Origin of the sequence: Lysinibacillus sp. NPDC086135 (genome assembly GCF_044746345.1) — a bacterium.
GTDB lineage: Bacteria > Bacillota > Bacilli > Bacillales_A > Planococcaceae > Lysinibacillus.
In genome coordinates, this window is the sequence record NZ_JBIVCA010000014.1 from 1 (window position 1) to 50391 (window position 50391).

Sequence of the window (50391 nt, forward strand, 5' to 3'; positions counted from 1 at the left end):
GCCTCGCATTAATGGCCGTGAATTTAAGAAAATTCACAGCCATTAGCTAAAAGCTATCTGGAGACAACATAAAAGATAGAGAAATCCGACTTTGAGTGAATTCAAAGTCGGATTTCTCACTAATTGAAGCTAGTTATGTCCCAGCCTCCTTAAATAAGGTGATGTAAAGCTAAATTAGCTTTATGCATTATTCTCGCTATTTGTGATTGGTATTAACCAAGGCTCTATTGTTTAATACATGAAAGTTGCGCCGATAATAATTAAAAGAATAAATAGAACGACAATTAGAACGAAAGATGAGCCACCGGAGCCACCGCCGTAATAACCACCACCGTAATAGCAATTGTTATTGTAATTACCCATATTACCGTAGTATCCCATGTAATTCCCCTCCTTTCTATGTCTATTATATGTAAAATTAAAGAAAGCTAAGGAGGTATTCATCATATTGGTAGAATTAGGATGAGGTTATTTTTTTGTATAGTTAGCCGTCTAATAGATGATAGGTTAAAAACATGCTAACCACTGGTCATATCCAATAGGGTATGCTTTTTTTATGTAAAATGGGATAGCAATGTCTTAATAAAAGTAATGGGTGAGGTGAGAGTTTGCTATCCCAAACACATTGTATGTAAGGATACAAGAATACATAATAAGGAAATATTGTAGAATGAACAGATATGATAGTTGGAATGGAAAGGGTGTCCTTTAGTCATTTAGTTTACATAGTGCCAAGTGCCATTCAATTTGTTGTTCTCCAGTAACCCTATTTCTATCCATTCAGAACATAATGATTTTTGTAAACGAAACGTCTATTTTCGGGAAACCTAAATTTGATTAATTTGGTCTGAAGCAACTTATTTTTATACTCTAAAATTATTTAGTAATGGTAAAAAAGGTTGCTGTAGACCCACTCGATATTCGTCTGATATCATAGTTGAGGTATTAATTGACGGAAGAAGATTAAGGATATTTGAGGAGAATTTCTTCCTTTATTTTTATTTACAAAACCCTTAATCGGAGGAGAAATAAATGGTTAGTGAAAGAGAACAGATTAGCAAAAAAGTTGCATGGATTGTACTTGTATCCAACCTAATTCTAGGGAAGTGAGGCTGTATTTGCAGACGGAATTCACTCTGGTGCAGATGTAGTAGCTTCGATTGCTGTGCTAGCAGTCGTAGGTATCTCTAATAAGCCACCTGATAAGGATCATCCCTTTGGGCATGGTAAAGCAGAGGTTATTAGTGAAGCGATCGTTGGAATTATTTTGATATTAGTTTCACTCTATATATTAGTAGAAGCAATTTTAGCATTTTTTGAAAAACCCAGTGTACCGCAGTACAGTGCATTGATTGCAGCCATAATTTCTTATATAGCGAAAGAAATATTGTATAGATACTCCATAAAACAGGGGAAAAAGTGAAATAGTAAGGCTATTATAGCGATTGCACTAGATCATAAAGGTGATATTGTTGCTTCCCTTGCTGCATTTATTGGAGTCCTTTTAGCGATAATAGGAAATGCAATTGGATGGACATTTTTGTTATACGCGGACGCTATTGCAAGTGCTTTAGTAGCATATTTTGTTTTTAATATCGCAATGGAATTAGTTAAACCTTCTGTTGATGTATTAATGGAAAAAAGTGTGGATCAGGAACTTTTAGACGAGTATGAAGCTACTATTTATGAATTTAATCAAGTAAAACGAATAGACAAACTCCGTGCAAGAGAACACGGTCACTATTACTCAATCGAGTGGTTTATTTTTTGTAATTCTATACAATAAATCTTTATGTGAAGTACCAAAAAGAAAACAGCTCTAGAAAAAATTTTTGAATGAGTGGAAAATCTATTGCATTTATTATTTAACAAGCATAATATAAGTGTATAGTTATATATAAATTTAATCACCTGTAATTGGTTAGGTGATTTTATTTTAAATCATATATAAGTAAATGATTATATAAAGGGAGCATATAAATGGAAAATACACTAATTGAAAAACAATTAAAAGCAGCAGCTGACTTGAATCGCATTAAATTACTTGCATGTATGAAAAATGGGGAGGCATGTGTATGTGATTTTGTGGATGTTTTAGGCATTTCACAACCAGCAGTTAGTCAACATCTTCGAAAATTAAAGGAGGCAGGTATTATTACAGAGCGAAAAGTAGGAACTTGGAAACATTATCGTTTAGTGGAGGATCAAACGCCTTTGATGAAGGGTATTTTAGATCAGATTCAGCCTGTGACTGGATGTGATTGTAGCACCGACTGTTGCCACGTAGGGGGAAATGTAAATGAAGAATGAATCCTTAACTAAACAGCTCTCTTTTCTAGATCGCTACCTCACCCTTTGGATATTTGTTGCGATGGGTATCGGCGTTTTATTGAGTATAAAAATGCCCAACATTGGTGAAGCATTAGAATCAATGTCGGTTGGTACAACATCGATACCTATTGCCATAGGGCTAATTGTAATGATGTATCCACCGTTGGCAAAAGTAAAATATGAGGAAATGTGGCGTGTGTTTAAGGATTGGAAAGTTCTTTTACTGTCACTTTTCCAAAACTGGTTACTGGGTCCGTTCTTAATGTTCTTTTTAGCCATTATCTTTTTGCGAGATTATCCAGAGTATATGGCTGGTCTGATTATGATTGGTTTAGCTCGATGTATTGCAATGGTAATCGTGTGGAATGATTTAGCTCGTGGGGATCGAGAATATGTTGCTGGTCTAGTTGCATTTAACTCCATTTTTCAGATCTTAACATATTCGATTTTTGCTTACTTTTTCTTAAATGTCTTACCTGGTTGGTTTGGTTTAGAGAATTTTAATGTGTCCATTTCCATGTGGGAAATTACAAAAAGTGTTCTTATTTACTTAGGAATACCATTCGCTGCCGGATTCCTAACGAGATTGATAGGCATTAAAACAAAAGGAAAAGAGTGGTATGAAGAAAAGTTCTTACCAAAGATTTCACCACTTACTTTAATTGCACTTCTATTTACAATTGTGATGATGTTTGCATTAAAGGGCGAAAAATTAGTCGAACTACCACTCGATGTGGTACGAATCGCTATCCCATTATTCATTTACTTTGTTGTGATGTTTGCTGTTTCATTCTTTTCTTCTCGTAAAGCAGGTGCATCTTATCCTGTCACAGCAGCTCTTTCGTTTACAGCTGCTAGTAACAACTTTGAGTTAGCAATTGCTGTAGCTGTAGGTGTTTTTGGCCTTCATAGTGGAGTGGCATTTGCGGCTGTTATCGGTCCTCTTGTCGAAGTACCTGTACTCATTGGACTTGTATGGGTTGCCTTACGCTGGCAGAAAAAATATTTTAAAACCATTAAATTATAAGGAGCACTTACTATGACAAATACACTTTATTTCTTATGTACAGGGAACTCTTGCCGTAGTCAAATGGCTGAGGGGTGGGCAAGAAATTTATTGCCTACAGACTGGGCAGTCAAAAGTGCTGGTATTGAAGCACATGGAGTAAATCCGAATGCTATCAAAGCTATGACAGAGGTAGAAATTGATATTTCGAATCATACGTCGGACCTAATTGATATCGAGACATTAAATAATGCAACACTAGTTGTTACTCTTTGTGGAGATGCAGCAGATAAATGTCCGATGACGCCATCTCATGTACGTCGTGAGCATTGGGGATTTGAAGATCCAGCAAAGGCGTCAGGTACAGAAGAAGAGAAGTGGGAAGTTTTCCAAAACGTACGTGATGCTATTGGAAAACGTATTGAACAATTTGTAGCTGAGGAGTTGAAATAAAATGAAAAAAATTCATATTTATGAGCCAGCAATGTGCTGTTCTACGGGCTTATGTGGACCATCTATAGACCCAGAGCTTTTACGCATGTCATTCGTAATGAATAATTTAAAGAAAACAGATATAGAAGCTGAACGTTTTAATCTTACAAGCGAGCCGAATGCTTTTGTGGAAAATGAAGCAATCAATCAGCTTCTAATGTCAGAAGGTATGGATGCCCTGCCTGCAACGTTTGTAGATGGAGAATTACTTTGTAAAGGGAAATACCCTACTAATGAGCAATTTTCACAGTGGTCGGGACTTTCAGAAGAAGAACTATTACAAAAACCAAAAGTACGCTTCTCAATAAAAGGAGATGCGTAAAAATGGAACGCTTTACAAGAAGTCAATTTCCGGACACCCCTTTCCTCTTTTTTACAGGGAAAGGGGGCGTTGGAAAAACATCCGTTGCTTGTAGTTTATCAATAGCTATTGCGGTTGAGGGAAAAAAGGTGCTGTTAATTAGTACGGACCCAGCATCCAACTTACAGGATATATTCGATCAAACACTTTCTAATACGCCTACAAAAATTAAAGGGATAGACAATTTATTCGCATTAAATCTAGATCCTGAACAGGCGGCTCAACATTACAAAGAGCAGATGGTTGGCCCATACCGAGGGAAACTGCCTGATGTAGTTCTTCAAAACATGGAGGAACAACTTTCAGGTGCATGTACAGTTGAGATTGCAGCATTTAACGAATTTGCAACACTGTTAACGGATCGTTCAGTGATTGAAAATTTCGATACAATCGTGTTTGACACAGCTCCAACAGGGCATACATTACGTCTATTACAACTACCTTCAGCGTGGTCTACGTTCTTAGATGATAACACTACTGGTACATCTTGCTTAGGTCCATTAAAAGGATTAGAACCACAACGTGAAATCTACAAAGAGGCTGTAGAACGTTTAAAAAGCGCCAATCAAACGACATTAATGCTTGTGACACGTCCAGACGGAAACCCTTTAAAAGAGGCTGCACGTGCTTCTCATGAACTGTTTGAAATCGGTATTCAAAATCAGATCTTACTAGTTAATGGCTATATGAAAGAGCTTAATTCTAATGATGAAATAGAGAAGGAATTCATAGCACGCCAAACAGAAGCATTAGGGTTAATTCCTAAAGAGTTAAAACAATTTGAACAATACTATTTACCTTTTGTACCATACTCATTATCAAATATTGAGCGAATGCAAGCATGGATGACAGATACGGTTATCATACATGAAAATGAATCAGAAAAAGGTACGACAATACCAGAAGTAGAGGGAATGATTGCTCATTACTTAGAACAAAAACCGAAGCTTATTTTTACAATGGGCAAAGGTGGGGTTGGTAAAACAACAATTGCTTCGTATATTGCCCTACGATTAGCAGAAGAGGGCATGCATGTGCATTTAACTACGACAGATCCAGCAGCACATCTAAATTGGACATTCGGTGATGACAAAGTTAAAAATGTAACGGTAAATCGTATTGATCCGAAAGTAGAAGTTGCAAATTATGAGGCAGAGGTGCTTGCAAAAGCGAGCGAAACGATGAATGAAGAAGGCTTAGCATTTGTAAAAGAAGACTTGGCTTCACCTTGTACAGAGGAAATTGCAGTATTTCGAGCATTTGCCAATGTTGTAGAAAATCATCAAAATGAAGTAATTATTATTGATACGGCTCCAACAGGTCATACGTTGTTGTTACTAGATGCGACAGAAGCTTATCATCGTGAAATAAGCCGTTCGCAAGGTGAAATCCCTCCAGCTGTTTCAAATCTGTTACCACGTTTACGTGATGCTAGTTATACAAGTGTAGCCATTGTAACACTTCCTGAAGCAACACCTGTTTTTGAAGCAACACGTTTACAAAATGATTTACAGCGAGCTGGTTTGTCTGTTGATTGGTGGGTTGTCAATCAAACATTTTCATCTATTGAAACAACTAGTCCAACTTTAATACAAAAGCAACAAGCTGAAACAAAATGGTTAGAAGAAATCAAATCCATTAGTAATAATCAATTCGTGGCCATACCATGGGTAAAAACACCACCAGTTGGAACAAAAGGCTTACATGAACTTAAAGGAGAGAAAATCAAATGAAAATGAGTCCAGAAGGTAAAAATTATTTAGAGCAGGTATTAGCTGATTCTGAGGTGAAAACACTTCGTTTCTTTGGCATTCCAGGTTGCTGTGGAGTTAATTTAGGTGTGGGCTTAGAAGCACCAACGAATGAAGATGCTGTAGAGACAATCGAAGGTATCGAAGTTGCCATTCATCCAGATATCGCACCTCAATTAACAGAAGTCACAATTCATGCAGAAGAAGAGAATGGTGAACTAGGTTTAGTGTTAGTAGGATATTCACCAAAGTCTTGTTAAGGAGTTGCAGAAATGAAAAGAGAAGATGATATTCGTGCTAATGTACGCGAAAATTACGGGAAAGTAGCCTTGAAATTAAATAGCACACAAGGATGCTGTACTCCAGCTTCTAGCTGCTGCAATCCGAATGATAATCAAAATATTTCCATCGAAGAAATTTCGCAAAAAATGGGCTATACAAAAGAAGAACTCGCTTCTATTCCCGATGGAGCAAATATGGGACTTAGTTGTGGTAATCCACAAGCAATCGCAGATTTGAAGCCTGGAGAAATTGTTGTCGATTTAGGTTCTGGCGGTGGTTTCGATTGCTTCTTAGCTGCACCAAAGGTGGGGAAAGAAGGTCAGGTAATTGGCATTGATATGACACCTGAAATGATTTCTAAGGCACGTCGTAACGCAGAAAAGCCAGGTTTTGAAAATGTAGAGTTTCGATTAGGTGAAATTGAACACATGCCTGTTGCGGATCATACAGCTGATATTATCATTTCAAATTGTGTGATTAATCTTTCGCCAAACAAACAACAAGTATTCAAAGAAGCCTACCGTATTTTAAAAACGGGTGGACGTTTAGCGATTTCAGATGTTGTTTTAACGGCAGCCTTGCCAGAGAGTTATTTAACAGATATGAATTTATATTCTGGTTGTATTTCTGGTGCTGTTTCGATTGAAGAATATGAAGAATTTTTAAAGAATGCTGGCTTTACAAATATCTCAATCGTATCAAAAGACGAGTCAAAAGAATTTATCCGTGAATGGGAACCTAATTATGATTTAGAAAACTATATTGTCTCAGCTATTATTCAAGCTGTTAAATAAAAGGAAGAGAACAACGATGACTGTTAATCATGCAAGTGTGTTAACAAAAGAATATTTCATTTCTTATTTAACTCTAATTATGAAGAGTAGAGAATATACATTACCCCAAGCTGAATCATATGCCCTTGATTTCTTCTTTAAAGGAGATATTGAGCGCTACGAACCTTCAACATGGTGCCAATTCGAGAAAGCCATAATTGAAATTAAGAAATAATGATTGAATTTACGTCTAGCTTAATGCTAGACGTAAAAAATAAACTGTATATAAGAAAATGCTTATATTAAATATTTATAGAGGAGAAGGATTTTTTATGAAAACACTTAACATAATTAAACAAAATGGTTCTTGCTGTACTACTGTTAAAGATATCGAGGTACAAGAAACTTTTAATATTTTAAATAAGAATTTACCTATCGTAATAATTGGTGCTGGTCCAGTCGGTTTAGCTGCAGCTGCTCATTTAGTAGAACAAAATCAGTCCTTTATTTTACTAGAGGCTGGGAATGAAGTAGCTCATAATATTCGCACTTGGGGTCATGTTACATTATTTTCTCCATGGCGATATAACATCAATAAAGCTGCCAAAGCTTTACTTGAGGAATCGAATTGGCAAGAACCTAACTTAGAAACATTACCGACTGGGCATGAGTTAATTGATCTCTATTTAAAGCCTTTAGCAGAGTTAGCACAAATAAAACCTTTCATTCAATTAAACTCAAAAGTAGTGGGAGTTTCACGTCAATTTAATGATAAGATGAAATCAAAAAATCGCTTAAATCAGTCCTATAAGGTATATATTGAAACGGAAAACGACACACATGTCATTGAGGCTAAAGATGTTATTGATGCAACAGGTACATGGGGGAACCCAAACCCAGCAAACTCTACAGGTGTTTGGCTACAAACTGAAAAAGTATTAGCTGAACACATTGAGTATGGAATTCCAGATATAAAAATGAACACTTCAAGATATGCAAATAAGAAAATTGCTGTTATTGGCGGCGGTCATTCAGCTATCAATACCTTATTATCTTTGGCTGAATTACAAAAAGAGAGTCCTTCAACGAAACTTGTTTGGATTATGCGCAAGAAATCTGCTGAAGAAGTATATGGTGGGGAAGAAAAAGATGCCTTGAAAGCACGTGGTGCTCTAGGTATACGTATTCGTGAATTAGTAGATGCAGGTAAGATTGAAGTGATTACACCATTCTATATTTCAATGGTGAAGAAAGGTGAAAAAATAAATATTGTTGGTTCCTTAAATGGAGAACAAACGGTATTAAAAGGATTCGATGAACTCATTGTAAATGCAGGAAGTAGACCAGATTTTTCAATAAACAGCGAACTACGTCTTTCCATTGATAATGTAACAGAGAGTTTGGAAGCATTAACACCACTAATTGACCCTAACGTGCATAGCTGTGGAACAGTACGAGCACATGGAGAAGAAATATTAAGACAGCCAGAAGAAGGTTTCTATATTGTCGGCGCAAAAAGTTATGGACGTGCACCAACATTTTTAATGGCAACAGGTTATGAACAAGTCCGATCAATAACAGCTTATTTAGCAGGTGATGAGGAAGCTTCGCAACGTGTGGAATTAGATCTACCAGAAACAGGAGTATGCAGTAGTAATCTTTCTAGCCTATCAAATACATGTTGTTAATTGGAATGGGGGATATGTTTGTTTGATCAGCTATTTATAGTGGGAATATATTTGTTAATTATTTTAATACTTTCATATTTTACACTTGAATATCTGAAAAATAAAATTAGTAAGCAACATTTTCTAATATGGTTAATTGGTGTTTTTTTAACTGGACCTATAGCATTTATTATATATGTCATTTCGAATCAGAAAAAAGAAGCATAACTAGTACAAATATAAAATGAGGTAAGTCCGATGTGGAAAATCTATAACGTTTAATTACTTGACTGTTAGCGAAAGCTAGCAGTCCTTTTTGAACATAATAAGGGGGGAAATGAATGGACGCAGTATTCATTAATAATATGGAGCAAAAAGATTTAGCAGAGGTATTAAAGATTTATAAAGAAGGAATCGAAACAGGGATGGCAACCTTCGAAACAAATGGTCACGGCTTCAACCAATTATCTGGCATCATTGAAAGTGATGAGACTTTCTTTCGTGAATCTTTAAAAGGTCGTAGATTTACACATCGCAAACCAAAAAAACGAGGAGAAAAGGATGAAAAACGAGGCATTTCAAATCAAAAAATTGCTGTAGTTGTAGCACAAGATCGAAATAACAATATTATTGCGAGGATGGCGGGGAGAGGTCGTGTAAAAGCAGAAGAAATTGATATGGTTATCGGGGGTTATATAGCCCATTCTTCTTTGTTATGCACGGATACAGCTACCAATTATAAAAAATTTGCAGCAGCAAAAAATCTTAAACACGAAACAATTAATCTTAATCAAAATCAACGAGTAAAAAAGGGGATATTCCACATACAACACGTTAATAACTTCCATCGCCGTTTGAAAGGGTGGATGGAACGTTTTCAAGGTGTTGGTACGTATTATTTGGATAGTTACCTCTACTGGTATCGTTGGCTTGAGATACATAAAAACTTGGCATTTGAAAATCGCGTAGAGCAAATGCTTATTTCAGCTTGTCAAAAATCTAACTATTTTACAGTTGAAGCATTAAGACAAAACAAAAAGCATCTTTATTCAGATGCTTTTTAAGCAGATTTCAGAGGTTTCATCGCTATGATGAATGAATATCTGAAAGAAAATGTGCAGTAGAGTTATTTATCTTTTAGGGGTTTTACAAAGAATGAAATGAAAATAACAGAAAGCCCTATAGCAAAGAATATTATTGCAATAGATTTATTTGAAATAAATGAATTGTATTCTAGGGTACCAGTTAATCTCGATAATCCGATTGAAAGCGAAAAGATGCCTAAAACATATATGATATATCCAATTTTAGAATGTGTTTTCATTTCATAACAACTCCTAATATTTAGGTTAATAACTTTTATAAGGATAACATGATTAGGTAATATTTGAAAATATGGATTGATTCATTTACTGCACAATATGAGTAAAATAATAAATAAGGTAATCCACTACTTATTACGAATTATCCAAGAATTTATGAGAAATCATATTTAAACCATCTGAATGCTTTAGTTAAAAATTCGGTTTGCGAAATATCAAAACTAAAAGATAAAGTACATTCCCTACACATTTTGTAGAATTAATCTGTCTTTATGTTGCCTTTAGAAAACAGCTAAAAAATAATAAGAAAATCAAAATTTGATAAATAATTCTAAACTACATAAAAATGAAGTTGATATAATTATATTTATGTAATATCATTATTATGAAGCGCTTCAAAATATTGTTAATTTTATAAAAACAATGTAGTCTACTTTTGGATACTGTCATATAAAGGATAGGCATATGCAAGTTACTGGTATGGATGATTTAACTATAGGTAATGCTAGTCAATTCTGGGGTTCTTATAGCGCGTTAGGAATGATGGATTTAGTAATGCAAGTTGTAGATGGTACAACAGTTTTAAAACCTACAAGTAATCCGAATAGAAAAACTAAACAAACGTATATTAGTCTGGAAAGTAATAATGTTCTTGTAGTACTTCATAAAGGCAGCGATTGGGCAGGCTATGGTAAGTACGATTGGGTTGTAATATCTGCATACCCTATAAACTAATCTATATATCAAGATTTAACTAAGATTGTTGAAATAATGTCACAAGACATCACCTTTGAGCCCTTATTAACTCTAGTAAGAGTTTCCAAGGGCTCTGTGTATTTTCGGCCAGGTTAATATCAAGTATCCTTTGGGTATGCTATCCCATTTTTATACTTTGGCTTGGAAAACCATAATTAATGAGTTTCCTAATATTAGTTCTGGGATTCTTACAGCTGATGGTGACTCATTTATACTTTACATATCAGAATAGATTATTAATTATTTAGAGGTTTGCAATGACGATAGAAATGAGGAATTATATATGAAAAGGACTTTAGTTGACAAGGCAAAGAGTATTTTAGAAGGAATTGAAATTGGATTTTTTGATACTGCAAAATATTGGGATGAGGATAATTATGATGAATATTATAGATACTTTTCACATCCAGATATCGAAGTCAGAAAGTATTCGCTTCTAATTTTTGCAGCTGGTCTGGGTAATTGGGTAATAGGGTCAAGTATTATCTTTCGCCCAATTAAAGATCAAAAAAAAGAAAAGAGCTACAATTCATCTAAAGACAGGACTTATAATTTTGAAGATTATGTTAGAGCGTTTATCGATAATAGAGATGCAATTAAACAAGAGTTCCCAATTTTATACAATGCAATAATAAGTTATTTAATTCAGTTAGATAATACAGAACAATTAAATTTTGTTGAAATGCAATTGTACTTGGTTCTTAGACAGATGCTAACTGACTCAGGCCTTAAAGAACATAAATATAACTTTAATGACCTATTAAGAGAAGTTGGGCTTCCTACTTTTTTTAAAGATTAAATGAGATGGCATATCAATATTAAGTGGAGTTAGAACTTGATGCAAAGACATTCGAAACAAACATTCTTTCTAGGGTTTGCAAAAAATAAAAGCCAGAGTTTACTTTACAAGTGCCTAATTTGTAGATTAACTCTGGTTTTCTGTTGTGTTGAATCCTTTTCCTTATAGAAGCAACAATCTTTGAGAAAACAGCCTTATTAAAAGTGTCCGGAAGTTCTTGGCCATGTACATATAGAGAATGGCACCTGTATATAAGACATAATTAACAAAATATCTATGCTGTCGGGTCCTTTTACAACAAGAAAAGACCCGAAGTTCTTATCTTAAATTAAAAATAATATAGTTAACTATAGGAGACCCGAAGTTCTTATCCCAAAAGACCTGAAGTTCTTGTAAATGTACAACAGATATTATGGGTAGTTGACGTATCTAAGCCCTCCTCCACGCCAAATAATTTAAGTTTACATAATATAAATTATAGGAAGTTGCGTATCAATGAAAAGTATACTAATAACATTGAGACGAAACGGCTATGTACATGGACATCAAAGTCTAAACTTTACTTCATTATCAAAAAAGTTTAGACTTTGATGTCTTCTTTTTTATTCCTCATAGGATTCACTCAAATGTTTCTACTATAAAAAAATAAAAAGAATCCATAAAAAACATGATTGATTAAAATGGATTCTTTTATTTTTTTATTTTATATCGAAATTTTCTTGGACGTTTCTCACTTAATTACAATAATAATTAGATGTTTTTTCATACTTATTTTACCATTTTATTTCAGATTAGTTTTGGATAACAAACATTTATATGTAGAAATACTGTTTTTATTACTAAATTCCCACTTCCTAAATTCTTTTCATCCTGAAATTTAAAACTATTTTCCATGATTTTTTAACTTAACTATTGTATTGTATCTTTAAAATAATAATTTGATAGTCACTGTAAATTCCAAGCTTGCGAATTAAAACAGTAAAAGAGTTTGTTGTTGCACTTCATCAGTTTTATTACAACTATCTTCTGCATGATATGGATTAACACAGAAAATACAATCCTCTATGTTCGATGATTCATCCATGATTAAATTTCCGTTATCGACTTGTTTCTTTAAAGACAATAAAACATCCATATAAATATAAGGTCTCTTCATTACACCTATAGAAAATCTTTTATCAAAACCAAAATCATCAGCCATAATATGACTAATCGCCACCGCGCTATGCTGACCATTCAATACAAGCGAATATGCTATATCATTAAATGTCGCACCATAGCTGAGTTGTGCTTTTACTGTGTCAATTAGTTTGGCATCCTTCTCCCTTTTTTCTTGCAACAATCTTTCAATGCGCTCATTTTCCTGTTGTTGTCTTTTATACTCAGCTTCGCGTTGAGCCTTTCTCTCAGCTTCCAACATATCATCAATCTTTAAGTAATTCTTCAATTTGTCTTCTTGTTTCCTGACGCTTTTCAAGTTCAACTTCACGCTGAATTTTTCGTTGCTCTTCCTCTAATGCTTCTATTTGTTAATGTTTATTTAACCTATTTATTTGTCGATCTAAAAACGGAACATTCATTTCGATATGTTTTATAATGCTTTCAGAAACTACTGTTTTATCAGGGAGTCTTTCATAGTATTCATAGTAGTACTCATTATTCTCAGTTTTCCATAAGAGTTCATCTAATTCATAATCAATTTTATCTAATTCATTAATAACTGCATCTATTTCATTCACTTCAATATTTAAAAATGCACTCAAGTGATCCTTTCCATATTGAATTTTATTATGAGTTATCTGATATTCAATTGTAAACATGTATCGTAACCGCCGACCACAAGCACATCGTCCTCCTAGATTACCTGGACTTATTTTACCTTTTAAACTCAGACAAATTAGAATTATCTATGTTAATCCTATATCAATTATACTTTTAGGCTAATTTATCAAATTAATCTTGTCTAATTTAGAGACTATCAAATTTGTCTAACTTAATTAATTATAATTATTGTAGATTTGATTTCTTTTCAATAAAAAGTGTCTGACTTCTATTATAATATTTTCATCGGTATATTATTTAAAAATGTAAATCTTTTCGAATAATATTTAAAAACTAATTTTAGTTATACCTCCTACTGTTTAATCTAGTGCTCCTAAAAATTACATTTAAAGGAACATATGTATCGTAGTTTACTCGAACCTCATTTAAATACCCTATTACAAATAGTAATTTTAATATGAGCAAAATGCTTCCTGTAAAAAAAATATATTTGCTATTGAATTTCTGTTCAATTTTTTATCCCCAAACCAATAATTACGTTTTATTAGGAATTAGTAAACAATATCATCTTTTACCTTCATTTTAATATATTCATTCTATTTATTAAACAAATTATGGAAATGTCTCACGGAAAAATAACCTTATGGATAGGCTATTTTTATTTTTTTAAAATAAAGAACTGAGAGCCGTTCAAAGGCTTTTTTTTGTGAAGAATTATGTTAGTAAACGTGCAAAAATGGGTATTTAAAAGATTGAGTGGTTTGACAAAAGTAACAACCTGTTGTTAAAATCAAGTTGTTACTTTTGGTAGTAGAGTGAAAAATTTTTAATAAAGGGTTTCTTAGGAAGTCGCTAAAACTCTAAGTTTTCAAACTAGGGGGATGAAAAAAGATGAAATTGAAATCTGTAGGACTCACTTTAGGGTTAGCTATTTCGTTACTTTTAACAGGCTGTGGAGATGGAGATAGTAAAAAAGACAATGGCAATTCAATAGGAACTACGCCAAGCATAGGGGAGCAAGTGGACTATAAGATTATAGGAATAGAACCAGGAGCTGGGTTGACTGGTCTGGCGGAAAATACTATAGAGAAATATGAAAACTTAAAAGGCTGGGAGCTTGAACAAAGTTCTACACCTGGGATGTTAGGTTCATTAGAGCAGGCTATTCGAAATGAAGATCCAATTATTATTACCGGATGGACACCACATTGGATGTTTTCATCTTATGATTTGAAGTTTTTAGAAGATCCTCAAGGGACATTAGGTGGATCGGAAAATATCAATACACTTGCGCGTAAGGGCTTGGAAAAAGACTTACCGGATGCGTATACAATTTTGGATAGATTTTATTGGGAACCAGAAGATATGGAAGCTGTAATGTTTGAAGCACAAACGAGTTCATTTGAAGATGCAGCAGACAAATGGATAGAAGAAAACCAAGACAAAGTAAATGAGTGGACAAAAGATACGAAAAAAGTAAGCGGAAAAGAAATTGAATTAGCTTCAACACCTTGGGATTCAGAAAGAGCTTCGAGTAGTGTATTACAGGCTGTATTTGAAGAACTCGGATACACTGTCACAATCACACCTGTAGATCCTGCAATTATGTTTCAAGCTATCGCTACAGGCGTAGCTGATGCAACAGTAGCTGCTTGGTTACCAACAACACATAGCTCTTTTTATGAAAAATATAAGGATGACTTAATTGATTTAGGTGAGAACTTAAAAGGTACAAAAAATGGATTTGTAGTTCCTGCATATATGGACATTGACTCAATTGAGGATTTACAGCCTAAGAAGTAATAAAAAGTTAACTACTGAATAATTTTGACCTTCAAACAGCCTTTCACATATTTAGCCCTAAAAATGCCTCGATGTTTATCTCATCGAGGCATTTTCACTTTTAAAGATACTTTAACATATGTTTATTTTTAATAGAATCTTTTGTTACATCTATTATATTGACAGATATCTATTTCACATATATAATTTCATCGTTTTGTTTGTAACGTAATTTCTTACTCTCTTGATTCTTTTCAAATCCAATTAACTTATTACGACCGTCTTTGGATTTCGCTTTTGAGCTTAGATATTGATGATAAATATCAATAGGGTCTTCATTATGAGGTATCTGAATATTATTAGATTTATGCAATTTATTTATGGATTTTTGATCTCGAAGACTATGTGCTCTGATTCCCCACTAACATCTATTTTATGTCCATCAAATTCTACCTTTTCAAAAGGACGAATTGGCGTTTGTGTTTGAAATTCTGTGAAATTTGCACCAGTATTTTTAGCTAACATTTTTGATTCTTCACCGGAACGAGCTGCTACAGCAACAAAATGCTTATTCGACAGAGATTTTAAATAGCGTTCAACAGATTTATAAGCTTTCGTTTGTGTATTTAATGGATACTGATTAAGTTCAATACCAGATACAATTTCTCATAAACCTTTGATGAATAGTTTTAGTGCTTAAATTTCTTTCCCTAACCTCACCCTTTTTATATGCATTTAAGAAATCTTTTTCAATTTGGTCTTTAAGACCTGGGTATTCTTCTAATAATTGCTCGAAAGGTGCATTAATAGTTGATTGAACTCTCATGTACGGAATTAGTGCTCTGAAACCGAATAATCGACCATCCGTATGTGTTTCTAAACATCTCTTTAGTAATCTATAGACTTCAGATTTTTTAATTCCATACCATGAACAAATATTATCAATCGTCTCGTTACGTTCAATATACGCAACAACAGCCTGTTTTCGATTAATGTAGATTTCTTTCTGTTTAGCAGTAAGGCTATCTTCTAGTACACTTGGCCACTCTAAAATATCTGATTTACTTATGCTTTGATATATATTAGAGTATTTCCCCATTGATTTGTGACACCTCCAATTTAGTTCCAAAATAACATGTATCTAGGTTTGAGTTTATTTGTCCCCTATACAATAAAAAAGCGATGTTTTTTAAGACAACAGTTTTATCTACCTTTAACAAATCTGAAAATTCCGAAACTTATAATCGTTCTTTAGCTTTTATAATATCTAGGTAATCATCTAATGCAACGAGTTCCTTTATATCAACATTTTTTAAAATGCTTAATAGAGACTTATAGTTTGATAAAAGCAAACGGTTTTCACGAACTTCTCTTTCAGTTACAATTCTATGTCTAATACATTTTTTTGTAGCCCATATTTGTTGAATCTCTATTTGCTCTTTTACTTTATTCTTAGTTAAATCATTAGAGTATTTACTTCGACTATTTCTTCATCACCATTATCATAAAGAATCCACATATCCGGTATAGAAGTTCTGATAGTATTATTGTAGGGAATTTTAATTAGAAATGGTTGTTCGCAAAAGTTGATGATAGATGGATTACACTCCACTGTCAACCAATTATCATATTCCAAATCGCTATAAAGAAATACTTCTCTATCTATTTTAAGACTTTTTGATTTCCAATGAATATTTCCATACTTATTGGAAATATTCGTTACAAGAGGATTATACACATGAACAACTCCTTCGTAATTTATAACATTCCCAATATTATAAATACTTTAAACTTTAATGTCCGAAAATAAATCATCAAATATGTTTATTTTATTGGTTTTATAGTTAGACTTTGGTGTCCTTTTACAGGCTACAAAAGTGTAAAATCGTATTTCTTTAAGAGCTCGCAAAAACTTGACTTGTGTATATAAAAATTTAAATCCGTTTGTACTATGAGTCTTGATCAAGTCAAACGTTATTTGTAACTAAATATGTTTAATCTTATGCCGACACCCAATATCACTAATCATCCTAAAGCGTGTGAAAATACGTAATATCTGCCATAAAATTTTATTTTTAACACGCTTTCACTGCTTACTATATTTAGGCGTCGGACTGTATTTTTTGTAATGTTTGCACGAATGTCCTTTTTTCATAATGCATAAAATGCAATCAAACTACCTTTGAAAAATTTTTGGTCACTATAATAGCCATCATTTTCCTTACGAATGACACAAATGCGTGTGAATAGCCTTTATTCGACGACGTGATAGCTGTTCAGCTTTTATGAATTGATTGATAATACGTACTTTCAGGCACCACTTTCAGACACCTTAAAATTGCACACATCGCAGGTTGATGCTCGCTTTCTTTCGTAATGTGGTCGATTAGCTCTTATCTTCTATATTTGCGTGAATATAATAATAGCCTTTTTTAAAAATTTCTAGTTCTTGTTTTAAACGAAGTTTTCCCTCCTGGTGGCCGCTTCTTGTACAGTTAACTCTCCATTTCTTTCAATACACTAATTATAGAAATAATTTTCTGTTGTGCATTCTCCGCTTCAGGGATTGGCATATCAACAAACACATGATTCATTTTAGGATAAACAAAAGTATCGATTTCAATTCCCTGTTCTGTTAGTTTTTCATCAAGTCTTATTGTATCTGGATATAAACATTCATGTGTTCCAATAAAATGAGTAATCTTCCCAAGTCCTTTAAAGTCACCATATATTGGACTGATCAACGAGTCTTTTAATTTTTTATCAGCTGCCCAAAGATTTGTAATGACTTCCATTCCTTCCCTAGCTAACATCGGATCCTTTTCTTCATATTCAGTTATATGAGGATTTTCAAAACTCATATCAACACATGCAGACAATAAAATAATATCTTTTGGTTGCGGCAAATGGTTCATTTTTAAAAGATGAGCCAGCCCAAGTGCTATATTGCCGCCTGCCGAATCTCCCATGATGGTCAATTGCTTGGTACTTTCAACAGTTTCAAGTATTTCTTTATAAAGGTTTAGGATTTTTGAATAAGTATCTTTATAGTTAAAATGAGGTACTTTAGGGTAAATAGGAGTAATTATTTTCGCATTTAAAGATTGCGCTATTTTATCCAAGAACCACCAGTGAAAATTTAAAGGTTGATTCGTCCAAGCACCACCATGTATATAGAATAACTTTTTGCTTCAGGGACTCTTGTTCATTTAATGTGAAAACTTGCATGCCCTCGAATGATTGCTCCTTAACATCATTTAAAAATTGAACATCGTCCCCAATAACATATGGTTTTATATTTTCAGTTCCCATTTGCTTAACAAACTGTTCGGTGTTTTCAATACTAGAAAAACTCTTTTTATTACTTTCGGAAGTTAACAATTTTTCAAATTGAACACTTTCTTCAGAACGTTCTCCGGTATAAATTTCTACACTCATTTTTTATTTTCTCTCCTTTAAACATTTTTCTTGGTCATGTTTCATAACACGGTATGATTGGAGATAGCCATGTATCTCTTTATCAAAAGTTTTTAACAAGTTGGATAGAATGTCTTACTTAATGGAACGGAGGCGTTTTTGATCTATACTGCATCGTTTACAGGATACAGGTTGAACTATGTTTCAAGGTCAAAATAAAAAATTTTAAAATCCTTTTTCCATCTCGTAAAAAAGTGAGCATGAGCCTCCATTTCAACTATTATAATAAATGTATTCCCTGAATTTTTCCATTTTGCACCTGATAGCCATGTTTCTTTTAGGCTGTTTTCTAAAAAATAAATGGATGATCAAATTTTTACCTAGAGTGCCATTCCATTACAATCATCGTTTACATTTGCATTATGTGGATTTCCATTCATATTGAATATCAGCTAAATTTCCTTCATTTTCGTGTCCTCTACCTATGATTGCAAATCCTTGCTTTTCATAAAATCGTTGTGCAATTACATTTACTTCAAAAGTGTGTAATGTTAATCTCCCGCTTGATTGTGCTTTTACTTTATCTAGTAATGTATGACCTATACCGATTCCTTGATAATCTATATGAATATATAGCTGGTTTATTTCCCTTTCATTATAGGCAATCATTCCAACTACTTTTTCATCAATTAACGCTAAATCTATTTGAAACTGTTCAGATAATATATGGTTTAAAAAATAAACGTGACTTTCAAAGTTGTGAATTTCTTTCTGACCAATAGCCTGTTCCTTACTATCTCGCCACATATCCACTGTTTGTTCAGCGTATTTGGGATTATACTGAGTAATAATCATTTTGTATTGGTTCACTACAATACCTCCTCAAGTTTTGTTTACTGCTTTCTATATTATTTTCCTGATGTAAATTCGATGAATAATACCTGTTGCAGGTATTTTAGCATTTATAAAGCTTTTTGCTAGTTTCTTTTATAAACAGCTCCGTTAGCCATCAATGAAGCGCAAAGGAAGTTGAAAAGCAAAAAACCGCCTTCTTTTATTTGTAGTTGATTTATCTCTTAATGTTCCTGTATGTAACTTACTGACTTCCCTCTTTAGCTCAATTCACCGGAATTAGAACACATGTTCCCGACCCCGTAAAATTAGCATTTTTCTTGAAAAATTTTAAAAAAGACAGCGAGCTTTGCATTCACGCTAAGATCAATTTTCTTGTTGAAAGTAAAGTGGACACTCACCCCTATCATCCATAGATTTCTATGAGATTTGTGTGCCTCAGGTATGTGCTTTGCCTTCTGATTCCGCGATACCACAGACCCATTGCTATCGGCTAACCATCCCTTCTATCTTCCCGCTTCTGAACCTTCCACCCTAGAGTTCCTACGTATGCCGAACTTACAATGAAAAAGAGACGCATTTCTTCGCCTCTAACTATCTTCCCAAAAGCTGACTATCCTTTTTTATAAACGTAGCCCTCGATTTATTGTTTCAATTATGCCCTAACACCTTTTCTTTCGCTACAGGAAGATCTTTTTATTTAAAGACTGTTAGTGTAAAACATAAAGTTAGGTTTCCGGATGAAGAAGGAAAATTTCCTAAAGAAGAGTAACAAAAAAACAGAGTTAATCCTAGGAAATAGGAAAACTAACTCTGTTTTTATACTATAAATCTTGAAGTTCATTCACCGTGATAAACGTATAACCCTCCTTTGAAAGTTCCTGTAGTATACCTTCAATTGTTTGGAGCGCTTTGCCCGTTTTATCATACATTGGATGCAGCAAGATAATCGAACCAGGTTCAATATTCTCTGTCACATATTTTACTTTGTCAGAAACCGTTGTGTAAAAAGTATCTGGCTCAAGGTTCCAAGTTATAGTTTCTCTTTTATGTTTATTTAAGTAATAAGGCAACCCTATCAACTTTTTCCCATTAGGTGGCCGAACATCAATTTCACCTTTGTATCCTGTATTTTCAATCAATTGATCGGTCTTTTCTATTTCATCTTTGTAGTAAGCGGGTGTTTTGAAAATCATCCGATTATGCGAATAGGTATGATTCCCAATTTGATGTCCTTCTTCTGCAATTTTTCTTGCTTCCTCTGGAAATTTTTCTATTTCTGTACCTATGAGAAAAAAGGTAGCTTTAGCATTGTACTCTTCTAATAGCGACAATATTTGATTTGTGTTATCTGCCGGACCATCATCAAAAGTTAAAGCAACCACTTTTTGATTCGTCTCTACTTGTTTGGTTAAGCCCCCAAATAACTGATACGTCCTAGAATTTATTAATTTATAAGTGCCTAGTAGGAGAAGGAAAACGAACAGAATCCCTATCCCAATCAATACCAACTTCTTTTTCACAGCAATCCTCTTTCCATACAGGAGTTTTAAATACAGTTTACCATTTTATTAGCGTTAGTCCTTCCAAATCGAAAGCAACAGCCAAAAATAGTCTGTATTCTTGTCCTCGTCAAAATCCAACTTAGAAAGTCCACCTGAATACTGTTCTTCTTCCTATTCTAGGTCTTTTCTTACTTAGCTTTGTTAGGGCTACCGATTTTAAATACCAGCATTGTTAAGCGCTGTGGAGCGTATTTGCCGAATAGGAATAAAACACGTAGATAAAAAAAGAATCGTAGCTATCAAAAAAGCGCAAGTTATCAATGTTGCTAAAATTGATTTCTTGTGCTTTTTAAGGTTTTAACTTGTTATATCTGCCTCTTTGTTTATGTAGCTAACAAGAGCCTTATTGTATTATACGTGTGCCTGCTTTTCCTTCTAATGCAGCAACCGCTTGATCCAACGAACAAATAATTGCTTCTTTACCTAATTTCGCAAATTCGATAGCTGCTTGCATCTTTGGTAACATACTACCTGGTGGAAATTGTCCTTCTGCAACATATTGTTCAGCTTCTTTTATTGTAATTTGGCGTAATTTTTGTTCATTTTCTTTACCAAAATTTATATATACATTTGGTACATCTGTTAGCATCATGAAAACTTCCGCATTTACCTGTTGTGCAAGCTTTAATCCTGAACGGTCTTTATCAATTACCGCTTCAATACCCTGTAATTGTCCATTATCTTCCCGATATACAGGTATACCACCACCCCCAGATGAAATAACAATCGTATCATCGATTAAACGTTTTATTTCGTCTATACCATGAATCACTTGTGGTTCTGGTGAAGGTACAACTCGTCTGTATCCACGCCCCGCATCTTCTAACATCGTATAGCCTTGTTCTTCTAAACGTTTCGCTTCTTCTTCCGAGAAAAATACACCAATTGGTTTAGTTGGATTTTCAAATGCTTGATCCTCTTTATCGACTTCAACCATTGTTAACAATGTAACCACATTTGCATGAATGTCTCGTTCTTGAATATGGTTTTTTAAAGCTGTTTCCATCATATAACCAATGAAACCTTGTGATTCTGCGTTACAAACATGGATTGGTAGTGGTTCGACTACATGTTTAGCAGCTTCGTTTTGGGCAATGATATTTCCCACTTGCGGGCCATTGCCGTGTGTAATGACAATTTTATGCCCCTCTTCCTTCATTTCTATCATATGACGAGTTGCAGACACTACATTTTTGAATTGATTATCATAAGTTGCTTTTTGTTGCGGCTGTAAAATTGCATTACCGCCCAATGCAATAACTACACTCTTTCCCATTTCCTTCACTCCTTAATTAACGACATGTAAATGCCATATAACGTATCCATCCCAGATGAAGAGCCAACTTCTATAAGACTTTTCATGCTTTCTAAGGATGGATCATGCTGTAATGCTGTAATCTTCGAACTAAATACACCATCTAAAGCACATGTTAAAAAGCGCTTACTGACAATGGTCGTTAAAGGTTCCTTGATTAAAGCTTTTAAAGTTTCAAGATGTTTATGTTCGATAAAATTATTTAAAAAATGCCCGTACAATATGCCGACCAGTATATCGTCACCAGTTGGTGTTAAACCTTGTCCACGTCCAATAAAATAACGGAATATCTTCTCAAGATTTTGGGTTGGATCATGTAATCTATCGATCAAAGCCAACACACGTGCTCGTTCAAAATCTGTTGATTCATAGGATGTAAATGAAATGTATTCGAAATTTTCTTTTAGTCTATTGATATTTGCATGATCAAAATCCATATATAACGGTAGTATTTTTACATTAAACACCAATTCAAAACAGTTATGAAAGAGTCGATTAGTGTGAAATGTTAATGTATCGCCTACTCTTATATAGGACTTTATCGTTTGTTTAGTTTGACGATCAAGCAAGATGCCGAATGGAAATGTCCCATTTTCGTCGGTACCAGCAAATATCAATTCACCATTTCGATCAACCATATTCAAACCTTTTTCAAAAATACTGTGCACGGTAAAGGTGTTTCCTTCATTCAATAATTCAAGTGCGATTGGACCAACCGCACTTGCTTGTAAAATCATCCTTTAAAACCTAGCTTTTCAGCATAGGCTGTGATGGCTTTCTCAAAACATTCGATTGGCGGGTGTACTGTACCGGCACCAATTTGTCCATAACCCGCAATTTTGTGGGCAATCCCTGTATTGATGACAGGTGTTATTCCTGTTTCAACAACTTTCCGTGCATCGATCCCTAAACATGCGCCTTTGAAGTCCCATGTTGGAATGACATAGTTCGGGTTTTCGCCGATACAAATTTCAGTCATTTGATTACTTATTTCAAGCGCATCATTAAATCCTCCTGTACCAACGAAGCGGGTAACTGCAGGTGCCGCAATCATCGCCATACCGCCAACACCGATTGTTTCTGTAATAGCTGAATCGCCAATATCTGTGTTGGCATCTTCTGCTGAATAACCAGTGAAGTATAATCCTTGTGGGGTATTAACAGGACCAGTAAACCATTCGTCTCCCATACCCGCAATACGGATACCAAAGTTTTCACCGTTACGGCACATTGCGGTAACAACTGTACCGTGTTCGATAGTACGTGCTGCATCCATCATTGCTTTACCAGTCGCCATAGCAATATTTAAGAAAAATTGGTCTGTGTCAGCTAAAAATTGGATTACTTCTGTACGTTGTTCTTTTTCAACGTCTTCTAATGATGCAATGACTGGAGATAGTTCTTTTAAAAATGCAAGTGAAGCTGCAATATTACGCTGGTGGAACTCATCACCCATTGCAATAGCTTTTGCAATCAATACGTTGACATTCAAGCCTTCATCAAATGTTTTTAATGCTTCACTTAATACAGGACCTAACACATCTTTCATCCAGTGTAAACGATTGATGACTTGCTCATTGTAGGCGCCAAAGCGTAAAACTGCTCCAATGCCTTCGTTCATTTGACAGTACGCTTCATTACCACTTTCTTTGTTTACAACAACGAGTACTGGCATGTTAGGTGAAGTGATACCACCCATTGGTCCAACAGCATTCACATGGTGACATGGAATGAATGTGATCTTTTCGCTTTCAAGTAATTCACGTGCATTCTTTTCGTCTTCTGCCCATCCTTCAAAAAGGATTGCTCCAACACAGGAACCTTGCATAGGATCTGTCATATTTTCATATTTAATGGGAGGCCCAGCGTGCAATAACACATAATCTTCCAATTCAGGAATCACAGATTTCGCAGGTACAACATCCGTTAAGAATGGTGCTGCTGCTATGATCTTCTGGATAACGGCTTCGTTCGCTTCATTTATTGTTTTGTAACCCATTAGATTGTACCTCCTTCATAATAGTTTAAGAATTGAAGTACTTTCATTAACTTCTCATCGCCACCAGCAATTGGACGCCAGTTAAATTGAACACACTCAGTGCCACTGTTTTGAAGAGCTTCCGTAAAGCTTTTTAGCCCAATATTGATGACACTTGGTTTCATATTAATGAAGGACATAATTTTCTCATCGACTGCCAAGTTTTCTTCTGTATAATCAAATTTTTGTACATCAACGATTGGTTGTTCCACTGTACCGCCTACAAGTTGGATAGCTGTGCGAACCATTTGATCGTTTGTCTTACAAATAATTGCACCACTCTCTTTTAAAATCTCAATTTGTTTATCATAACCTTGGATGTCCTGTGCTGTACCAACAACCGTTGCAAGTACTGCAAGTTGACGACCATCTTGACGTGCACTGTCCAAAATACGCTTGATTGTTGGTGCTAGTTCACTAGCCATATCTTCATGACCGCCGTTACCAATCACGTTATCAATCATAATGACTGCTATTCCAGGGTCGTCCATAGATTTTTCAAGCATTTCGATACGTTTTTCAGGATCAATCATCGGGTGTGGTTTACCTTTTGTATATACATCATCACCTAAATCAATGATTTCATGATTGTTTGTTTTTAAAACATAGCTAACGCTTTTCTCTTCAGTCATTGTATCTTTGAAAGCATCTCTCACTAGCATCGCTGCTTCAGATGCTAATGTTCCGCCTGAATAATAACCTTTAATACCAACTTGTGATTCTTTTAATACAACGTTCACATCAGCTGTTGTCGGTTCAAAATTTGGTTTGTCACCATTTGATAATTGGACAGCTACAACCGCTGCTTCTTCAAGTGTATAAGCATGATAGATGTTCTCTTCTTGGTAAGAAGGTTTGTCACCTAAAAATAACGTTACAACTGGTTTGTCAATATTTCTTAATAGGTTTAATACTTTGCGCTGTACTTCCTCTGCAGGTGGTTTAGAGATCACGGTAATGACTTTTACTTTCGGATCTTGGTTTAACGCTTTGATGCTATCTAACATCGTGATCGCACCAACTTCTGTCGATAAATCACGTCCACCTGTACCAAGTGCGTTTGTCACACCTTTACCATAACGGTCAATAATTGTTGTTACTTCTTGGATCCCTGTACCTGATGCACCAACAATACCAATATCGCCTTCGTTTACATTATTGGTAAAGGCAAGAGGTACGCCGTGAATAAGTGCAGTACCACAGTCTGGACCCATCACTAATAACCCTTTTTCATGCGCTTTTTGTTTCAATTTCACTTCGTCTTCTTTAGAAACATTGTCACTGAACATGAACACATGTAAGCCTTCGTTCAATGCGTTTTCCGCTTCCATCGCTGCATATTGACCAGGAATTGAAATCAATGCTAAGTTCGGATTGTTCGCAAGCTCCATTGTACGTTTCCAGTTGTGAGCTTCTTGACCTTTAGACGTATTTTGTGAATCTGAATCACCTTTTAAAGCGATTTCTACTTCTTCTTTCACTTCGTCTACTTTTTCTTCTTGGTCTGTATCTACAACGATAACGATATCATTTGGCTTTGCTTTTTCTAATTCATCCGTGCCTAAGCCAGAAGATTTAAAAATGTCTTTGTTCGCTGGTGTTCCCATCATGATCGATACTTTGTTTACACCATCAATTGCAGACAACTTGTTGGATAAAAGCATTAACACGATGGAGTCTTTATAAGTGTTTTCTTTTATAATTGTGTATAACATGATGATCCTCCAATTTATTATTCTGCAAATCTATTTTTTCCGTGATAACGATCGTAATGAACATCGTCTGACACAAGGTAGTTGTAAATGTCGTCTACGATTTCAATACCATCCTTATCATATTCCTCACTTCTTAATAAACCGCGTTCACCTGGGTAATAAATCTCTCCATAACCCTCTGCCGCTGGCTGTGTTTTTAATTCATTGAGCATTGTTGTAATTTGTAGTTTGAAAGCATCTAAATCTGTGAAATAGGCAGGGTTAATCACGATATGAAGTTGACCTAAATCACGCCCTTTTGTTAAGTCCTGATACATGGAAGACACATGTATACCGTGTGGGACTCCAAGAAGACTACCTGATAAAATATCCACCATCATCATTAATCCATACCCTTTTGGACCTGAAATCGGTAAGAGTGCATGAACATCTCTTGCATTCGTAGTTGGTGCACCAGTTGCATCTACTGCCCATGTATCTGGAATTGATTCATTTTTACTTCTTGCGTCTAAGATTTTGCCCCATGCTTGGACAGTTGTCGCCATATCGAATGTGATGATACGATCATCAGCGGATGGTGCACTAAAGGCAATTGGATTTGTTCCAAAGTAAGGCTCAGTTCCTCCAAATGGCACGACCATTGGATCTGATTGACACATACTTAAGGCAACCATATCTTGCTCCGCCGCCATTTCAACAAAGTAACCTAATGCACCACTATGCGAAATATGTTTCATACCAACAACGGCAATACCCGATTTTTTTGCCATTTCAATTGCTTTTTCCATCGCTTGTTTTGCAACTTGGTGACCTGGACCATTATCTCCATTAAAGACCGCAGATGCTGGACCTGTTTGTTCAAATGTATAGTTTGGATTTGCTGTAATACCACCTTTTGCAATGCGTTCAGAATAGTATTCAACACGTACGGCACCATGGGAGTGAATGCCTCTATGATCGGCGTATGTTAATACATCTGCAACATCATGTGCCGCTCCTTCATTTAATCCCGCTTTCATAAACTTTTGTTTCATTAAATTAAATAGTTCTTCTCTAGATACACGCATCTTGTTTACTCCTTATATAATTAATATTTTGTGTCAGATTCTAAATAATTTAGAATTTATTTTTGAATTTCTTTTGTAACTAAGATGCCTAATTTATCTTTGGATAACTATCGGAGATAATATACTCACTTTTATAAATCAATATCTCTGTTTGCATCTTTAGAATAAATGTATGAGAATGGTTCATCTAAACCGATTGCATAGGTTGCTTGCGGTACATAAGCACCCATAAAGATATAGTCACCTTTATCAACTGGCATCCATTCGTTGTCTAAGTTGTACATGCCTCGTCCACTTAAAACATAAGCGCCGTGTTCTTGAACGTGTGTTTCAATGTAACCATGTGAAGCGCCTGGTTTGAACGAAAGAATATGAATGTTCATGTCATATCCAATTTCTTTTGGTAATAAGTCTTGAATTAATACTTCTTTCATACCTTCATATGCCTCTTGTTCAATGTCGTTCACATTACCTGTAACGATTTCTGGTGTATACCCTTTAAGAGGTTGTCCTTTAAGAGGTTGATAACGTTTTTTGTATAAGAATAAGCGACTATCTTCACCGTTATTATTATTTTCAAACGTCAACTGTAAGTGTGGGGGTACATATAAATACCCACCTTCTGTTAATTCGTATCTTTTACCGTCTGCAAAAGCATTGATTTTGCCATAAACAACGTATACAAATGATTGAATACCATCACCAGCGAAACCAGCTTTGTTTCCGCCTTGGTTTTTTACTGTTACTAAATAATCTACAAATCTTGCACCTAAACGTGGGGATCCTAAGATTGTTACGTCACAATCTTTAAAGCCAGGTACAACATTATTAACTAGGCCGTCTGGTGTGATTACCGCGTAATTGTCTTTTTTAATGATAGAACGTGTTTCTAATAAACCTTCTCTGTATCCTTGAACTTGATTTAAGTAACCCATAAGTATCTGGCTCCTTTTTCATTATTTTTATTCTTTATATGCTAGTTCATAAAGTACATCGCTTAATACTTCAATACCTTTAACAAGATCTTCTATCTTCGTCTCTTCACTAATGTTGTGACTAATTCCACCAATAGAAGGTACAAACAACATTGCCGTTGGAACATATTGTGCAAAGATTTGTGAGTCATGTCCTGCACCAGATGGCATCACTTTATATTGATCACCTACATTATTCTTTGCTGCTTGTTCAATGATTTGAACGATTTCTTTGTCCATCAATGTTGGTGCCTCATCCATCCATAAATTAATATCATATGTCATGCTATTTGCTTCAGCGACTAATTTAATTTTGTCTTCGATTTCTGCTGCAAAATCATTTAATAGTTGCTGATCAATATGACGACAATCGATTGAGAATGTAATTTCGCCGGGAACTACATTTACTGTGTTTGGTACAAGTGTGACATGACCGAACGTTAACACAAGTGGTTCCCCAATTTCTCTAGCACGTTTTGTTAAGTCCGAGACAATTTCACTATAGGCAACAACTGTATCACGACGTAATGACATGGGCGTAGTACCAGCGTGGTTTGCTTCACCTTTTAAGTTGATCGTGAAGCGTTTTTGACCGACGATTCCATTGACAACACCGATTGTTTTATTTTCTGTCTCTAACACTTTACCTTGTTCAATATGAATTTCAACAAATGCTTTGATGTCATTACGAACGTCAGTCGTTTTCCGATAATTAAAACCTGATTTACACATCGCATCTTCGAACTTAATACCCTCAGCATCTTCAATTGTGTCAACATCCGATTTTTTAGCTAAGTTAAAGAAGTTTTTGCTACCCCAAAATGTGTAAGGGAATCGACTACCTTCTTCTTCTGCAAGCGATAATACTTCTAATGATCGTAGTGGTTGACCATATTTTTCTTTTAAATATTTCACAGCAACAAGTGCAGATAAGATACCGAATTGACCATCCAGATGCCCACCTTCAACAACTGTGTCGATGTGTGATCCTGTCAAAATGGTTTCTTTTGGATATTTACTTCCAACAAGACGCCCAGATAAGTTCCCGATGTCGTCAAAGCTTGCTTCTAATCCTTCTTCTTTGAATGTTTTTTCCAGCTCACGAACTGCATCATTCCATTCTTGAGAATATAAAAGGCGTGTAATTCCACCTTGTTCTAAGCCACCAAAACCTGTGAATTTCTTATCTAAAGCTTCAAACGTTAATTGAATATCCATTACTCTTTCACTCCTTCCTCTAATACACTTTTATTATAGGACCTTACTCACAACCATTCATTGACAGAACAAACAATTATGGAAGCTCTTTTTATGCACTATCAACAAATACATGTTTGATAAAGATTCAAAAGCTAGATCAGAGGTAAACGCTGAGCACGAAAAATGAATACAGTTAGCTATCAATTACGTATAGGCTACTAAGTAGTCGTACGTACGGAGCAAGTTCCAGCTTTTTTTATACGACTCCATCAGCATTCAAAAAATAGCCGAAGGAATCGAATTTATCTTGATTAAAAAAAATACCGCATAGTAAATCAATGTAAAAACTCTGATTTACCATACGGTATAGTTCATTTTTTAATTATTATAAGATAAATGATAAGCCAAATGTCATGATACATATGAGAAGTAGCAAACCTAAGCTGTACCGTAATGTATATTGGAAGATTTTTGACTCGTTCCCAGTCTCATTAACGGCTGCTGCTGCAATAGCGATAGATTGTGGTGAAATCAATTTTGCCACGCTACCTCCAGCTGTATTGGCTGCCATTAACAAAGATGGTGATATACCGACTTGCGTCCCAGTAACCACCTGTAAGCTACCAAATAACGCGTTATTATTAACAACAGATCCAGTGAGAAAGACACCAATCCATCCTAATACTGGACTTACAAATGGAAAGAAGTCACCCGTTTTTGCAAGTGCAAGTCCCAAAGAAGTACTAAGTCCCGAGAAGTCCGAGAGATTTGCAAAAGCCATTACAAGAACGATCGTAAAAAATCGGTAACCACAATTCTTTAATGGTACCACCGAGCAAATTAACGGTTTGATTTATGTTTAACGCAGGAAATAGAATACTTGTTAAAATAATTGTCACTAGAATCGCTGTTCCCGTTGCTGAAACAAAGTTAAGATTTAAGATTGCTGGCATAGGTATTTCTTCGGTTACTATTGGCGGTGTACGCATGACTTGATCATGTAATCCTGGGATTTTCAAGGCTACGTTTGTAAAATCAAGTGCACCATCTGCTGCAAATAAATTTTTAAATGTAGGGAGGCTCCAAATGGCTATAACACCAGTGAGTAAATAAAATGGTGACCATGCTACCATGATTTCTTTCATAGAGTAGTTTTTTAAATTTCCTGTTGCTTCTACACCAGGCTCATGATAAATCGTTTTAGGCTGCCATCTTCTTAAGAATAATGCCAAAATTATCATACTAGCTAAAGAAGGGATAATATTCGCAAGCTCCGGCCCGATAACAGTAATCGTTAGTAATTGAAGCCCCGAAAATGCGCCACTGACGATTAAAATTGCTGGGAATATTTCTTTTATTCCTTTGAACCCATCTAGAATAAAGATGAGGATAAACGGAACGAGAAATGAAATCAACGGTAACATAAATGCTGTCATTCTAGAAAGATCTAAAATTTCCATACCACCTACTTGAGCACCTGTAATAACTGGAATTCCAACTGTACCGAATGCACCTGTAGAGGCATTAGCGATTAGGCAAAGTCCAGCAGCTTTAATTGGTTTAAAACCAAGAGTCACAAGTAATGCTGCACAAATAGCGATTGGGACACCTAATCCTGCTGCGCCTTCTAAGAAAGCATTAAAGCAAAAGCCAATTAGCAATAATTGAAGACGTTGATCCTCGGTAATACTAGCAATACTACCACGTACTGTTTCAAATTTTCCGGCTTTAACTGAAATCTTGTACAACCAAACAGCCATAATAACGATATAACCGATTGGCCATAGCGCTTTGCCTGTACCGAGAAGAATTGCCCCTAAGGCTTTCGTAATGGGCATTCCGAAGAATCCGACGGTAATGATAAGGGTAAAGCCTAATGTTAATGCTGCAGCATAAACCCCTTTTAATTTAAAGGCTGTTAAACTTAGTAGAAATAGAAGAATGGGAAGGAAGGCTATGATGCCACTCATTATTTCGTTTCCAAGTGGATCGTATTGTTGAAACCACATCGTTGTCACTTCTTTCTAAGTAGTTTATTTCTATAAAATTTGAATTGAGCTAAACTAACTTGATTGTAGATATCCATGCATGCTTATACACGATAGACGAGTTTTTTCTGTTCTTCTCGTTCATACATCGCAATTCCATAAGCTATCGCTCCTTTTTTCAGAATAATAGGTTAAGAAACATTATATACTTATAAAGATATTATCAAGGTCCTCTACGTTATTTACGGTGCTCCGCTACAAGTATACTTAAAGCGAAACAGGACCTATTTTCTACTACTCTAAAGAATAAGTTCTTTAGCGCCATGTTCACAATCGATATAAACATGAATAGTTTTTTAAAAGATTTAAAAGTATTCTCCCAGAATGTAGCAAGTGTTGTTCCACGTCCAATGGCATGATGTAGAAAGTCTACTTCATTCAATATCGCGCTTATTTGGATAAATCCACGGCTAATTATCCATTGCTTGAGAGATAAATCGACCTACTTTCTCATCTTCAATTCCTTTATCTTTGTCATAGATTTCAACACCGCGAAGGATTGTTTTCACTATCTGTGCACCGATTTTGCGCCCAACATAAGGACTAATTTTGTGTCGGTATGCTAAGTCCTCGGCTTTCAATTCATAAGGTGCATCTTTTTTAATAAATACGAAGTCTGCATCTTTCCCTACTGTGATGCTACCTTTTTGTTCTAGATTAAAACGTCTCGCAGGGTTTGTAGCAATAATCGCTGCAAATTGAGCTAATGGCATGTTTCGTTTTTGTACACCTTCATCGAATAATACGTCTACGTTATTTTGTACACCTGCGATACCCCCCCAAGCCTCAAAGGCATTGTCCTTATCTTTCAAGTCTGGTGTACATGGTGAATGATCTGATGTTACGAATGAAATATCCCCATTAAGTACACGATTCCACATACCTTCCAAACGAGATTGTTCACGGATTGGCGGCGAACATTTTACAACTGGACCGATAGTATCTAATTCTTCTTTATAGAAATATAGATAGTGTGTACATGTTTCGCATGTAATATCGACACCTTCTTGCTGCGCTTTCACAATTTCATCTATACCTTCCTCACAAGCTATATGAACGATGTGCACGCGACAACCGGTTTCTTTAGCAAATAGGATTATTTTTCGAATTGGTTCCACTTCTGTAAATACAGGTCGTGAATCTACATAAGCACGTAATGATGTTTCGCCATTTTTATATGCTAATTCGCCTAATCTATCAGTAATTTCAGCATTTTCAGCGTGAATAGATAAGATTTTACCTGTCTTCGCAATTTGTTTCATACCTTCATAAAGTGCATAGTCATCCACTTTCATGAAATCACCTTCTATAGAACGGTCACCACAAGTCGCTACAAAACATTTATAGGCAACGACACCATTGTTATCTAATTCTTGAATACCACCGTCTAAGTTAAATGGCACTAATCCACCATAGCTGGCAACATCTACGGATAATTTCCCTTCTCCAGCTTTAAATTTTTCTTTAATAGATGGGCCATTAATTGTTGCGGGTACTTGGTTTAATGGCATTTCGATAATTGTTGTTACCCCACCTTTTGCACAGGCCCGTGTACCTGTATCATAACCTTCCCATTCATCACGATAGCCTCCTCCTGGTTCCGTGATATGTACGTGTGCATCTACCATGCCTGGAGATACGATCAAGCCTTTTGCATCAATAATTTGTGCATCTTCACCTAAACCCTTACCAATTGCGGCGATTTTACCATTTTTTATACCTATATCGACTTCTTGCTCACCATTCTCTAGAATAACTAATCCATTTTTGATAATTAAATCGAATTGCATGAGAATCATCCTCCTCTATTTTTTTAAAACGTTTAATAATAAAAGTAAAATACCTGCTGTGAAAAATCCGATAAACCATGAAAAGTCCAAAATGACGTGGAACCTCGGTATAAAACCTATTAGGGATATGAATACTCCAACGATTGTTGCAATATAAGCTTGTATATTGATTCTCACTTTTGGTCGTTCGTTGCTATTACTATCAAAATATAATTCATCGATATTGATCCTACACTTTGAAATGAAGTAGAACTTTACAATCATCACACCCGCAACTGGACCAAGAATGGCGCCGATCATATTTAAAAACATGAAGATACTATCACTATTCTCCATCATCTTCCATGGCATAGTGATAATACTTGCAATCGATGCAATCCATACTCCACGCCGATAATTAATATACTTTGGAAATAACGCACTTATTTGATAGGCTGCTGGAATAATATTACTTGTTGCATTTGTAGAAATTGTTGTCATAAGAAGTACACCTGTAGCAAAGAAGATGGCCCATATACTATCCCATTGATTGATAATATTCAGTATATTCCACTCTTGTTGACCAAAATAAATGGACCCACCAATTAAAATTGTTACACTTGAAAATGCAAACAAAATATGAGCAACAACAATACCAGAAACTTGTCCGAAAATTTGTGTTCTTGTTGATTTCGCATTTTGTGTGAAATCAGAAACGCTTGCCCCTGGAGCAGCCCAAACACCAAGTAATGAGTTAAACACTAAGATAAACGCTAAAATGGTTTGATATAAAATACTACTCTCCGAACTCAGTTCATAGCTCAAAATTTTATTGAGTCCACCACCAGCTTTAATGCCCCAGATTGCCATACCACCAAAAACTATATAAATCATTGGGTTTAAAATAGCAGTAAATTTATTTAAGGTTCCTCCGCCGCCAATACCAATGGCAAAGTTAATTACCCAGAATAACAAGAAAGCGATTAATCCGGGAATAGTAATACCTAAAATTGTAGTACCATCTCCAATGTCATTGAATCCCGGAAAAATTTTATTCATTAGAATCAATAAAGCTTGTGAGCCAGCAAAAGTTTGTAAACCAAACCAAGCAATGCCGGCTACAACACCACGTAATACACCTGGTAATTTAGCACCTATATCACCATATGTATGCCTTAAGTGCATGGCGAATGGGATACCATATTTTGAGCCTGCGTAACCGTTTACAACAAGTAGGAAGGCAATTAAAAATGAGCTTATAACAAGTGATAACATCACTTGAAATGGTGATAAGCCTAATAATAAGAAGCCACCGACAGCTGTATAATTAGGAATGTTATGCACTGCCCCCATCCACAGCGTAAAAAAGTTAAATGCGGATGAATTTCTTTGTTCAAGCAACTTTGGCATGATATCCTTGTTGTAACCGCGCTTTTCAAAAAACGAAGGATTTCGTTGGATATCCTGACCTTGTTTTAGCATAATGATTCTCCTTTATTATTAATAAAGGATTATACGTATAATAACCTTCAAAAATAGTATACAATCAGTGTGATAGGTTATCTTTGTAACATCATACATATTTAATTTTTATTTTGGCTTTTTCAAACAAAGATTAGGAGAGAGTTCTTATGACAACATTAAAAGAAATAATGTCTGTACAACAATTTTCAGATTTAACATTGTTAAATGATGAAGGCAATTTAGAGAGAGTGGTAGAAATGGTCGATATTACAGAGACACCTGATATCAAAGATTTTACTGCACAACACTCATTTATCGTAACAACTGGTATGTGTTATCAAGACAATCAATCTGGATTAATCGATCTCATTAGAGAATTAAATGATATACAAGTTGCAGGCATAGGTATCAAGCTTTCCCGATTTTTAAAAAAATTAGATGATGAAATCATAGAATTCGCAAATGAATTAAAATTCCCAGTTATTAGCATTCCTGATAGTTGGAATCTAGGATCGATTACTCATCACATCTCGTCATATATTTTAGATGAAGAAACTGAAAAATTATATTTTGCATTAGATATCCAACAAGAATTAAATACAATGCTTATGAGAGGGTTAAGTTTGGAAATGATGATTGAACGGATGAGTAGACTCCTCAGAGTTCCAGTGATGTTATTAAATCCTCTTTATCAAATTAAATCAATGAGCCATCACTTCAATCAACACCCTGAAAATGTTCAAAAAAATCTTAATTATTTTAAAAGATGTTTAAATTCCAAGCATATTACGCCTAATAATAGAGAAGCTTTCCAGGAAGAACATATTATATTTGAGGTTCCTGCATTTAAATATTTTCCTTATTATCTTATGGTTTCAAACGTCAATACGCTCAATTATCCATTTAGTTTGCTAGCCATAGAACAGGCAGTAAATACTCTCAGTCTTGCAATCTATAAAAATAGTAAAATTAAGGAAGCGGAACAACAGGATGTGGACCGATTTTTTGAATCACTCATGTCTGAACACCCTGATAACCTTATTTCTGTCAAGCAGCACCCTGAGTTTTTAAAAAAGCATCATATCCAACCATCAAATTACTATCAGGTGATAATTTGTGCGATCGATAAAGAACAAGATGTAGAAAATAATATCTATTTGAATGAGCGGTATCAAATGACCTATGAATGGCTAACGCATAAGTTGATTGACATTGACCCCACTATCAGTATATATACGTCTCCAGGTAAGCATCGCTTTACGATACTTTTACAAACGAGACATCAATATTACTTAGATTACTGCAAATATCTCAATAAAGAGTATCAAAAGTTTTTTAATAATTCACTATCGTTTGGTATTGGTAATGAAGTCTCTGAATTCTCACAGTTACCACTATCTTATTTCGAAGCAAATGAAGCTTTTGATAATAAGTTTGAAAATGGTGAACTAGGATTTATAGAACTCTATAAATCCAAAAGTGTAGAAGAATTATTACAACTCATACCAGCCAACAAATTAAAACCGTTTATCACGTACACATTAGGTTCATTAGCCTATCCGAAAACAACGAAGGAAAAAGAACTAAAACATACTTTAAAAGTATATTTGGCGAACCATTGCGACCTCACAAAGACTTCAGAAGATATCTTTATTCATCGTAATACAGTAAAATATCGTATTAAAAAATGCGAAGAAATTTTAGGTCAGTCTGTCGAAGCTTCTGAAGCATCCTTGGATATTAGATTAGCTTTATTTGCATCAGAAAAAATTACATTTTAAAAAATCCCGCTAAAAAGCTATTTTGAATGCTTTTTAGCGGGATTTTTTTAGTGAAGAAAATGGAAATGTGTTTTATTACCTATCACAGTTAAAAATGAAAAAATATTTTTGATTTAAATATATAAAAAAAGCAGTCCATCAGTGGGAGATGTAGAAAATCTCCACTGATGGAAGCGTTGCTTTATTCTTGAGTTACAGGAGTTAGGGGCTGTTTTTTTTCGCTTAACATAACTACAATGAAAAATAATATCGCTGCTGCTGCAAGAAGTATTGCTGCAATATAGAATGCTAATACCTTCGAGCCAGTAATGTCACCAATATAACCAGTAAGCGTTGGCGCAACAACCGATGAAGTCATACCAAAGAAGTTAAAGAAACCTAATGCTTTAGCAATTGTATTTGATGATACTGAATCAGTTACATACGTGATTAATACTGGATCAATTGCAAGTTTGCCTAGTAAACCATATAAGATTAGTGCAACATAAAGTACTGTTGGGTTAGGTGAAAATACTGTTAGACTAATTGTTAGCGCTGCGCCAATTAACAAGAAGAAAATTAATTTCAGACGCATATGTGCATTTTTATCAATATATTTAGAAAATATTAATGCACCCGGTACTGCTGAGATTGCGACTAAAGCAGCTACATAGCCTACTGAACCTTGTTCGAATCCTTTTTCTGTGACAAGGAATGACGGTAACCATGTTACAATCATGTAATAACCATAACATGTTGCAAAATAGACAAAATAGACAACTAATTGTTTTGGTGAGAATAAATTGATTTTAGAATCTGTATCTTGTGTTGTTTTCTTATCTTCGTTTATTTCTTCTGTAGCTAATTTTTTGTCTTGTTTAACAAATAAAGCAAACACAAATGTTACAGCTAAAATGAGGATTGCTATAATATAGAGTAAGAAATTCCATTTAATTTCAAGACCACCTACTAATACAGATGAGCCTATTAGACCAATGACCATCCCTAACGCTGAACCACTGTTTATGATCGCATTAGAAAAACTTTTCTTATCTTTTGGCATATATTTAGCTGATAAGGAGAAAGCTGCACCATAGTATGAGCCAGTCGAAAGACCTGCCAATAAGGCGCCGATGTACACTTGCGTGATTGACGAGCTTGTTCCAATGACGAATGCTGCTAATGAGAAAATGATGAATGCAGGGATTAATACTCGTTTTTGACCAAATTTATCAACGAGTATTCCTGATGGAATTTGCATACCTGTATAGGCAAAGAAATAAATTGAAGCAATAAGTCCTACTTGAGTATCGCTTATATTCCCTAGCGATTCTTGAATTTGTGGATATATTGGCGTAAGTATTGTACGATAAATCCAAATAACTACCCAACCTAAACACAGTGCAACAATTATTTTTTTGTAATAATTCGGGTCATTTTTAACTGTTTGTCCCATAATACGACACTCCCATTTTTCGTTTTTTTTACTTATGTAGTGCTTAATTTAATTTTAGGTTATGAGTACGTAAATAACATTGTTCATTTTTAACAAAAACAGAACCAACATTGCACATTTTAGACAAAAAACTTATGCTTGAAATTTTTATGAAAGTATGACTTATGGTATTCTTACTTGCCGATTTTTGCGTAGTACTTTTGTATCTTCGCAAGCTCTTCGAACAGTAAGGAAGGCTCAAGCAAACCAAAAATAAGCCCGACTACCCTATAGGTAATCGGACCGACCGCAATCTACAGTGCAACAGCTCTGCTTTGTAAAATAAAATTTTGCTGAGGTGTGACAATCCTTAGTGATGGCACGAAAGATTCCTCCTTGTAGATATTGCATTTACAAGGAGGAATCTTTCTTTTTACTATGAAAACTAGCTAATCAACAGACGTACTATTTCAATTAATGATGATTATGCGGAATAAAGCCGATTGGTGTTGGACCCGCAATCCCTAACATCACAAAATCTTTATCAGAATTATTAGTCATTCCGTGCTTTTCACCAGCACGTGCAACAACAACATCTCCAGCTTTAATTTGAACCATTTCACCACACTCTGGATAAAAATCTGCTGTTCCTTCTACAACAATCCAAATATCATCAGCTTTCTCGTGCGAGTGAATTGGCAAATCTTGTCCTGGATGCATACACCAAACAGCTCCTACAGTATTAGGTGTTTCATAGAAAATATGTTTTGTCGCTTCTTCTTCTCTAAACTCTTGAATATCTGGCCAATGGAAAATACGATTTTTTAAATCTTTTCTTGCTATTTTTTTAAATGTCATTGTATTTTCTCCTTGTTTCAAATTTCCAAAAAACCTACATTATTTAGCGTTTAACAATATTTTGGCGTTTACCTTCTAAAAATGCTGTAGTGTTATCGAATGCAATTTTAGCACGCAGTTCCATCGCTTCATCCGTAAAGAAACCTACATGTGGTGTTAAAATTATATTTTTGGCGTGTAATAGTTTATAGTATCCAGGAATAGGCGGTTCCATATCAAATACGTCGATACCAGCTCCAGCAATTCGCCCTTCATTTAATGCATCCGCCAATGCATCATTATCAACAATTGGGCCTCGTGCACAGTTGATTAAAATGGCTGATTCCTTCATTAAATGTAATTTTTCTTTAGAAATTAAGCCTTTCGTGCTAGGTAGTAATGGAATATGTAATGACACAATATCTGATTGTGCTAATAACTCATCTAATTCCATATACTCGATACCTATATCTTTAGCTTCTGGATTAAAACTAGATTGATCTGAAGCGATTAAGTTTGCACCAAATGCTTTAAACAATCGAGCAGTCATTAAACCAATTTTACCTGTACCAATCAATCCAACTGTTTTACCTTTAATTTCACTACCTTGGAATGTCCCTGGGAAATTATCGGCACGAATTTCCCTATCACCCTTAGTAATGCGACGATACACGTCTAATACTAAGCCAATCGTTAATTCCGCAACCGCTTGATTCGCATATCCAGCTGCATTACATACCATAATATCTTGGTTTTTAGCTTGGGTGATACCTACATGATCAACACCTGTAAAGGCCACATTGATTAATTTTAACTTGTCATTTTGATCAATTACTTCTGTAGGATAAGGATTATTCGCAATCATAATAATATCTGCACCTTCACTACGACTTGCTAATTCTGCCCAATCAGACGTTTTCTCATTGTAATAAACAAATTCATGACCGCCCTGTTTGATTGGTTCCGCTAACTTTTCAATGATTGAATCTGGAACATTTAATGGTTCTAATAATTTTACTAACATACAATCCATTCCTCCTATTATGTCGATACGCCTGTTGATTAACTAGTGTCCATAGTTAGAAAGAGAGAATCACACTTCATTTGTTTTTGTATACTTCGCACAAAAAATCTAGTATTTACATTGATTTACACTCCTGTTTTTTCTTATTTTTCTTGCTATACGCTTAATCTGATTGTAGGATATGAGTAATTAAATAACATTGTTCACTTTTAACAAAAATACAAACGACATTACATATTTTTAACAAAAGCTTTCGTGCAAATTAAAAAATCAGCCCAAAAATTATCGGACTGATTCGTTACATTATCATCGTATATTTACCCACACATTGTTTTTTGTCTACCTTTTTAAGCAATCGATGCTCCTTAATTAAGGTCACTTTTTACACCTTTACCATAAAAACTCTATTCCACACTTTTTAGCGATTCAATCATATTTATTTTCGTCACTTTTCTTCTAAGAAGTAAGTTAGACACTATAGTCAGTAAGAACGCGACAATTATAGAGACTAAGATGATTAACATACTTAATTTATCTGGGATTTGTTGATGGGTGCTTGATAGAGCCTTTACGATAATTTTATAGACATAGCCACTGATTGGTAAAGCTACAATGACCGCAAATGTTGTTAGGATAATGTTTTCCAAAAATATTAATCTGTTTATTTTATTTTTTTGATAGCCTAATACTTTCAGTGTTGCCAGCTCACGATTCCTTTCATATATGTTGATGGAAGATATCGTATAGATGGCGCCAAAGGACAGTATGATGGCGCTTATGATAAACATGATAAATACAAAACTGTTTTGCTTCACAATATATTGTGCCGATTTTTTTAATTCATTCTTATCGGCAATTGTATCTACACTCCGATCTTTTTCAAAAAAATTACGAGCGCTCATAGCATCTGTAGCGTTATTTGTTTGAACTAAAAGCGAAGTTGGATTGTAGTCTATGTTAAAGCTCTTTAAGTACTCTGGTGTACTATAAAACGATGGATTCGAATACTGTGTAGAGATATTTAAAACCTTCATTTCTACAGAAGTATCTTTTAGCTCTGGCGCTGTAAACTTTATGTTGATACGATCCCCTTTAGAAATATGATATTTGTCAGCGTAAGATTTGGGGACAAGTACACCGTTATTTTCTAAAGCTATTCTATTGTCATTTTCGTCGAAGAAATGAACGAGATTGTTTTCTTGTTCAGTAACAACTAAATTGGCGCTTTCTTTTTCATTATCTTTTATGATTTCAATAGGAAGAGTGGCTAACAAATAACTAGTTTTAATTTCAGAAGGTAGTTTTACCGTCTTAAAATTTGTACCCATCGTATAATCGACTCTTAGATCATAAGCATAAACATCTTCAATTTGATCTGCTACTTTTAGCAAGGATGCTTGAGTACCGAAAGCAGTAATCAATAAAACGGTGCTTACAACAACACCAATTGAACTTGCTAAAGCTTTTTGTTTATTTAAAAATATATTTCTCAAAATGAGTTTATAACTGTAGGAAATACGGCTCCATAGACCTGGAATTCTTTCTATCAAGAGCTTTTTCATCTTCTTTGGCGGTTTAGGACGCATAGCCTGAGCTGCATGTTCCTTTAATATAGCTCTACCACTTAAGTAACATGACAGAACACCAAAGGCACTAGAGAAAATAATCGGTGGGATGATTGAAAATAAAGAGAGCGAGAATTTTATGTCAGGCAAAGAGTAGGCCCTTGCACAAGACGTAGTTACTAAAGGAATAAATACAAAAGCGGCAATTACACAACCTATAATTGAGCCTAGTATTCCTGCCAGCATAGGGTATCCCATATAGTGAAGCATAATGTTGCTGTTTTTTACACCTAAAGCCTTCATAATACCAACTTGATTCCTTTGCGAATCGATAATCCTCGACATGGCGAGAAATAGGATAATCGCTTCAATCAAAAAAAGTACTAAAGGTATAACTTTACTCATTAAGTTATTATTTTTAATCGTTTGATTGATTTTAGAATAGTTCAAAGTCCGTTCCTTATTTACTTGATCTAAATAGCTAAGTTGCTTGGACTGTTCTTCAATTGATTTGCCTAACTTTTCAATATCGTAACCTTCTGCAGCATCCACGATGATTTCATTAAAGTAAAAGCCATTTAAGATTTCGGGTAATGTTTCTTCAGCAATATAAGCGACTCCATATGCTTTATGGTCTTGAATTTCATTCTTTTTTGCGTGTTCAACATTCTCACCTAAGCCACTAATTGTAAAGTTAAAGCTGCTTTCATTCGCATTTATCGTGATTTGATCGCCGACACGATATTGATGTTCTTTTGCATAGTGAGAATCTAATAAAATCTCATCCTTTTTTAATGGGATACTACCTTCAGTTATAGTAGGTGTATTTATTTCATTGTTGTCTGGGATCGAATGAATTTTTAATGACGTTTTGTAATCTTCAAACGTTTGCGTACCATCAAAGGTATAACGTCCTTCGATTTTATTGATACCTTCAATTTTACTTAACCGAGTGACATCATTTTTAGAAAGCTGACTGTAATATACATGTAAATCGCTTAAATTATGTTTTTGAAAGTAATCCTTCGTATACGTATTAAGATTATTGCTGTAGGTTACTAGTCCCGCATAGAAAAAAGCACCTACTGCAATAACAATCACGACGGCGATAAATTGCCCCATAGACTGTTTGATGTCCCGCAATAATTTTAAAAGCAATTTCATGATTACCACTCAATCCCTTCAACACTTTGTTTTTCCTCATTTATCGTAACACTTTCGATCAGTCCGCTTTTTACTTTAATTATTTTGTCAGCCATAGGGGCAATGGCAGAATTATGTGTGACTAAAACAACACATTTCTTCGTTTCTCTATTTAAATCTTGCAGAAGCTTTAATACAGACTTGCCAGTTACATAATCCAAAGCGCCGGTTGGTTCATCACAGAGTAAAAGTAAGGGGTTTTTCGCAACAGCTCTAGCTATAGCTACTCTTTGTTGCTCTCCTCCAGAAAGCTGGGAAGGGAAATTTTTAATACGATCCGCTAATCCGACTTTATGTAAAATATCTTTAGCATCCAGATTGTTTTTACATACCTCAGTAGCGAACTCAACATTTTCAAGAGCGTTTAAATTCGGAATTAAGTTATAGAATTGAAAGACGAAACCCACTTTCTCACCACGATATTCCGTTAACTTTTTTTCGTTCAATCTTGTTATTTCTTGATTCCCAACAAAGACTTGACCTGAGGTAGCCGTATCCATACCGCCAAGAAGATTCAGAATCGTACTTTTACCCGCACCACTAGCCCCTAAAATAACGACGAATTCCCCCTCATTTATGGAAAAATCAACACCATTAAGGGCCTTAATTGGGACTTCTCCTATTTTGTATTCTTTCGTTACGTTTTTAAATTCGATTAGCTTTTTCATTTATTTCATCTCCTCAAATAATTTTTTATCAACGGCAAGTAACTCTAAAATAAACAACATTTGTCGTATATTTTAGAGTTACTTTTAGTTGTCTCTTTTTGTTGCTTGGCTTTATTAAGAAGCCGTTAATCACGGCAAAATGTTAGAAATTTAAATCGACTTAAAAAGGATTTCAATCTACCGATCTCTGTGGAGATTACAACCACATCACGCATCCACGGCTTCAAGAAGATTCCATAATATTGACGGCAGTAATGCCTCGGCATTATTTCGTCCGGATTCGGCCAAAAACAGTTAAATCATTCTAATAATATATAAGCTGATAAAATTAAATATATACACGTTTGGTAAAAAATACATTTTTAGTAGACATAATATAATTATTGGTTACCTAAGATTTAAATGATGAGTGACAAGATGTTAGAGGCTTAGAATAAGTATATTTATTCACAAAGAAATGAAAATCCTGATGTTAAGAATAGAAGAGGATGAATTATTCGCTTTCCTCCCCCTTTGGTTGATTTGTACATAGAACGGATTCTACGAACTAAAATAAACAATCCTATAAGTAGAAACATAGAAGTAGTTGGTATTGCAGTTTGCACAAAAAACCCCCCCGAATTATGTTTAATAAATGCATTATTGCATAAATTTCAACTATAACAAAATTTTCCCTATAAATTAACCTGCTCCGTTAGTTTAAATTTGACTCTTCACAATCTCATCTGTATTTAATATAAATATCCAGTTTTCTTTAAAGTAAGTTATTCAATTAAATGACCATAAAATCAAAAATGAGCGCTTATCCTTTTCCAGGATTGCGCTCTATAATCGAAAATCTTTTTAATAATTTCAACGGATATTATCGGAAAACTGCTCTTCAGATATTACTTGTATTCCATTTCTTTTAAGTAAAGCAGTTGTAACTCCGTTTCCAATAATTTTCTTACCTTTAAATTCGCCATTATAAATCATTGAACTTCCACAAGATGGACTATATTCTTTAAGAACGACTATTGTCGCTCCAACCTCTATAACCTGTTTTAATGTTTCGTAAGCTCCTTTTATGTACAATTTCGTAACATCTTTACCTGATATCTCAATCACTTTGGCTTTACCATTCAATACATCTTCCCCATCACCACCTATTATTTCAGCAGGTTTTCTGGGAGTTGAAAACCCACCAAGCAATTCAGGGCATACGGCAATCGCCTTATTGTCTTCTATTAGTTTACGAATCTTATTATCTAAACTATGCGTACCGTTATATCTTACTTTTAATCCTGCTAAGCAAGAACTTACTAATATCATTGCTATCACCTCAAATTAAATTTCACCTTATGTTTTTCAATTAATATCATTTCTTACTTCATTATCTGGTCCGATTGTTGAACACAAGTTAAACAACACTCTCCAACTAACCTGCTTCGTTCGTTGAATAACAGATAAAAAAATTACATATACAATACTTTTATTTTATAAGCATTCCAAATTATATATCTTTAATCATAAATAAAAGCTGAACTAATAAAAAATAGCTCAGCTTTATAGCTTATTATCATGTTACACATTGTATATAGGAAACTGATGTATTAACTGAATTAATAAAACATTCCCACCTCTGAGTTATTTTTTATTATTTAGTTAACGCCTGCATATCTGCCACAATCGTCTCAACTGGTACATCTGTTGTACCATTATAATCTTTCACAACAATCCCATCAGCATTAACTAAGTAATACCTTCCCGTATGTATAACTTGGTCAGAATTTGGATCGTTTTTCACGTGTGATTTAAACGATTTCATAGCAAACTGTTCAATAAACTTTTGATCATAGCCAGTTAATAGTTGCCATTTGCTTTCATCGGGTACTGAATATGTTTTTAAATAATTTTTTAAAACTTCTGGCTTATCAACCTGAGGATCAACGCTAAAAGCTAAAATCTGATAATCTTCCATGCCTTTATCCTGAAGTGCCTTTTGCACCTCCGTCATGTTATACGTCATTGGCGGACAAATGGAATTACAATTAGTAAAGATGAACATCGCTAACGAAGGCTTGCCTTTAATATCATTAAGGCTAACCTTTTCATTTCTTTGATTAGTTACCGAAAAATCCTGTACTTCTATGTTCATCTCAGGTTCAAATTTATAACTTCCACAACCAGTTAGAATGCTACTTAATGTTAGTATCAACACGAGCAAGACACTGTTCTTTTTCATATATTTGCTCACTTCCCTTCAATTTACCATCGTTTTTTATTGTATAAATTATAGTTACTGAATACAAGATATGAGCTTACCCTTTCATTTTTTTATGTCCATTCAATGTATATTGTATGATTTTGGTATATTAATATCCTATAATTTCTAGACAATTCACAATTCTTTTAAAATTTTTTAAAACTGTTTTTTACTATTTTGGTTATTTCCCAAGACATCATACAATTGTTATGTAACAGAGTTTTTTTAGTTTTCAAGCATATCCTACATATGGAGCCACAATAATAAATTCTTAAAATTTCTCTTTCACACTCGAATTTTCTCCCACATTCACAATTATCATCATTAAACTATTATAAGAATATTATTCTATAAAAAATACCATTCTCTTTTATACAGTTTATTTCTATTAAATCCTTATTATTTCTATGTTATTTCCACAATCTGAAAATGATCAAAAATTACAAAAACTCGAAATTTAGTATTGCATTATAAGAATCTTCCCCATAAAATAAGTGAATATAACGACGAGAGAAAAAGAAATATGTCGTTTAAGACAGAAATATATCACTTGAGGGGGAATAATAATGGTAAACATTTCTGGAGGCAAAAATAAAGATTCAGTTGACTATAGCGCAATTGAAGCTATGGAAACGTTCAATAAGTTCGTGAAAAAGAAGAATACCTTCCTTTTCTCGATTACAGCAGTATTTTTAACACTTTATATTTTGCTACCAATCCTCGCTTTTCAACCTGTACTACAACAAAAAATTGTCGGAAATATTACAGGTGTTTGGGTTTATTCAGCAGGATTATTCATGATGACAATCGTTCTTTGTACAGTGTATGTGAAAAAAGCTGCTTCATTCGATAAAGCTGCGGCAGCAGTACTAGCTGAGTATCAGGCGAAAGGTGGAAAATAAATGAACTTAGTATCCGTTGGTTTCTTTTTAGCAATCGTTAGTTTAACTCTTGTAGTAACATATATCGCAGCGAAACGTACGTCTTCTGCGGCAGATTTTTATACAGCTGGCGGTGGTCTTAAAGGTTGGCAAAATGGTTTTGCAATCGCTGGTGACTACTTATCTGCCGCTGCATTTCTTGGCGTATCCGGCGCGATTGCCTTAACTGGTTTTGATGGCTTCTTCTTCTCTGTAGGCTATGTAGTAGCTAACTTAGTTCTTCTTTATGTAATTGCGGAGCCGATGCGTAATTTAGGTCGTTATACTTTGGCAGATATGCTTACTGCCCGTTTTAATGAAAAACGCATTCGCGGGGTAGCTGCGTCAGGAACAATTATCATCGTAATCCTTTATATGATTGCACAATTAGTAGGTGCTGGTGCTCTTATTAAACTATTATTTGGTATAGAGTATTGGATTGCGGTTTTAATCGTAGGTGTTATGATGACGACTTATGTATTATTCGGTGGCATGACAGCTACTTCTTGGGTGCAAATTATTAAGGCTAGCCTTCTTTTATTTGGGACAGGCTTATTAGCTACATTAGTATTAATTAAATTCGACTTCTCTCTAATGAAAATGTTTGATACGATCGCTGTGGATCATGGCGAGAAATTCCTTGTACCAGGGATGAAATATACAAGTTCAATTGATTCGATTTCGATGATGATGGCGCTTGTCTTAGGAACATCTGGGTTACCTCATATTTTAATGCGCTTCTTCACCGTTAAAGATGCCAAAACTGCTCGCTCTTCTATTTCATGGACGACTTGGATTACAGCTATTTTCTTCTCATTAACTATTTTTTTAGGCTTCGGAGCATTAAATTTTGTAGGGATCGATAAAATTCTTGCTGAAAGTAAAGCTGGTAACACGGCTGCCCCACTTCTTGCTAATTATTTGGGCGGTGATGTGTTAATGGCATTTATCGGTGCCGTAGCATTTGCAACTATTTTAGCTGTTGTTTCGGGTTTAGTTTTAACAGGAGCTTCTGCGATTTCCCATGATATTTATGGAGAAATCATTAAAGGTGGTAAATTAACAGAAAAGCAACAAGTTGTAGCAGCTCGTACTGGTTCAATTTCTATTGCCTTTGTTTCCATTATCCTTGCACTATTTGCACAAAACTTGAATGTATCGTTCTTAGTATCCTTCGCATTTTGTATCGGTGCTTCAGCAAACTTACCTGTTATTCTGTACACAATCTACTGGAAAAAATTCAATTCAACAGGTGCTATAACAGCGATGGTAACTGGTTTAGTATCATGTTTAGTTTTAGGTGCTATGGGACCAAATGTATGGAGTCCTGTTGAAGGTGCGGCAATATTTGTTGGTAATCCTATCGTACCGTTAGCAGTTCCAGCGGTTATTACAATTCCACTTGGCTTTATCACAGGTTATTTAGGCACTGTTCTATCTTCTAGCAAAGTACCACAGGAAGAAGCAGATCGCATTTACAAGGAAATTCGCGTGAAAGCAAACACAGGTGTATCCGTCTCTGATATCTCTCATTGATTGCTTTCCGCAATCCAAATAATTGCAAAAGGCTATATCAATCGTCCTATCCTTCATAATAAAAATATCAAGTTAAAAAACTCGATTTTTTGTCGGGTTTTTTAACTTTTTATTATAAAAAATTTACCATTTTACTTATTGAACAATACTATTCTCTTTCAAAAAAGTTTGATTTTCACTGAGTAAATAGTGTTTATTTTTTATAAAAAACCATTCTTTTTTTAAAATTTTATCCTAATTTCCCACTCGAAAATCTAGAATTGACCTAACTTCGCTTGTTTATCAGAATTTTCCAAAATCCTTTTATTTCTAGGGCTTGTTATGTATATTCTCTTTTAAGACTATTTTTCTAAAAATTATTTTTTCATAATTTTTCTGAAAAGTATTGCAATTTTGTGAACTGTCTCATAAAATGAAGAGGTGAATTCACTAACCTAGCAAATTCGAGTCTTTAAGCAGAAAAAATAAACACAAAATGGGGAATGTTAATGGGGAACAATCAAGCAAGCAAGGGCGTCGTGATTGACTATGATGCAATTGCAAGTCAAGAATCATTTAAAGCGCTTGTTCGAAGAAAGAAATCATTTCTTTGGTCAATAACTGTGATCTTCTTAGCAGCTTATATGTTGCTACCAATTCTTACTTCGTTCACGACAGTACTACACCAAAAGGCAATTGGGGAAATTACTTGGGTGTGGCTATATTCAGCAGGATTATTCATCATGACTTGGAGCTTATGTCACGTATATGTAGCAAAAGCGAATAGTTTTGATAAAGAAGCACAGGCGATTATCGCTGAATACGAGAACGGAGGTGGCCGCCGATGAATAACGGGATGAGTTTTACAGCCATATTCTTCTTCGTAGCCATTGTTGGTTTAACATTAGTTATTACATGGTGGGCATCAAAACGAACATCTTCTGCAAGTGATTTCTATACTGCAGGCGGCGGGTTAACAGGCTGGCAAAATGGACTAGCCATCGCAGGTGACTACTTATCAGCAGCATCTTTCTTAGGGATCGCCGGAGCAGTTGCATTATTTGGATTTGATGGATTCTTCTTCTCTATCGGATATTTAGTAGCTTACTTAGTGGTTCTATACATCGTTGCTGAGCCATTACGTAATCTTGGTAAATTTACATTAGCTGACATGATCACAGCGCGTTTTGATAGCTCTAAAGTTCGTGGTACAGCAGCTTTAAGCACTATTACAATTGTATTATTCTACATGATTGCACAACTAGTTGGTGCAGGAGCACTTATTCAATTACTTTTAGGGATCGACTATTGGCTTGCCGTATTAATCGTAGGCTTTATGATGACGACATACGTACTATTTGGTGGTATGACTGCAACATCTTGGGTACAAATTATTAAAGCTTGTCTTTTAATGTTAGGAACAGTTATTATTTCATTCTTAGTATTAAAAGAATTCGGCTTTAGTATTGCAACGATGTTTAAAGAAATGGAAACTGCAACTGATAGCGGTGCAGCTTATTTGAACCCAGGTCTTAAATATCAAAATGGTATAGATACTATTTCAATGTTAATCGCTTTAGTATTAGGTACAGCAGGACTTCCACATATCCTAATGCGCTTCTTTACAGTAAAAGATGCAAAAACTGCTCGTTCCTCAGTAATCTGGGCTACTTGGATTGTAGGTATTTTCTACATTCTTACAATCTTCTTAGGCTTCGGTGCAGCTAAATTCGTTGGTAAAGAAGAAATTATTTCTGCAAACGCTGCTGGTAACATGGCTGCTCCACTTCTTGCGGAAGCACTTGGTGGAGACATATTATTCTCATTCGTATGTGCGGTAGCTTTCGCAACAATCTTAGCGGTAGTAGCTGGTCTTGTCCTTTCTGGTGCATCTGCCCTTTCGCATGATATTTATGGTCAAATCATTAAAAAAGGCAAAATCACAGAGAAAGAGCAAGTACTTGCAGCTCGTATCGGTTCTATCACAATCGCTGTTATTTCAATCCTTTTAGCACTTGGTGCACAAACATTAAACGTAGCGTTCTTAGTATCACTTGCATTCTGTATTGCAGGTTCAGCTAATTTACCTGTAATCATCTATACAATCTACTGGAAACGCTTTAATACAGCAGGTGCTATTACAGCAATGTTAACAGGTTTAATCTCTGCTTTAATTCTTGTTGCAGTTTCACCAAACCTTTGGAATCCAGTTGAAGGAAAAGCAATTTTCGTTGGAAATCCATTAATTTCGTTAACGAACCCTGCAATAATTTCTGTACCACTTGGCTTCCTTGGAGGTTTCATCGGAACATTCCTTTCTAAGGAATCAGATGCTAAGAAATATCGTGAAGTGGATGTTAAAGCTAACACAGGTATTTCTGTACAGGACGTATCTCACTAATATAACAATGACCTTGTAAGTTAATAATACTTACGAGGTCTTTCTTTTTCTTAACTTGTTGCCCAAGCGTTCATCTAACGCATCCACGAAGCTTTGCTCTGCGCGAAAAAGAAACGTCAGCAACAATTTTTTATGTGCGAAAGCGTAGCGTCAGCAACAATTGTTTTCTGTGCGAAAGCGTAGCGTCAGCAGCAATTGTTTTCTGTGCGAAAGCGTAGCGTCAGCAGCAATTGTTTTCTGTGCGAAAGCGTAGCGTCAGCAGCAATTGTTTTCTGTGCGAAAGCGTAGCG

General features: G+C 34.9%; 43 protein-coding genes and 4 pseudogenes. 19 read left to right on the top strand and 28 right to left on the bottom strand.

Annotated elements, in window-relative coordinates; genetic code table 11:
- Nucleotides 1–231: 231 nt before the first annotated feature.
- Nucleotides 232–363, bottom strand: coding sequence for a YjcZ family sporulation protein (locus ACIPKN_RS17490; protein WP_400938665.1), 132 nt, complete (start codon nt 361–363; stop codon nt 232–234).
- A 669-nt stretch (nt 364–1032) separates the two neighbouring features.
- Between ACIPKN_RS17490 and ACIPKN_RS17495 the strand changes: the two are divergent.
- From ACIPKN_RS17495 to ACIPKN_RS17545, 11 genes and pseudogenes are all read left to right on the top strand, one after another.
- Nucleotides 1033–1744 (top strand): annotated as a pseudogene (locus tag ACIPKN_RS17495) (cation diffusion facilitator family transporter); the annotation flags it as partial.
- 236 nt (nt 1745–1980) lie between these two features.
- Nucleotides 1981–2310, top strand: a complete 330-nt coding sequence (locus ACIPKN_RS17500; protein WP_400938343.1) for an ArsR/SmtB family transcription factor — start codon at nt 1981–1983, stop codon at nt 2308–2310.
- Nucleotides 2300–3358 carry an ACR3 family arsenite efflux transporter gene (gene arsB, locus ACIPKN_RS17505; protein ID WP_400938346.1) on the top strand — a complete coding sequence of 353 codons (1059 nt, stop codon included), beginning with the start codon at nt 2300–2302 and terminating at the stop codon, nt 3356–3358. The genes ACIPKN_RS17500 and arsB overlap by 11 nt, the downstream gene beginning before the upstream one ends.
- Before the next feature lie 12 nt (nt 3359–3370).
- A complete protein-coding gene (gene arsC / locus ACIPKN_RS17510) occupies nt 3371–3790 on the top strand; it encodes an arsenate reductase (thioredoxin) (protein WP_400938348.1) in 420 nt (139 codons plus the stop codon).
- Between the two features lies 1 nt (nt 3791).
- Complete coding sequence (arsD, locus tag ACIPKN_RS17515) at nt 3792–4151, top strand: arsenite efflux transporter metallochaperone ArsD (protein ID WP_400938350.1); 360 nt, start codon at nt 3792–3794, stop codon at nt 4149–4151.
- A 2-nt stretch (nt 4152–4153) separates the two neighbouring features.
- The gene (arsA, locus tag ACIPKN_RS17520) at nt 4154–5923 is read left to right on the top strand and encodes an arsenical pump-driving ATPase (protein WP_400938352.1); all 1770 of its coding nucleotides are present in this window, start codon (nt 4154–4156) and stop codon (nt 5921–5923) included.
- Nucleotides 5920–6201 carry a Fe-S cluster assembly protein HesB gene (locus tag ACIPKN_RS17525; protein ID WP_376070251.1) on the top strand — a complete coding sequence of 94 codons (282 nt, stop codon included), beginning with the start codon at nt 5920–5922 and terminating at the stop codon, nt 6199–6201. The genes arsA and ACIPKN_RS17525 overlap by 4 nt, the downstream gene beginning before the upstream one ends.
- Before the next feature lie 12 nt (nt 6202–6213).
- Entirely contained in the window at nt 6214–7017 is an 804-nt protein-coding gene (locus ACIPKN_RS17530; RefSeq protein ID WP_400938356.1) for an arsenite methyltransferase, read from the top strand.
- Nucleotides 7018–7033: 16 nt separating this feature from the next.
- Complete coding sequence (locus ACIPKN_RS17535; protein ID WP_400938359.1) at nt 7034–7231, top strand: hypothetical protein; 198 nt, start codon at nt 7034–7036, stop codon at nt 7229–7231.
- Nucleotides 7232–7328: 97 nt separating this feature from the next.
- Nucleotides 7329–8684 carry an NAD(P)-binding domain-containing protein gene (locus ACIPKN_RS17540; protein ID WP_400938361.1) on the top strand — a complete coding sequence of 452 codons (1356 nt, stop codon included), beginning with the start codon at nt 7329–7331 and terminating at the stop codon, nt 8682–8684.
- 413 nt (nt 8685–9097) lie between these two features.
- Nucleotides 9098–9727: pseudogene (locus tag ACIPKN_RS17545) on the top strand (IS1595 family transposase); the annotation flags it as partial.
- A gap of 62 nt (nt 9728–9789) precedes the next feature.
- Here the strand turns inward: ACIPKN_RS17545 and ACIPKN_RS17550 are convergent.
- On the bottom strand, nt 9790–9987 hold the full coding sequence (locus ACIPKN_RS17550) for a hypothetical protein (protein ID WP_400938364.1): 198 nt from the start codon (nt 9985–9987) through the stop codon (nt 9790–9792).
- Nucleotides 9988–10450: 463 nt separating this feature from the next.
- Between ACIPKN_RS17550 and ACIPKN_RS17555 the strand changes: the two genes are divergently transcribed.
- Entirely contained in the window at nt 10451–10720 is a 270-nt protein-coding gene (locus tag ACIPKN_RS17555) for a hypothetical protein (RefSeq protein WP_400938367.1), read from the top strand.
- 304 nt (nt 10721–11024) lie between these two features.
- Entirely contained in the window at nt 11025–11540 is a 516-nt protein-coding gene (locus tag ACIPKN_RS17560) for a hypothetical protein (protein ID WP_400938369.1), read from the top strand.
- A gap of 970 nt (nt 11541–12510) precedes the next feature.
- Here ACIPKN_RS17560 and ACIPKN_RS17565 read toward each other — a convergent pair.
- Together ACIPKN_RS17565 and ACIPKN_RS17570 are read right to left on the bottom strand one after the other, a co-directional pair.
- Nucleotides 12511–12987: a hypothetical protein gene (locus ACIPKN_RS17565; RefSeq protein ID WP_400938372.1), complete on the bottom strand. Its 477-nt coding sequence runs from the start codon at nt 12985–12987 to the stop codon at nt 12511–12513.
- 82 nt (nt 12988–13069) lie between these two features.
- Nucleotides 13070–13360, bottom strand: a complete 291-nt coding sequence (locus tag ACIPKN_RS17570) for a hypothetical protein (protein ID WP_400938375.1) — start codon at nt 13358–13360, stop codon at nt 13070–13072.
- 853 nt (nt 13361–14213) lie between these two features.
- Between ACIPKN_RS17570 and ACIPKN_RS17575 the strand changes: the two genes are divergently transcribed.
- Nucleotides 14214–15125, top strand: a complete 912-nt coding sequence (locus ACIPKN_RS17575; protein ID WP_400938378.1) for a glycine betaine ABC transporter substrate-binding protein — start codon at nt 14214–14216, stop codon at nt 15123–15125.
- Nucleotides 15126–15482: 357 nt separating this feature from the next.
- On the opposite strand, the gene ACIPKN_RS17580 is transcribed toward ACIPKN_RS17575, so the two are convergent.
- The 16 genes and pseudogenes from ACIPKN_RS17580 to allW all read right to left on the bottom strand — a co-directional run bounded on the left by ACIPKN_RS17580 (nt 15483) and on the right by allW (nt 34546).
- The gene (locus ACIPKN_RS17580; protein ID WP_400938380.1) at nt 15483–15629 is read right to left on the bottom strand and encodes a hypothetical protein; all 147 of its coding nucleotides are present in this window, start codon (nt 15627–15629) and stop codon (nt 15483–15485) included.
- A 121-nt stretch (nt 15630–15750) separates the two neighbouring features.
- Nucleotides 15751–16203, bottom strand: coding sequence for a hypothetical protein (locus ACIPKN_RS17585; RefSeq protein WP_400938382.1), 453 nt, complete (start codon nt 16201–16203; stop codon nt 15751–15753).
- A 357-nt stretch (nt 16204–16560) separates the two neighbouring features.
- Nucleotides 16561–16842, bottom strand: a complete 282-nt coding sequence (locus tag ACIPKN_RS17590; protein ID WP_400938384.1) for a hypothetical protein — start codon at nt 16840–16842, stop codon at nt 16561–16563.
- A gap of 757 nt (nt 16843–17599) precedes the next feature.
- Nucleotides 17600–18542: pseudogene (locus ACIPKN_RS17595) on the bottom strand (alpha/beta hydrolase fold domain-containing protein).
- Between the two features lie 399 nt (nt 18543–18941).
- Nucleotides 18942–19391, bottom strand: coding sequence for a GNAT family N-acetyltransferase (locus ACIPKN_RS17600; RefSeq protein ID WP_400938387.1), 450 nt, complete (start codon nt 19389–19391; stop codon nt 18942–18944).
- An 806-nt stretch (nt 19392–20197) separates the two neighbouring features.
- The gene (locus ACIPKN_RS17605; protein WP_400938389.1) at nt 20198–20896 is read right to left on the bottom strand and encodes a polysaccharide deacetylase family protein; all 699 of its coding nucleotides are present in this window, start codon (nt 20894–20896) and stop codon (nt 20198–20200) included.
- Between the two features lie 385 nt (nt 20897–21281).
- Nucleotides 21282–22214: a carbamate kinase gene (arcC, locus tag ACIPKN_RS17610; RefSeq protein ID WP_400938392.1), complete on the bottom strand. Its 933-nt coding sequence runs from the start codon at nt 22212–22214 to the stop codon at nt 21282–21284.
- Between the two features lie 5 nt (nt 22215–22219).
- Nucleotides 22220–22990, bottom strand: a complete 771-nt coding sequence (locus tag ACIPKN_RS17615; RefSeq protein WP_400938394.1) for an oxamate carbamoyltransferase subunit AllH family protein — start codon at nt 22988–22990, stop codon at nt 22220–22222.
- On the bottom strand, nt 22987–24252 hold the full coding sequence (locus ACIPKN_RS17620; RefSeq protein WP_400938396.1) for a YlbE family protein: 1266 nt from the start codon (nt 24250–24252) through the stop codon (nt 22987–22989). The genes ACIPKN_RS17615 and ACIPKN_RS17620 overlap by 4 nt, the downstream gene beginning before the upstream one ends.
- Nucleotides 24252–26006 carry an acyl-CoA synthetase FdrA gene (locus ACIPKN_RS17625; protein ID WP_400938399.1) on the bottom strand — a complete coding sequence of 585 codons (1755 nt, stop codon included), beginning with the start codon at nt 26004–26006 and terminating at the stop codon, nt 24252–24254. Before ACIPKN_RS17625 ends, ACIPKN_RS17620 begins: the two co-directional genes overlap by 1 nt.
- Nucleotides 26007–26023: 17 nt before the next feature.
- The gene (allD, locus tag ACIPKN_RS17630) at nt 26024–27073 is read right to left on the bottom strand and encodes an ureidoglycolate dehydrogenase (protein ID WP_400938402.1); all 1050 of its coding nucleotides are present in this window, start codon (nt 27071–27073) and stop codon (nt 26024–26026) included.
- A 131-nt stretch (nt 27074–27204) separates the two neighbouring features.
- The gene (gene allE, locus ACIPKN_RS17635; RefSeq protein ID WP_400938404.1) at nt 27205–28008 is read right to left on the bottom strand and encodes a (S)-ureidoglycine aminohydrolase; all 804 of its coding nucleotides are present in this window, start codon (nt 28006–28008) and stop codon (nt 27205–27207) included.
- A gap of 27 nt (nt 28009–28035) precedes the next feature.
- Nucleotides 28036–29265, bottom strand: coding sequence for an allantoate deiminase (allC, locus tag ACIPKN_RS17640; RefSeq protein WP_400938406.1), 1230 nt, complete (start codon nt 29263–29265; stop codon nt 28036–28038).
- A gap of 367 nt (nt 29266–29632) precedes the next feature.
- A pseudogene (locus tag ACIPKN_RS17645) lies at nt 29633–31256 on the bottom strand (lactate permease LctP family transporter).
- A gap of 449 nt (nt 31257–31705) precedes the next feature.
- Nucleotides 31706–33085 (bottom strand): allantoinase AllB, encoded by a 1380-nt coding sequence (gene allB, locus ACIPKN_RS17650; RefSeq protein ID WP_400938409.1) that lies wholly within the window; start codon nt 33083–33085, stop codon nt 31706–31708.
- Between the two features lie 15 nt (nt 33086–33100).
- Nucleotides 33101–34546, bottom strand: coding sequence for an allantoin permease (gene allW / locus ACIPKN_RS17655; protein ID WP_400938411.1), 1446 nt, complete (start codon nt 34544–34546; stop codon nt 33101–33103).
- Nucleotides 34547–34695: 149 nt separating this feature from the next.
- Here allW and ACIPKN_RS17660 point away from each other — a divergent pair, with 149 nt between their 5' ends.
- Nucleotides 34696–36309, top strand: a complete 1614-nt coding sequence (locus ACIPKN_RS17660) for a PucR family transcriptional regulator (protein ID WP_400938413.1) — start codon at nt 34696–34698, stop codon at nt 36307–36309.
- A gap of 181 nt (nt 36310–36490) precedes the next feature.
- Here the strand turns inward: ACIPKN_RS17660 and ACIPKN_RS17665 are convergent, their stop codons facing one another.
- From ACIPKN_RS17665 to ACIPKN_RS17700, 8 genes are all read right to left on the bottom strand, one after another.
- The gene (locus ACIPKN_RS17665; RefSeq protein ID WP_400938416.1) at nt 36491–37744 is read right to left on the bottom strand and encodes an MFS transporter; all 1254 of its coding nucleotides are present in this window, start codon (nt 37742–37744) and stop codon (nt 36491–36493) included.
- 453 nt (nt 37745–38197) lie between these two features.
- Nucleotides 38198–38581 carry a cupin domain-containing protein gene (locus ACIPKN_RS17670; RefSeq protein WP_400938418.1) on the bottom strand — a complete coding sequence of 128 codons (384 nt, stop codon included), beginning with the start codon at nt 38579–38581 and terminating at the stop codon, nt 38198–38200.
- Between the two features lie 43 nt (nt 38582–38624).
- Entirely contained in the window at nt 38625–39584 is a 960-nt protein-coding gene (locus ACIPKN_RS17675; RefSeq protein WP_400938420.1) for a 2-hydroxyacid dehydrogenase, read from the bottom strand.
- A 404-nt stretch (nt 39585–39988) separates the two neighbouring features.
- Nucleotides 39989–42313, bottom strand: a complete 2325-nt coding sequence (locus ACIPKN_RS17680) for an ABC transporter permease (protein WP_400938422.1) — start codon at nt 42311–42313, stop codon at nt 39989–39991.
- 2 nt (nt 42314–42315) lie between these two features.
- Nucleotides 42316–43020 carry an ABC transporter ATP-binding protein gene (locus ACIPKN_RS17685; RefSeq protein WP_400938424.1) on the bottom strand — a complete coding sequence of 235 codons (705 nt, stop codon included), beginning with the start codon at nt 43018–43020 and terminating at the stop codon, nt 42316–42318.
- Between the two features lie 443 nt (nt 43021–43463).
- A complete protein-coding gene (locus ACIPKN_RS17690) occupies nt 43464–43598 on the bottom strand; it encodes a CcdC protein domain-containing protein (RefSeq protein ID WP_483869530.1) in 135 nt (44 codons plus the stop codon).
- Between the two features lie 274 nt (nt 43599–43872).
- Nucleotides 43873–44331 (bottom strand): 2-thiouracil desulfurase family protein, encoded by a 459-nt coding sequence (locus ACIPKN_RS17695; protein WP_400938427.1) that lies wholly within the window; start codon nt 44329–44331, stop codon nt 43873–43875.
- A 325-nt stretch (nt 44332–44656) separates the two neighbouring features.
- Nucleotides 44657–45244, bottom strand: coding sequence for an SCO family protein (locus ACIPKN_RS17700; protein ID WP_400938429.1), 588 nt, complete (start codon nt 45242–45244; stop codon nt 44657–44659).
- A 587-nt stretch (nt 45245–45831) separates the two neighbouring features.
- On the opposite strand from ACIPKN_RS17700, the gene ACIPKN_RS17705 reads away from it, so the two are divergent.
- The 4 genes from ACIPKN_RS17705 (at nt 45832) to ACIPKN_RS17720 (ending at nt 50101) form a co-directional block, all read left to right on the top strand.
- On the top strand, nt 45832–46167 hold the full coding sequence (locus ACIPKN_RS17705; RefSeq protein ID WP_400938431.1) for a DUF485 domain-containing protein: 336 nt from the start codon (nt 45832–45834) through the stop codon (nt 46165–46167).
- Nucleotides 46168–47721, top strand: a complete 1554-nt coding sequence (locus ACIPKN_RS17710) for a solute symporter family protein (protein ID WP_400938434.1) — start codon at nt 46168–46170, stop codon at nt 47719–47721.
- A gap of 488 nt (nt 47722–48209) precedes the next feature.
- Nucleotides 48210–48548 (top strand): DUF485 domain-containing protein, encoded by a 339-nt coding sequence (locus ACIPKN_RS17715; protein ID WP_400938437.1) that lies wholly within the window; start codon nt 48210–48212, stop codon nt 48546–48548.
- An 8-nt stretch (nt 48549–48556) separates the two neighbouring features.
- On the top strand, nt 48557–50101 hold the full coding sequence (locus ACIPKN_RS17720) for a solute symporter family protein (RefSeq protein ID WP_400938668.1): 1545 nt from the start codon (nt 48557–48559) through the stop codon (nt 50099–50101).
- Nucleotides 50102–50391: the final 290 nt, after the last annotated feature.

Excerpts from the sequence above, each read along its gene's own strand:
- ACIPKN_RS17490 (WP_400938665.1), bottom strand. The coding sequence starts at position 363 with ATGGGTAATTACAATAACAATTGCTATTACGGTGGTGGTTATTACGGC.
- ACIPKN_RS17500 (WP_400938343.1), top strand. The coding sequence starts at position 1,981 with ATGGAAAATACACTAATTGAAAAACAATTAAAAGCAGCAGCTGACTTG.
- arsB (WP_400938346.1), top strand. The coding sequence starts at position 2,300 with ATGAAGAATGAATCCTTAACTAAACAGCTCTCTTTTCTAGATCGCTAC.
- arsC (WP_400938348.1), top strand. The coding sequence starts at position 3,371 with ATGACAAATACACTTTATTTCTTATGTACAGGGAACTCTTGCCGTAGT.
- arsD (WP_400938350.1), top strand. The coding sequence starts at position 3,792 with ATGAAAAAAATTCATATTTATGAGCCAGCAATGTGCTGTTCTACGGGC.
- arsA (WP_400938352.1), top strand. The coding sequence starts at position 4,154 with ATGGAACGCTTTACAAGAAGTCAATTTCCGGACACCCCTTTCCTCTTT.
- ACIPKN_RS17525 (WP_376070251.1), top strand. The coding sequence starts at position 5,920 with ATGAAAATGAGTCCAGAAGGTAAAAATTATTTAGAGCAGGTATTAGCT.
- ACIPKN_RS17530 (WP_400938356.1), top strand. The coding sequence starts at position 6,214 with ATGAAAAGAGAAGATGATATTCGTGCTAATGTACGCGAAAATTACGGG.
- ACIPKN_RS17535 (WP_400938359.1), top strand. The coding sequence starts at position 7,034 with ATGACTGTTAATCATGCAAGTGTGTTAACAAAAGAATATTTCATTTCT.
- ACIPKN_RS17540 (WP_400938361.1), top strand. The coding sequence starts at position 7,329 with ATGAAAACACTTAACATAATTAAACAAAATGGTTCTTGCTGTACTACT.
- ACIPKN_RS17550 (WP_400938364.1), bottom strand. The coding sequence starts at position 9,987 with ATGAAAACACATTCTAAAATTGGATATATCATATATGTTTTAGGCATC.
- ACIPKN_RS17555 (WP_400938367.1), top strand. The coding sequence starts at position 10,451 with ATGCAAGTTACTGGTATGGATGATTTAACTATAGGTAATGCTAGTCAA.
- ACIPKN_RS17560 (WP_400938369.1), top strand. The coding sequence starts at position 11,025 with ATGAAAAGGACTTTAGTTGACAAGGCAAAGAGTATTTTAGAAGGAATT.
- ACIPKN_RS17570 (WP_400938375.1), bottom strand. The coding sequence starts at position 13,360 with ATGTTTACAATTGAATATCAGATAACTCATAATAAAATTCAATATGGA.
- ACIPKN_RS17575 (WP_400938378.1), top strand. The coding sequence starts at position 14,214 with ATGAAATTGAAATCTGTAGGACTCACTTTAGGGTTAGCTATTTCGTTA.
- ACIPKN_RS17580 (WP_400938380.1), bottom strand. The coding sequence starts at position 15,629 with ATGTTAGCTAAAAATACTGGTGCAAATTTCACAGAATTTCAAACACAA.
- ACIPKN_RS17585 (WP_400938382.1), bottom strand. The coding sequence starts at position 16,203 with ATGGGGAAATACTCTAATATATATCAAAGCATAAGTAAATCAGATATT.
- arcC (WP_400938392.1), bottom strand. The coding sequence starts at position 22,214 with ATGGGAAAGAGTGTAGTTATTGCATTGGGCGGTAATGCAATTTTACAG.
- ACIPKN_RS17615 (WP_400938394.1), bottom strand. The coding sequence starts at position 22,990 with ATGATTTTACAAGCAAGTGCGGTTGGTCCAATCGCACTTGAATTATTG.
- ACIPKN_RS17620 (WP_400938396.1), bottom strand. The coding sequence starts at position 24,252 with ATGGGTTACAAAACAATAAATGAAGCGAACGAAGCCGTTATCCAGAAG.
- ACIPKN_RS17625 (WP_400938399.1), bottom strand. The coding sequence starts at position 26,006 with ATGTTATACACAATTATAAAAGAAAACACTTATAAAGACTCCATCGTG.
- allD (WP_400938402.1), bottom strand. The coding sequence starts at position 27,073 with ATGCGTGTATCTAGAGAAGAACTATTTAATTTAATGAAACAAAAGTTT.
- allE (WP_400938404.1), bottom strand. The coding sequence starts at position 28,008 with ATGGGTTACTTAAATCAAGTTCAAGGATACAGAGAAGGTTTATTAGAA.
- allC (WP_400938406.1), bottom strand. The coding sequence starts at position 29,265 with ATGGATATTCAATTAACGTTTGAAGCTTTAGATAAGAAATTCACAGGT.
- allB (WP_400938409.1), bottom strand. The coding sequence starts at position 33,085 with ATGCAATTCGATTTAATTATCAAAAATGGATTAGTTATTCTAGAGAAT.
- allW (WP_400938411.1), bottom strand. The coding sequence starts at position 34,546 with ATGCTAAAACAAGGTCAGGATATCCAACGAAATCCTTCGTTTTTTGAA.
- ACIPKN_RS17660 (WP_400938413.1), top strand. The coding sequence starts at position 34,696 with ATGACAACATTAAAAGAAATAATGTCTGTACAACAATTTTCAGATTTA.
- ACIPKN_RS17665 (WP_400938416.1), bottom strand. The coding sequence starts at position 37,744 with ATGGGACAAACAGTTAAAAATGACCCGAATTATTACAAAAAAATAATT.
- ACIPKN_RS17670 (WP_400938418.1), bottom strand. The coding sequence starts at position 38,581 with ATGACATTTAAAAAAATAGCAAGAAAAGATTTAAAAAATCGTATTTTC.
- ACIPKN_RS17675 (WP_400938420.1), bottom strand. The coding sequence starts at position 39,584 with ATGTTAGTAAAATTATTAGAACCATTAAATGTTCCAGATTCAATCATT.
- ACIPKN_RS17680 (WP_400938422.1), bottom strand. The coding sequence starts at position 42,313 with ATGAAATTGCTTTTAAAATTATTGCGGGACATCAAACAGTCTATGGGG.
- ACIPKN_RS17685 (WP_400938424.1), bottom strand. The coding sequence starts at position 43,020 with ATGAAAAAGCTAATCGAATTTAAAAACGTAACGAAAGAATACAAAATA.
- ACIPKN_RS17690 (WP_483869530.1), bottom strand. The coding sequence starts at position 43,598 with ATGTTTCTACTTATAGGATTGTTTATTTTAGTTCGTAGAATCCGTTCT.
- ACIPKN_RS17695 (WP_400938427.1), bottom strand. The coding sequence starts at position 44,331 with ATGATATTAGTAAGTTCTTGCTTAGCAGGATTAAAAGTAAGATATAAC.
- ACIPKN_RS17700 (WP_400938429.1), bottom strand. The coding sequence starts at position 45,244 with ATGAAAAAGAACAGTGTCTTGCTCGTGTTGATACTAACATTAAGTAGC.
- ACIPKN_RS17705 (WP_400938431.1), top strand. The coding sequence starts at position 45,832 with ATGGTAAACATTTCTGGAGGCAAAAATAAAGATTCAGTTGACTATAGC.
- ACIPKN_RS17710 (WP_400938434.1), top strand. The coding sequence starts at position 46,168 with ATGAACTTAGTATCCGTTGGTTTCTTTTTAGCAATCGTTAGTTTAACT.
- ACIPKN_RS17715 (WP_400938437.1), top strand. The coding sequence starts at position 48,210 with ATGGGGAACAATCAAGCAAGCAAGGGCGTCGTGATTGACTATGATGCA.
- ACIPKN_RS17720 (WP_400938668.1), top strand. The coding sequence starts at position 48,557 with ATGAGTTTTACAGCCATATTCTTCTTCGTAGCCATTGTTGGTTTAACA.